Source organism: Gemmatimonadetes bacterium SCN 70-22 (assembly GCA_001724275.1).
Classification (GTDB): Bacteria; Gemmatimonadota; Gemmatimonadetes; order Gemmatimonadales; family Gemmatimonadaceae; genus SCN-70-22.
Window position 1 is genome coordinate 1 of the sequence record MEDZ01000007.1, and the last position, 57,671, is coordinate 57,671.

The 57,671-nt window shown below is 70.5% G+C and carries 55 protein-coding genes (1 of these 55 running past the window's edge); 48 read left to right on the forward strand and 7 right to left on the reverse strand.

The genetic code is table 11. The features are described from left to right. Window positions 1-351 precede the first annotated feature (351 nt). The 18 genes from ABS52_05295 (at window position 352) to ABS52_05380 (ending at window position 19,807) form a co-directional block, all read left to right on the forward strand. A complete protein-coding gene (locus tag ABS52_05295; protein ID ODT04314.1) occupies window positions 352-1,056 on the forward strand; it encodes a flagellar biosynthetic protein FliP in 705 nt (234 codons plus the stop codon). Window positions 1,057-1,092: 36 nt separating this feature from the next. Continuing rightward, a complete protein-coding gene (locus ABS52_05300) occupies window positions 1,093-1,407 on the forward strand; it encodes a hypothetical protein (protein ODT04242.1) in 315 nt (104 codons plus the stop codon). Between the two features lie 10 nt (window positions 1,408-1,417). After that, window positions 1,418-1,687 (forward strand): hypothetical protein, encoded by a 270-nt coding sequence (locus tag ABS52_05305; GenBank protein ODT04243.1) that lies wholly within the window; start codon window positions 1,418-1,420, stop codon window positions 1,685-1,687. Window positions 1,688-1,724: 37 nt separating this feature from the next. Next, entirely contained in the window at window positions 1,725-2,486 is a 762-nt protein-coding gene (locus tag ABS52_05310) for a flagellar biosynthetic protein FliR (GenBank protein ID ODT04244.1), read from the forward strand. A 15-nt stretch (window positions 2,487-2,501) separates the two neighbouring features. Beyond that, the gene (locus tag ABS52_05315) at window positions 2,502-3,581 is read left to right on the forward strand and encodes a hypothetical protein (GenBank protein ODT04245.1); all 1,080 of its coding nucleotides are present in this window, start codon (window positions 2,502-2,504) and stop codon (window positions 3,579-3,581) included. A gap of 378 nt (window positions 3,582-3,959) precedes the next feature. Further along, complete coding sequence (locus tag ABS52_05320) at window positions 3,960-6,041, forward strand: flagellar biosynthesis protein FlhA (GenBank protein ID ODT04315.1); 2,082 nt, start codon at window positions 3,960-3,962, stop codon at window positions 6,039-6,041. After that, a complete protein-coding gene (locus ABS52_05325) occupies window positions 6,041-6,865 on the forward strand; it encodes a hypothetical protein (protein ODT04246.1) in 825 nt (274 codons plus the stop codon). Before ABS52_05320 ends, ABS52_05325 begins: the two co-directional genes overlap by 1 nt. A gap of 277 nt (window positions 6,866-7,142) precedes the next feature. Then, window positions 7,143-7,901 (forward strand): hypothetical protein, encoded by a 759-nt coding sequence (locus ABS52_05330; GenBank protein ID ODT04247.1) that lies wholly within the window; start codon window positions 7,143-7,145, stop codon window positions 7,899-7,901. A gap of 44 nt (window positions 7,902-7,945) precedes the next feature. After that, on the forward strand, window positions 7,946-8,644 hold the full coding sequence (locus ABS52_05335) for a hypothetical protein (protein ID ODT04248.1): 699 nt from the start codon (window positions 7,946-7,948) through the stop codon (window positions 8,642-8,644). A gap of 35 nt (window positions 8,645-8,679) precedes the next feature. Then, window positions 8,680-9,462 carry a flagellar basal-body rod protein FlgG gene (locus tag ABS52_05340; GenBank protein ID ODT04249.1) on the forward strand — a complete coding sequence of 261 codons (783 nt, stop codon included), beginning with the start codon at window positions 8,680-8,682 and terminating at the stop codon, window positions 9,460-9,462. A gap of 71 nt (window positions 9,463-9,533) precedes the next feature. Next, window positions 9,534-9,944, forward strand: coding sequence for a flagella basal body P-ring formation protein FlgA (locus ABS52_05345; GenBank protein ID ODT04250.1), 411 nt, complete (start codon window positions 9,534-9,536; stop codon window positions 9,942-9,944). Window positions 9,945-10,052: 108 nt separating this feature from the next. Then, on the forward strand, window positions 10,053-10,718 hold the full coding sequence (locus ABS52_05350) for a hypothetical protein (protein ID ODT04251.1): 666 nt from the start codon (window positions 10,053-10,055) through the stop codon (window positions 10,716-10,718). Next, entirely contained in the window at window positions 10,715-11,788 is a 1,074-nt protein-coding gene (locus tag ABS52_05355; protein ID ODT04252.1) for a hypothetical protein, read from the forward strand. The genes ABS52_05350 and ABS52_05355 overlap by 4 nt, the downstream gene beginning before the upstream one ends. Continuing rightward, on the forward strand, window positions 11,788-12,252 hold the full coding sequence (locus tag ABS52_05360) for a hypothetical protein (GenBank protein ODT04253.1): 465 nt from the start codon (window positions 11,788-11,790) through the stop codon (window positions 12,250-12,252). The genes ABS52_05355 and ABS52_05360 overlap by 1 nt, the downstream gene beginning before the upstream one ends. Beyond that, complete coding sequence (locus ABS52_05365) at window positions 12,249-12,821, forward strand: hypothetical protein (protein ID ODT04254.1); 573 nt, start codon at window positions 12,249-12,251, stop codon at window positions 12,819-12,821. The genes ABS52_05360 and ABS52_05365 overlap by 4 nt, the downstream gene beginning before the upstream one ends. A 2-nt stretch (window positions 12,822-12,823) precedes the next feature. Beyond that, window positions 12,824-14,257 carry a flagellar hook-associated protein FlgK gene (locus ABS52_05370; GenBank protein ID ODT04255.1) on the forward strand — a complete coding sequence of 478 codons (1,434 nt, stop codon included), beginning with the start codon at window positions 12,824-12,826 and terminating at the stop codon, window positions 14,255-14,257. Between the two features lie 341 nt (window positions 14,258-14,598). Beyond that, window positions 14,599-16,683, forward strand: coding sequence for a hypothetical protein (locus tag ABS52_05375; protein ID ODT04256.1), 2,085 nt, complete (start codon window positions 14,599-14,601; stop codon window positions 16,681-16,683). 412 nt (window positions 16,684-17,095) lie between these two features. Then, the gene (locus tag ABS52_05380; GenBank protein ODT04316.1) at window positions 17,096-19,807 is read left to right on the forward strand and encodes a hypothetical protein; all 2,712 of its coding nucleotides are present in this window, start codon (window positions 17,096-17,098) and stop codon (window positions 19,805-19,807) included. 129 nt (window positions 19,808-19,936) lie between these two features. Here the strand turns inward: ABS52_05380 and ABS52_05385 are convergent, their stop codons facing one another. Next, on the reverse strand, window positions 19,937-20,629 hold the full coding sequence (locus ABS52_05385; protein ID ODT04257.1) for a hypothetical protein: 693 nt from the start codon (window positions 20,627-20,629) through the stop codon (window positions 19,937-19,939). A 148-nt stretch (window positions 20,630-20,777) separates the two neighbouring features. Further along, the gene (locus tag ABS52_05390; GenBank protein ID ODT04258.1) at window positions 20,778-21,476 is read right to left on the reverse strand and encodes a hypothetical protein; all 699 of its coding nucleotides are present in this window, start codon (window positions 21,474-21,476) and stop codon (window positions 20,778-20,780) included. A 164-nt stretch (window positions 21,477-21,640) separates the two neighbouring features. Between ABS52_05390 and ABS52_05395 the strand changes: the two genes are divergently transcribed. From ABS52_05395 to ABS52_05420, 6 genes are all read left to right on the forward strand, one after another. After that, window positions 21,641-22,690 (forward strand): hypothetical protein, encoded by a 1,050-nt coding sequence (locus ABS52_05395; protein ODT04259.1) that lies wholly within the window; start codon window positions 21,641-21,643, stop codon window positions 22,688-22,690. 72 nt (window positions 22,691-22,762) lie between these two features. After that, on the forward strand, window positions 22,763-23,761 hold the full coding sequence (locus ABS52_05400) for a hypothetical protein (GenBank protein ID ODT04260.1): 999 nt from the start codon (window positions 22,763-22,765) through the stop codon (window positions 23,759-23,761). Window positions 23,762-23,794: 33 nt separating this feature from the next. Then, window positions 23,795-25,084 (forward strand): sulfite dehydrogenase, encoded by a 1,290-nt coding sequence (locus ABS52_05405; GenBank protein ODT04261.1) that lies wholly within the window; start codon window positions 23,795-23,797, stop codon window positions 25,082-25,084. A 158-nt stretch (window positions 25,085-25,242) separates the two neighbouring features. Further along, complete coding sequence (locus ABS52_05410; GenBank protein ODT04317.1) at window positions 25,243-25,764, forward strand: hypothetical protein; 522 nt, start codon at window positions 25,243-25,245, stop codon at window positions 25,762-25,764. A 192-nt stretch (window positions 25,765-25,956) separates the two neighbouring features. Next, window positions 25,957-26,442, forward strand: a complete 486-nt coding sequence (locus ABS52_05415) for a hypothetical protein (protein ID ODT04318.1) — start codon at window positions 25,957-25,959, stop codon at window positions 26,440-26,442. 2 nt (window positions 26,443-26,444) lie between these two features. Continuing rightward, complete coding sequence (locus tag ABS52_05420) at window positions 26,445-26,987, forward strand: hypothetical protein (GenBank protein ODT04319.1); 543 nt, start codon at window positions 26,445-26,447, stop codon at window positions 26,985-26,987. Between the two features lie 69 nt (window positions 26,988-27,056). Here the strand turns inward: ABS52_05420 and ABS52_05425 are convergent, their stop codons facing one another. Next, window positions 27,057-28,385, reverse strand: coding sequence for a hypothetical protein (locus ABS52_05425; GenBank protein ID ODT04262.1), 1,329 nt, complete (start codon window positions 28,383-28,385; stop codon window positions 27,057-27,059). Between the two features lie 12 nt (window positions 28,386-28,397). Continuing rightward, on the reverse strand, window positions 28,398-29,432 hold the full coding sequence (locus ABS52_05430) for a hypothetical protein (protein ODT04263.1): 1,035 nt from the start codon (window positions 29,430-29,432) through the stop codon (window positions 28,398-28,400). Window positions 29,433-29,573: 141 nt separating this feature from the next. Between ABS52_05430 and ABS52_05435 the strand changes: the two genes are divergently transcribed. The 6 genes from ABS52_05435 to ABS52_05460 all read left to right on the forward strand — a co-directional run bounded on the left by ABS52_05435 (window position 29,574) and on the right by ABS52_05460 (window position 36,230). Then, a complete protein-coding gene (locus ABS52_05435) occupies window positions 29,574-29,933 on the forward strand; it encodes a hypothetical protein (protein ODT04264.1) in 360 nt (119 codons plus the stop codon). 163 nt (window positions 29,934-30,096) lie between these two features. Continuing rightward, the gene (locus ABS52_05440) at window positions 30,097-31,488 is read left to right on the forward strand and encodes a hypothetical protein (GenBank protein ID ODT04265.1); all 1,392 of its coding nucleotides are present in this window, start codon (window positions 30,097-30,099) and stop codon (window positions 31,486-31,488) included. Window positions 31,489-31,514: 26 nt separating this feature from the next. Next, window positions 31,515-32,549 carry a hypothetical protein gene (locus ABS52_05445; GenBank protein ODT04266.1) on the forward strand — a complete coding sequence of 345 codons (1,035 nt, stop codon included), beginning with the start codon at window positions 31,515-31,517 and terminating at the stop codon, window positions 32,547-32,549. A 3-nt stretch (window positions 32,550-32,552) separates the two neighbouring features. Then, entirely contained in the window at window positions 32,553-35,783 is a 3,231-nt protein-coding gene (locus ABS52_05450) for a multidrug transporter AcrB (GenBank protein ID ODT04267.1), read from the forward strand. Next, window positions 35,731-36,012 carry a hypothetical protein gene (locus tag ABS52_05455; GenBank protein ID ODT04268.1) on the forward strand — a complete coding sequence of 94 codons (282 nt, stop codon included), beginning with the start codon at window positions 35,731-35,733 and terminating at the stop codon, window positions 36,010-36,012. The genes ABS52_05450 and ABS52_05455 overlap by 53 nt, the downstream gene beginning before the upstream one ends. 17 nt (window positions 36,013-36,029) lie before the next feature. Beyond that, the gene (locus ABS52_05460) at window positions 36,030-36,230 is read left to right on the forward strand and encodes a hypothetical protein (GenBank protein ID ODT04269.1); all 201 of its coding nucleotides are present in this window, start codon (window positions 36,030-36,032) and stop codon (window positions 36,228-36,230) included. Window positions 36,231-36,328: 98 nt separating this feature from the next. Here the strand turns inward: ABS52_05460 and ABS52_05465 are convergent, their stop codons facing one another. Then, window positions 36,329-36,751: a hypothetical protein gene (locus ABS52_05465; protein ODT04270.1), complete on the reverse strand. Its 423-nt coding sequence runs from the start codon at window positions 36,749-36,751 to the stop codon at window positions 36,329-36,331. Window positions 36,752-36,900: 149 nt separating this feature from the next. On the opposite strand from ABS52_05465, the gene ABS52_05470 reads away from it, so the two are divergent. Both ABS52_05470 and ABS52_05475 read left to right on the forward strand, forming a co-directional pair. Beyond that, window positions 36,901-37,221, forward strand: a complete 321-nt coding sequence (locus ABS52_05470) for a transcriptional regulator (protein ID ODT04320.1) — start codon at window positions 36,901-36,903, stop codon at window positions 37,219-37,221. Between the two features lie 74 nt (window positions 37,222-37,295). Then, window positions 37,296-38,411, forward strand: coding sequence for a hypothetical protein (locus ABS52_05475; protein ODT04271.1), 1,116 nt, complete (start codon window positions 37,296-37,298; stop codon window positions 38,409-38,411). A 147-nt stretch (window positions 38,412-38,558) separates the two neighbouring features. Here ABS52_05475 and ABS52_05480 read toward each other — a convergent pair whose 3' ends face one another. Further along, the gene (locus ABS52_05480) at window positions 38,559-40,208 is read right to left on the reverse strand and encodes a hypothetical protein (protein ID ODT04272.1); all 1,650 of its coding nucleotides are present in this window, start codon (window positions 40,206-40,208) and stop codon (window positions 38,559-38,561) included. 201 nt (window positions 40,209-40,409) lie between these two features. Between ABS52_05480 and ABS52_05485 the strand changes: the two genes are divergently transcribed. Beyond that, window positions 40,410-41,405: a hypothetical protein gene (locus tag ABS52_05485; protein ODT04273.1), complete on the forward strand. Its 996-nt coding sequence runs from the start codon at window positions 40,410-40,412 to the stop codon at window positions 41,403-41,405. Window positions 41,406-41,472: 67 nt separating this feature from the next. Here the strand turns inward: ABS52_05485 and ABS52_05490 are convergent, their stop codons facing one another. After that, entirely contained in the window at window positions 41,473-42,396 is a 924-nt protein-coding gene (locus tag ABS52_05490; GenBank protein ID ODT04274.1) for a magnesium and cobalt transport protein CorA, read from the reverse strand. Between the two features lie 217 nt (window positions 42,397-42,613). On the opposite strand from ABS52_05490, the gene ABS52_05495 reads away from it, so the two are divergent. From ABS52_05495 to ABS52_05565, 15 genes are all read left to right on the forward strand, one after another. Then, window positions 42,614-43,360: a heme ABC exporter, ATP-binding protein CcmA gene (locus ABS52_05495; GenBank protein ID ODT04321.1), complete on the forward strand. Its 747-nt coding sequence runs from the start codon at window positions 42,614-42,616 to the stop codon at window positions 43,358-43,360. A 2-nt stretch (window positions 43,361-43,362) separates the two neighbouring features. Continuing rightward, a complete protein-coding gene (locus ABS52_05500) occupies window positions 43,363-44,043 on the forward strand; it encodes a hypothetical protein (GenBank protein ID ODT04322.1) in 681 nt (226 codons plus the stop codon). 22 nt (window positions 44,044-44,065) lie between these two features. Continuing rightward, window positions 44,066-44,779 carry a hypothetical protein gene (locus tag ABS52_05505; GenBank protein ID ODT04275.1) on the forward strand — a complete coding sequence of 238 codons (714 nt, stop codon included), beginning with the start codon at window positions 44,066-44,068 and terminating at the stop codon, window positions 44,777-44,779. Window positions 44,780-44,953: 174 nt separating this feature from the next. Continuing rightward, a complete protein-coding gene (locus ABS52_05510) occupies window positions 44,954-45,391 on the forward strand; it encodes a hypothetical protein (GenBank protein ODT04323.1) in 438 nt (145 codons plus the stop codon). Further along, a complete protein-coding gene (locus ABS52_05515) occupies window positions 45,388-47,442 on the forward strand; it encodes a hypothetical protein (protein ODT04276.1) in 2,055 nt (684 codons plus the stop codon). Before ABS52_05510 ends, ABS52_05515 begins: the two co-directional genes overlap by 4 nt. Further along, on the forward strand, window positions 47,442-48,065 hold the full coding sequence (locus tag ABS52_05520; protein ID ODT04277.1) for a hypothetical protein: 624 nt from the start codon (window positions 47,442-47,444) through the stop codon (window positions 48,063-48,065). The genes ABS52_05515 and ABS52_05520 overlap by 1 nt, the downstream gene beginning before the upstream one ends. A 2-nt stretch (window positions 48,066-48,067) precedes the next feature. After that, entirely contained in the window at window positions 48,068-48,562 is a 495-nt protein-coding gene (locus ABS52_05525; GenBank protein ID ODT04278.1) for a hypothetical protein, read from the forward strand. 432 nt (window positions 48,563-48,994) lie between these two features. Next, window positions 48,995-50,422 (forward strand): hypothetical protein, encoded by a 1,428-nt coding sequence (locus ABS52_05530; protein ODT04279.1) that lies wholly within the window; start codon window positions 48,995-48,997, stop codon window positions 50,420-50,422. Between the two features lie 109 nt (window positions 50,423-50,531). Beyond that, on the forward strand, window positions 50,532-52,751 hold the full coding sequence (locus ABS52_05535) for a hypothetical protein (protein ODT04280.1): 2,220 nt from the start codon (window positions 50,532-50,534) through the stop codon (window positions 52,749-52,751). Beyond that, window positions 52,748-54,232: a hypothetical protein gene (locus ABS52_05540; GenBank protein ODT04281.1), complete on the forward strand. Its 1,485-nt coding sequence runs from the start codon at window positions 52,748-52,750 to the stop codon at window positions 54,230-54,232. Before ABS52_05535 ends, ABS52_05540 begins: the two co-directional genes overlap by 4 nt. A 23-nt stretch (window positions 54,233-54,255) precedes the next feature. Beyond that, the gene (locus ABS52_05545) at window positions 54,256-55,773 is read left to right on the forward strand and encodes a hypothetical protein (protein ID ODT04282.1); all 1,518 of its coding nucleotides are present in this window, start codon (window positions 54,256-54,258) and stop codon (window positions 55,771-55,773) included. Between the two features lie 32 nt (window positions 55,774-55,805). Further along, window positions 55,806-56,252 carry a hypothetical protein gene (locus ABS52_05550; protein ID ODT04283.1) on the forward strand — a complete coding sequence of 149 codons (447 nt, stop codon included), beginning with the start codon at window positions 55,806-55,808 and terminating at the stop codon, window positions 56,250-56,252. A gap of 116 nt (window positions 56,253-56,368) precedes the next feature. After that, the gene (locus ABS52_05555) at window positions 56,369-56,947 is read left to right on the forward strand and encodes a hypothetical protein (GenBank protein ID ODT04284.1); all 579 of its coding nucleotides are present in this window, start codon (window positions 56,369-56,371) and stop codon (window positions 56,945-56,947) included. A 101-nt stretch (window positions 56,948-57,048) separates the two neighbouring features. After that, complete coding sequence (locus tag ABS52_05560; GenBank protein ID ODT04285.1) at window positions 57,049-57,567, forward strand: hypothetical protein; 519 nt, start codon at window positions 57,049-57,051, stop codon at window positions 57,565-57,567. Between the two features lie 14 nt (window positions 57,568-57,581). Further along, window positions 57,582-57,671, forward strand: the 5' end (the start) of a protein-coding gene (locus tag ABS52_05565) for a hypothetical protein (GenBank protein ODT04324.1). 1,764 nt of this gene lie beyond the right edge of the window; the window shows 90 of its 1,854 coding nt (coding positions 1-90); its start codon is at window positions 57,582-57,584; its stop codon lies off the right edge, out of view.

Genomic DNA, 57,671 nt, shown 5'->3' on the forward strand with positions numbered 1-57,671 from the left:
CGCAGCGCGGCGCCTGCCGGCGCGGTGCGCAGCGCGGCGCCTGCCGGCGCGAGCGTTCCCCCAGCGGCGGCGAAGCGCCGCCTGACACTCGGTTGGGGCATTCTCCTGATCCTCGCTGCCTTGGCCGGCGCCGCAGCGATCGCGCCGCTCCTCGCGCAGGGCGCGACGGCCGCCTCCAGCCCGCCGGGTCCTGCGCAACGCCCACCGTCGCAGGGCGTGGCCGCGCCGACGACGCGCCCCACGCTCCCCGCCTCGCCCCAGCCGATCGCGCCGGCGCCGGCCACCACGCCGGTTCAGGCCACCACGCCGGCCGCGGGGACCGGCAACGCGGTCGCGACGGCGTCCCAGGTCGTGACGCGCCTCGCGCCGCAGCTCGATCTCCAGCTGGGCACACCGGGCGCCGCAGGGGCGGGTGGCGCCGGTGGAGTGCGACTCTCCGGTACCGTCGGAGTCGTCGTCATGCTCGGCTTGCTCACGCTGCTCCCGACGCTCGTCCTCATGATGACGAGCTTCACGCGCATCCTCCTCGTGCTCCACTTCGTGAAGCAGGGCGTCGGGACGCAGACCGGGCTGCCGAACCAGCTCATCGCCGCGCTGGCGCTCATCCTCACCTTCTTCGTGATGGGCCCGACGTTGAGCCAGGTGAACCGGGACGCGATCACCCCGTGGATGGACGGGCGCATGGAGCAGGGGGAGATGCTGGAGATCGGTGCCAAGCCGCTTCGTGCCTTCATGCTGCGCCAGACGCGCCCCTCCGACGTTCGCGCCTTCGTGCGGATGAGCGGCGCGGCGGCGCCCGCTTCGCTCGCCGACGTGCCGCTCGTGACGCTGATGTCTGCCTTCGCGACGAGCGAACTGCGCACCGCCTTCGCGATCGGGTTCGCCGTGCTGCTCCCCTTCCTGGTCATCGACGTCGTCGTGTCGTCCACGCTGATGAGCATGGGCTTCGTGATGCTGCCACCGGCGATGGTGTCACTGCCGTTCAAGCTGCTGCTGTTCGTGCTCGTCGATGGCTGGTCGCTCGTGATGCAGAGTCTCGTCACGAGCTTCCGGTGACGCTCGCCCGTCCGACACCTTCACCCGCGCCGCCTCGTGCGCGCCACTCTCCGTGACTTCATGAGCCGCTTCGATGCCGATCCGATGCTCCGCGCCTGGGCGGACACCGCTCCCGAGCTGGTGGAGCGCGTCCTCGACGCGTTGGCCGCCGCGCCACGTGCCCAGCTCCCGCTGGAGCCGGTCGCGTCGCCCGCGGAGGCGGCGAGCGCGCTGCTCGACCTGCGCGCCGGGCACGCCCGCGCCGGCGCGGTGCGCGTCGTCTTCTCGGACGAATCGCAGATCGCGGCGCTCTTTCGCGGCGCGTGCGATGGCGCCACGCGCGCCGACGTTCGCGACGTAGCCGTCGCCTGAGCCGCCGCGCATGTCGCAACAGCTCGCGGTGGAACTGGCGCGACACGCGCTTGTGACGATGGCGCTCCTGGCGGCGCCGATGCTCGTCGTCGCCCTGGTGGTCGGCCTGCTCGTGAGCGTCTTCCAGTCGTTGACGCAGATCCAGGAGCAGACGCTCTCCTTCCTCCCCAAGCTTCTCGCCGTTGGGGGGGTCTTCCTGGTCACCCTGCCGTGGATGCTCACGATGATGCGGGAATACACGGTGGAGCTGTACCGCAGCCTGCCGATGCTGGCACGCTGAGCACCGGGGGAACGGCGTGGATCTCTTCGCCCCGGGGATGACGGCGGCCCTCGCGTTGCTGGGCATGCGCGTGACGGGGCTCCTGCTCGTCGCGCCGGCGTTCAGCGCGCGGAACGTCCCGACGCCGCTCCGCGCGGGGCTCACGATCCTCCTGACGGTGCTGCTGGCGCCGATCGCGCACCAGCGGGCGACGGCCTCCGGCCTCGCGCTCGTCATCACGCCTGCCGCCATGCTCGGCGAGGCACTCGTCGGCGTCGTGATCGGCGTGGGCGCCGCGATCCTCGTCGGTGCGGCGAGCGTCGCCGGCGAGGCGGCGGGGATGCAGGCCGGCCTCTCCGGCGCCGCGATCTTCGACCCCCTCGGCGGACACGACTCCACCGCGCTGCAGCAGTTCTTCACCCTTTTCGCCACCGTGATCATGTTCGCGGTGAACGGGCACCTGGTGATGCTCGAGGCGCTCGCCACGAGCGTGCAGCGGCTCCCGCTCGGCGCGACGCTTCACACCGCCGACGGATTGCGGGCGCTCGTGCTCCAGGGCGACGCGCTCTTCTCGCTGGGGCTCCAGTTCGCGGCGCCCGCGATTGCCGCCGCGGTGCTCGCCAACACCGCGCTCGCGGTCCTCGGACGTGCCGCCCCGCAGCTCAACCTGCTCAGCGTCGCCTTCCCGCTGCAGATCGGCGTCGGGCTGATCACGCTCGCGCTCGCGGTGCCGTTCATCGGCATGCTGCTCGGCGACTGGTGGCTCTCCTTCGGGAGCCGGTCCGGGCAGCTGCTCGGGATCCTCGCCCGCGGGCAGTGACGCCCGCGAGGGAACATGGCGGAGGAGAGCGGACAGGAACGCACCGAGGAGGCGACCCCGCGACGGCGACAGAAAGCCGTCGACGAGGGGCAGTTCCCCCGCAGCCAGGACCTCACCATCGCGCTGTCGCTGCTCGGCTGCGCGATGGTCCTGCGCGCGCTCGCCCCAGGACTCGGCGAGGCGCTGCGCGAACTGATGGGAGAGAGCCTTGCCGCTGCCGGCGCCATCGAGCTGACGCCGGGCGCCGCCACCGCGCTCTTCCGCCGGGCCGCTGCGAAGACGGGCATGGCTACGCTGCTCCTCGCCGGAGCGATCGCGGCGATCACCTTCGCGATCGCCGCCGCGCAGGCGCGCGGGACGTTCACGGCCAAGCCCCTCCAGCCGAAGCTCGAGCGCCTCAGCCCCGCGCATAACGCGAAGCGCATCTTCAGCGCCCGCCAGCTCGTCGAGATGGTCAAGTCGGTGTTGAAGCTCCTGGCGATCGGTGGCGTGGCGTACGTCGCGCTTCGCGCGGCGATTCCGGAGACCACGGCGCTGGCGCAGGGCGGCCCCTTCGCCTTGCTCGACTTCCTCCATCGCTACATCGCGCGCCTCTTCCTCTGGACGGGCATCGCCTACCTGGCCCTCGGCGCCGCCGACTACGGCTGGCAGTGGTGGCAGCACGAGAAGTCGCTGCGCATGACGCGCGAGGAGCTGAAGCAGGAGTTCAAGGAGGATGAGGGTGACCCGCACGTGAAGGGCCGCCGACGCGAGATCGCGCGAAGCTACGCGCAGGGCCAGATGCTGCGCGACGTCGCCAGGGCCGACGTGGTCGTCACGAACCCGACGCACATTGCGGTCGCGATCCTCTTCGACCCGGAGGTCGCGCCCGTGCCGATCGTGCTCGCCATGGGCCAGGAGCTCGTCGCCAGGCGCATTCGCGAGCTGGCGCATGAAGCCGGCGTCCCGGTGATCGAGAACAAGCCGCTCGCGCGCGCCCTGTGGGGGGCGGCAGCGGTGGGCACGGTGATCCCCCCCGAGCTCTGGGCCGCCGTCGCCGAGGTGCTGGGCTTCGTGTACCGCGCGCGAGGCTACGCGCCGGCGCAAGTGCTCTGACGCGGCGCACGCCGGGGCGGGGGAGCGCCGGGAACACAGGGCCAGGCGTGAGGCGACGACGCGCGGTCGCAGTCCCCCCGCCGCTTCGACGCGTGTCCCAACAGGGAAGTCGAACCAGGCGTTGCAGGAGGCAGAGGCAGACACCGAGCGAGGGCGCCGCGCATCACGTCGGGAGGCAACTTCCGCCAGCTCGCGTCAGGCAGCAGTTGCCGCTCGGCAGGTGTTGCCCGATCCGGCCGAAGGGCAAGCGAATTCGCAAGTCGTTGCAGCCGCGATCGTTGGCTTGCGCGCACGAGCGGTATGTGCCCTGCCTTGCCGTCTGGCGTGAGTCAGACCCAGCCACCCCCCCCCACGTCATGGCGCGCCCTCACCGGTCCGATCGCCACCCTCATCGGCGACGGGCCGGCCCGCCGCGCTCCCACCGCCGAAGTGGCGTTCGCCATCGCGGTGCTGGTGGTGATCGCCCTCTTCGTGATTCCGCTCCCGGCGGTGCTCCTCGACCTCGGGATCGCGCTGTCGATCGGCCTCTCGCTCGTCGTGCTGCTCGTGGCCCTGCAGGCGACCGACCCGCTCGATTTCTCGTCGTTCCCGCAGTTGCTGTTGCTGCTGACGCTGTATCGCCTGGTGTTGAATGTCGCCTCGACACGCCTCATCCTGTCGGACGGGCACGCCGGCGCCATCATCCAGGCGTTCGGCAACTTTGTCATCGGCGGCAACTACGCGGTCGGGCTGATCCTCTTTCTCATCCTGATCACGATCAACTTCATCGTGATCACGAAGGGCTCGGGGCGCGTGGCCGAGGTCTCGGCGCGCTTCGTCCTCGATGCGATGCCCGGCAAGCAGATGGCGATCGACGCCCAGCTCAACGCCGGGCACATCGACCACGTCGAGGCCGAGCGGAAGCGCGAGCGGATCACGCGCCATGCCGACTTCTACGCCGGCATGGACGGCGCCTCGAAGTTCGTGAAGGGCGACGCGATCGCCGGACTGCTGATTACCGCGGTCAATATCATCGGCGGCTTCTTCATCGGCGTGATCCAGAAGGGGCTGCCGTTCGGTGAGGCGCTCGCGAAGTTCACCGTCCTCTCGGTGGGCGATGGGCTCGTCACGCAGGTGCCCGCGCTGATCATCTCCACCGCGGCTGGCATCATGGTGACGCATGCGGGGGGCGAGGATCGCATGGGCGTCACGGTCGCGACGCAGCTCGGCGCGCAGTCGAAGCCGATGTACCTCTCCGCCGGCGTACTCGCGCTCTTCGCGGTCATCCCCGGGCTCCCGGCCATCCCGTTCCTCGTGCTCGGCGCCGGGCTCTTCCTCGTCGGACGTGCGGCGCAGCGCAGCGAGGAGAAGCGCCGCACGGCCGCGCAGGTGGCGGAGCACGCGCCACCGGCGCCGCCGGCCGACCCGCTCGAGGACCTCCTGCAGACCGACACGATCGAGCTCGACGTGGGCTTCGGCCTGGTCAGCCTGGTGCAGGAGCAGTCCGGCGGCCACCTCATGGAGAAGCTCGCCCTGCTGCGCAAGCAGGCGGGGCTCGAGCTGGGGATCCTGATGCCGGCGGTGCGTACGCGCGACAACGCCGGCCTCGCGGCCAACGGTTACGTCATCCGCTTCCGCGGGACCGAGGTGGCGCGCGGCGAGGTGCTCCCGCGCTTCTTCCTCGCCGTCGACACCGGCCACACCAGCGGCATCGTCGACGGCATCGACACCGTCGATCCCAGCTTCGGCATGCGGGCCAAGTGGATCGCTGGCAACCGGAAGTCCGACGCGGAGGCGCTCGGCTACGTCGTCGTCGATGCCACGACGGTGATCACGACGCACCTGCTCGAGGTGCTCAAGGCGCACGCCGCCGAGGTGCTCGGGAGGCAGGATGTGCAGGAGGTCCTCAACACGCTGAAGAAGACGCACCCCGCGCTCGTGGAGGAGGTCGTCCCCGCGAAGCTGTCGCTCGGCGTCGTGCATCGCGTAGTGCAGCGGCTGTTGCGCGAACGCGTGCCGATCCGCGACCTCGTGACGATCCTCGAGTCGATCGGCGACGCCGCGGATTCCACGAAGGATCCCGAGCTGCTCACGGAGCATGCGCGTCGCGCGCTCGGTCCCGTCATCGCGCGGCAGTTCGCCGACGAATCCGGCACCGTCTACGCCATCACGGTCGGGCCGCGACTCGAGCAGGCGCTGTCATCGCTCTTCAGTCCGCGCCCCGGTCAGGTGTCGGCGCCGCTGGGTCCCGACGTGCTTCCGAACCTCATCGGGCAGCTCGCCGAACTGTCCACGCATCACGGCAGCGTGGGGCGTCCCGCCCCGCTGATCGTGCCCAGTCACCTTCGCCTGCACATGCGACGGATGCTCGATCCGGTATTTCCACAGGTCCCCGTGCTCTCGCTCGCCGAGCTCCCTCCGTCGGTTGAGATCAGCAAGGTCGCGTCGTGGGAGATGCCGGCGCAGGTGGTCGCCGCGTGATGGACTGGTCGATGGACGTCGCGACGCCAGGCGCCCCGCTCGTCGAGCGCCTGCCTGCCGCCCTTGTGGTCGCGGCGGGCACTCCACAGCTCGGGACCACGACCACGGCGGGGCTCATCGCGCTCGCGGCCTACGACACCGGCGCGTCGGTGCTGCTCGTGGACGCCGCCGGCGACTGGGCACGCGCGCACGGTGTCTCACCGGTCGCACGCCTGTTCGGTGCAGGCGCGGCGGTCCCGTCTCTCACGCATCTCCCTCTCGCCGACCACTTCGCGCTGTGGTCGGGCGGGGCCGATGCCCGCGCCCTCGCCGACGACGCGCGGGCGCGCGTGCTCGCGCATGCGGGCGCGCACGACGTGGTCGTGTTCGACGCAGGCCGTCAGTGGGCGACCATGCGATGGGTCGGGGACGTGATGACCGCGCTCGCGCTCGGCCCCACTGCGCACGCCCCGGCGGCGCTGATCCTCACCGGCGAGGCGCGCGAAGCGATCGCGGCGTCGTACGCGGCCGCGAAGGTCTTGCGGCAGCACGCCGGCGCTGCCGGCGGTGCGGCGCATCGCCCGCTGCCGGTGGCCGTGACCACTGCGCGACTCGAGCGCGACCGGGGAACGTCCGCCAGCCGCACGCTGGCCGACGCGTGCGAGGCGCTGCTCGGGGCCGACGTACGCGTGCTCACCGGACTTCCCGACGATCCCATTCTGCCGCGTGCGATCGGTGGCGGGATGTCGATCGCCGACTCCACATACGGGTCGCCGACGCGCACGACGGCCGCACACCTGGCGCGCGCGCTGCTGCCGCTGCGCCCCGCGGACGCACTGAGATGATCGCGCCGGCAATTCTCGCCGTGATGCGTGCGGCACGTGCTGCCGGTGGGCAGGAAACGTCCCTGCGGGGCGATCGTGTCGCGAGTTGGCAAGCGCAAGTGCCGCAACGAGTTCGTACAACTCGGTCGAGGGGCATGGCCCCTGCCTGTTCCCGAGTCATCTCGCTCCCCGCCGCCCCTCGTCGCAAGTGACCGCCGTCTCCTGGCCCTCCTCGTCGCCTCCGCTCGCCGCGCCCGCCATGTCGTCCGCCCTCCCTCCCTCTTCCGTCACGTCGGCGATGCCCGATGCCTCCCTCGACCGCTGGGCGGCGATGGCGGCCGGTGACACGAGCGCGCGCGATGCGCTGGTGCAGGAGAACCTGAATCTCGTGCACCACGTCGCGCAGCAGGTGGCGCGCTCGCTCTCGTCGGAGGTCGATGCCGACGAGTTGGTGAGCGCCGGGGTTCTCGGACTCATGAGCGCCGTCAGTGGATTCGAGGCGCAGCGCGGCCTCGCCTTCAGCACCTTTGCCGTGCCGCGCATCCGCGGCGCGATCCTCGACGAGCTGCGGCGCCAGGATCACGTGCCGCGCTCCGTACGGCGAAAGGCGCGCGAGATCGCCGCTGCGCGGGCAACCCTCGCACGCGAGCTGGGACGCCCCCCCGAGGATCGCGAGGTGGCGGCGCATCTCGGCATCGACATGCGAAGCTACTGGCGTTGGCAGGCGGACCTGGAGTCCGCGACGCAGGTCTCGCTCGACCGGCCCGTAGGCGACAGTGAGGGGAGCGCGCCCTCGGCGTGGGACCTCATGACGACCGACGACGCGGAGTCGATCGAGGACGTCCTCACCCGCGGCCAGGAGCGTGAGGTCCTCCGCCGCGCGGTGCTGGCCCTCGCGGAGCAGGAGCGGATCGTCCTGACGCTGTACTACTTCGAGGAGCTCAAGCTGCACGAGATCGCGGAGGTGCTCGGGCTCACCGAGTCGCGCGTGTCGCAGGTGCGCTCGAAGGCGTTGCGCACCCTGCAGCGCGCCTGTCGCTCGCTTCGCGACGCCTGAGCGCACGAACAATGCGCCCCCTCCCGAACCCTGGGCCCACCGGCATGGCGAGTGCTGCGCGCGCGCTCCAGTACCTCGAGCGGCGTCAGGAGGTCGTGGCCAACAACCTCGCCAATGCCACGACTGACGGCTTCAAGGCGGAGCGGGTCTTCGCACGGCTCATGGGGCGCGCCACTGCCCCCACGGGACTCCCGGCAGCCGCAACAGCCACCGACCTCTCCAGCGGGTCGCTCCGCGCGACGAACGAGCCGCTCGACCTTGCCATCGAGCAGGATGGCTTCCTGGTCGTCGCGACCGCGAACGGCGAGCGTTTCACGCGCGGCGGCACGCTGCACCTCGATGCCGAGCGCCGCCTCGTCGACGCGAACGGCAATCCGTTGCTCGGCACGCGCGGCCCGATCGCCGTTCCCCGGGAGCTCGACGGCACGCTGACGATCGACGCGGCGGGAGTCGTGGCAGTCGGCGGCGCGCGCCTCGACGTGCTGCGCTTCGAGCGGGCGGCGCCCGGCGACCTCCAGCACGAAGGCTCCTCCCTGTTCATCCCCGGCACCAGCCGCGCCGAGGTCCCCCTTGAGGCGCGGACGATCCGCCAGGGCTTTCTCGAGGGGAGCAACGTGAACACGGTCGGCACGATGGTCGACATGATCGACGTCCAGCGCGCACACGCCGCGGTCGAGCGCGCCGTTCGTGTCCTCGACGAGATCCGCGGCACCGCCAGCAACCAGCTCGGCAAGCCGGTCTGACCCGCCAATCGTCCTGTCCTCCCTCACTCCCTCCCATGAATCCCGCCCTTCGCACCGCGGCCAGCGGCATGGCCGCGCAGCAGACCCGCACCGAGGTCATCGCCAACAACCTCGCGAACGTCAACACGACGGCGTTCAAGCGTAGCCGCGCGCAGTTCACCGACCTGCTGTACCAGAACGTTCAGCAGATGACCGTGGTCGGGCAGCCAGACGCGGAGACGCGCGACGCGATCCAGGTCGGGCGTGGCGTCCGCCTCGTCGCGGTGACGCGGCTCGAGACGCAGGGTGCGATGGCGCAGACGGGGCGCGCACTCGATGTCGGCATCCAGGGCGACGGCTACTTCCAGGTGTCGCTCCCCGACGGCAGCACGGCGTACACGCGCGACGGCAACTTCGGGCTCTCCGACAAGGGCCTGCTCGTCACGAACGACGGCTACCAGGTCGTCCCCGGCATCACCTTCCCCGACGGCGCCACCGATGTCTCGATATCGCGCACCGGCATCATCAGCGCCACGAAGGACGGCCAGCCGATCGAGCTCGGCCGCATCGAGCTGGCGCGCTTCATCAACCCTGCAGGGCTCCAGGGGCGCGGCGGAAGCCTCTACACCGCGACGCTCTCGGCGGGCGAGCCGATGACCGGCTATCCGGACGAACAAGGGATGGGCGCCCTCGTCACCGGGATGCTCGAGACCTCGAACGTGGAGATCGTGCAGGAGATGGTCGACATGATCGAGGCGCAGCGTGCCTACCAGATCAACTCGAAGGCGGTGCAAGCGGCCGACGAGATGTCGCAGACCACGACGCAAATGGTGCGCTGAGGCGACCGATGCGGAGTGGATTCCTGGCGCCGCATCACCCCCGAGCCTCGCGCGGCCGGATGGCGGTTCTTGTGCCGCTGCTTGCGTCAGCGCTCGCGATCGCGATCCCGTCACACGCTCTCGCCCAGGTGGCCGCGCGCGACCTGCCCCGGAACTCCGTGTTGACCGCCAACGACATCATGGTGGACACGGGGGCATCGGCATCGCCCGTCGGCTGGATCACGCGTCGCACCATCCGGCTCGGCGAGCCGCTCGCGGCGCCGGCGATCGCGCCGCCGCGAGTCGTGCGGCGCGGTGCGACGATCACCATCGTCCACGACGACGGCACGGTGCGCGTCAGCCGCCGCGCCGAGGCGCTGTGCGATGCCGCGGTCGACGAGCCCTGCCGCGTTCGTGTGCGCGGCCACGAGGATTCCCGCCCGCGCCTGCTGTCCGGCCGCGTCGTCGCGCCCGGCGTCGTCGCCATCGAACGTCCTCACTGACCCACGCCACACATGTGCACCTCCAACAGCTCCCCTCCGCGCCGCACATACGGCCGTCTCCCCCAGCCCGCCTTCGTCGTTCGCTGCGCGGCTCTGCGGCCGAGTGCGATGCGTGTCGAGCGCGCACGGCTCGCCGGTGCGCTCCTCGCCCATGTGCTGCTCCTTGCGACGCCGAGCGTGGCGCCCGCACAGGCGGCCGCACAGGCGGCCGCGCAGGGCGGCGCTGCTGCGGTCGCAACGACGCCCGGCACTCCCGTCTCGCCGCGCCGCGCCTCGTGGACGTCGGACCGGCGCGACTATGGCGTCGGCGACATCATCACCGTGCTGCTGGACGAGTCGACGCTCGCGACGGCGACGAAGGACCAGCGAGGAGTCGACCGCCAGGACCGCGACATGAGGCTCGCCGCCGATCTCCCGGGGGGCGCCGGCTCCACCTCGCCCTCCGGGGCGATGCGCACGGGTAAGTCGTCGTCGTCCGACCAGTCGGGGATCGCGCGCCGCAACCTCCGCTTCGTCAGCGAGATGAGCGTGCGGGTGGTGGAGCGCGACCCCGACGGCCTTCTCCGCGTCGAGGGGACGAAGCTCGTCGACCTCGATCGGAACAAGCAGGAGTTCGCCTTCAAGGGATGGGTGCGTCCCGAAGACGTTTCCCGCAAGAACGTCGTCCTCAGCGCGCGTGTGGCGAACGCTGAGCTCACCTACAAGAGCGCCGGCAACCTCGGGAAGACGCGCGGAGGGATGATCGGCCGCGTCCTGGGCATGCTCTGGCCATGATGCGCTGCATCGAGTCGGTCCTCCTGGCCGCGCGCATGGCGGCGTCCGCCATGCACGCGCAGGAGGTGCGAGTTGCCGAGTTGAGCCTCGAGGAACAGGCCGTCCCGGTGCGCCTCGTGGGGTACGGCATCGTCGTCGGGCTCACGAACACCGGCGACCGCAATACCAGCCCTCGCCACGGTGGCGGGATGACGGTGCAGGCGGTCGCCAACATCCTCCGCCGCTTCGATCTCGAGGTCCCGCCCGAGGCGATGCGCACTCGCAATGCAGCCGCGGTGCTCGTGACGGCGGAGGTGAGCCCTTGGCTCCGCGCCGGCGCCCGCTTCAACATCGAGGTGTCATCCATCGGTGACGCGTATTCGCTGCGCGGCGGTGTGCTCTGGATGACTCCTCTCCAGGCGGACCCCGACGGGCCGGTGCTCGCGACGGCACAGGGCCCGCTCCTCATCACCGAAGCCGTGACCGCGCGAGGCTACCGGGTGATAGGGGAGGGGGCCAACACCGCCCGCATCCCCCACGGGGGTGTCGTCGAGGGTGCGCTCCCTCGTCCGGACTTCGCGCAGACCGCGCGCATCAATCTCCGCACGCCGGACATCGGGACCGCGGTGCGCATCGCGACGGTCGTGAACGCACAGATCGGCGCAGGCACGGCGACGGTCGAGGATCCCGGCTCGATCGCGCTGAATCTCGCTGCGGAGCTGGCGACGCGGACCGAGCAGCTCGCACGCATCCGCGAGCTTCGGGTGGCGCCGTCGCGCCGGTCCGTCCTCGTCATCGATGTGCGGGCGGGCACCGTCGTCGCCGGAGGTGACCTGCCGGTGGGTGACGCGACGGTGTCGCACGAGGGGCTCACGCTCAGCATCGGTGGGGCATCGGGGGACTCCGCGTCGGCGCCGCCCGCGCAGTCCGGTGCCGGCGAGAGCGCACCGGTGCGCCTGGCCTCGGGTACCAACGCGCTGCGCATCGCCGAGGCGCTGCGCGTCCTCGGCGCCTCGCCCCGCGCGGTGGCGTCGATCTTCGTCGCCCTGCGCGAGGCGGGCGCGCTGTCCGCGGATGTCGAGATCCGGTGATGGCGATCACGCTCTCCCCCAAGGGAACTCCCGCTCGTGACGGAGGCGCGGCGCCGGCCGATGCCATCGAAGCGCGCCTGCGCGTGACCGCACTCCAGCTGCAAGGCGTCTTCGTCCAGCAGCTGTTCCAGGCCATGCGGGAGACCGTGCCGAGCGACGACCCCCTCGTCGCCGGCGGGCTCGGTGAGGACATCTTCCGCGGCATGTTCGACGAGCACGTCGCCGGGTCGGTGCCCGCGGCGCTCGATCGCGTGAACGGCCTCACCGACGCCATCGTGCGCCAGCTCCGCGCTCGGGTGCAGGACGGCGGGTCCTCGCGGTTCCCCGTCGGGGACGAAGTCGCAGCGCGCGCTGCCGATACTACGAGTACCACCCGTGCCACCGGGCACGCGGAGGCACCTGCTCCAGCGTCCGCGCCCGATCCGGTTCGCGTGCGGGAGCATCGCCAGGAGAATCCGAAGTGACGGCGTCCGCACCGCTCGACCAGATCCCGCGGCGCACCGGCCCGGCCGCCGGCGCGTCGATTCCGCACCTCGTCGCCGCGCTGCGCGAGGAGGAGCGGCTCATCCTCGACCTCATCGACATCATGCACGTGCAGCGCGTGGCCGTCGCGCAGGACGACCTCCGCAGGGTGGACGACAGCGTCTTCGCCACGCACCGGATTCTCTGCACCCTCCGGGAGGCGCAACGCCGGCGCCAGAACCTGGCCGTGGTGCTCTGCGACGGCGCGAGCGTCGACATCCACGACGTCGACCGTTACCTCGGTGTCCGCATGAGCGACGAGCTGGGCGAGGCGCGCGCCGCGTTGCGCCTGGCGGCCGAGCGGCTCTCGGCGGAAGTCGCGCAGAACCGACGCGTGCTCCGCGGCGCCATGCAGGCCAACGAGTCCCAGATGCGCGTCGTCGCCGGCGCACCTCCTGCGGGCGGCGCGCCAGGCGGTCATGCCGCCGGCGCGTCCTATGGTGGCGCGATGCGCCGTGAGGCCGACGTCGCGTCCCTCGGCGGCGGCATCATGCTCGACACGAGGATCTGACCGTGGCCGGCATCTTCGGGCTCCTGGGAATCGCGCGCTCCGGCATGCTCGCCAGCCAGCAGGCGGTAGACGTGACCGGCCAGAACGTCGCCAACGTTCACACCCCCGGCTACACGCGGCAGCGCGTCGACCAGGTCGCCCTGCCGTCCGTGTACCTGCCCCCGGCAGGACACTTCGGCGTCGGCACCATGGTGACCGACGTCGCCCGCACGCGCGACGCCCTGCTCGACCAGGTCTATCGCGCGAATGCCGGAGGCGCCGGCGCCGCGTCGGCACGCGAGGACGGACTCTCGCGACTCGAGGGCATCTTCGGCGAACCGTCGTCCAGCGGACTGGCCGCGGGGCTCGATGCATTCTGGAACGGGTGGAGCGATCTCGCCTCCGACCCCACCTCACTCGCCGCCCGGGGCGTCGTGCAGCAGCGGGGGGCCGCCGTCGCCAGTCAGCTCAATCGCTTCGCCGCCCAGATCGATACGCTCGCCAACGACGGGCGCCAGCGCGCACAGCTCACCGTCGACGAGATCAACTCACTCGTGGCGCAGGTCGCGGGGCTGAATCGCGACATCGTGGCCGCGGAATCGGGGGGCCATACCGCCAACACGTTGCGTGATACGCGCGACCTGCTCCTCGACCGGCTTGCAGCTCACGGTGACCTGCAGGTGACCGAGGCTGCCGACGGCAGCGTCGGCGTCCGCCTCGGCGGGCTGCTCCTCGTGGACTCCGCCGATCCCGGCAAACTGACTCTCTCGTCCATCGGGGGACGGTGGCAGGTCGCGTCGGCCCGCACCCCCGATCGCCCCGTCGACGTCGGCGGGGCGCTCCAGGCGACGCTCGACCTGGTCAACGACGACTACCCCGAGGCGATGGCGACCCTCGATGGCCTCGCCCGCGCCCTCGTCGGCGCCGTGAATGGCATCCACCAGTCGGGCGAGCTGTTCGGGACGACACCGCCGGTAGCGGCGCCCGAGTTCTTCCGCACCGACCCGCTGGCGCCTACGCCCGAGGCGGACCCGTTCCGGACGGCGCGCGGCATTCGGCTCGGTGTCCAGGTCGCCGCCGACCTGCGGAACATCGCCGCCGGCGACGCAGGGACCGGGGCGTCGAACACTGGAGTCGCGAGCCGGCTCGCGGCTCTGCGCGACACGCCGGTCACGTTCGTCAACGGCAGCGGCGTCCCCGAGACCGAGACCATCGGCAACATCCACCGTGGACTCGTCACGGGCGTCGCCCTTCGGGTCAGCCGCGCGGAATCGAACGACGCGGTGCAGCGCGCGCTGGTGCAGAGCGCCGACGCTCGGCGTGCTTCGGTGAGCGGTGTCTCCCAGGACGAGGAACTCGCAAACCTCATCAAGTACCAGCAGTCGTACGCGGCGGCCGCGAGGCTCATCACCGTCGCAGACGAGCTTGCGCAGACGCTGATCGGGATGGCCCGCTAGTCGCCGACGCCACCGCGTGGGTCGTGGCGGGGCTGGATTTCGGGGTGTGTTCGGGGTTCGCTGGGGTGATCGATCCGGAGGGGCAGGGGAGACGGTCGCGACGGCGCTGTCGGGGGGGATATCGCGGGCGCCGGCTCCGTCGGAGCCGCTGCAACGGCAGCTGTGGCGGCATGTGCCCCTCCGGGCCGATCCCGAGGGCGCGGGGGGCTCGCCGCCGTCGGACGAAGGGGCCGAGACCTCGCTAGCACCATTCCTGCAGCTTGTGCGTGTGCGAGAATACGGTGATTCTCCCTCGTCCTCCCCCCTCCCACCCTCGCCGGCAGTCCAGCGACCGCACCGTCGTGAAGTCCATCAGCGGCAGCAGCCCCATCGACATCGGAGACCTCCAGCGCACCTACGCGGTCGTTCGCGAGATCGGGCGCGGAGGGATGGGGGCCGTCGTCCTGGCGCGGCACCGCGAGGCGCGGCACTACGTCGCCATCAAGATCGCCTCCACCGACAAGCTCGATGCCGAGGCGCTCGCCCGGTTCTCGCGCGAGGCGTACCTCATGGCGCGCTTTCGCCACCCGAACATCGTGTCACTGTACTCGGTGGAGCCGATCGGTCAGGGACGTGTCGGGATCGTCATGGAGTACGTGCGTGGCCAGAGCCTCGCCCGTCTCCTCTCCAGCGGGAAGCGGCTTCCGCTCGAGGCGTGCACGCGGATCGTTCGCGATCTGGGCAAGGCGTTGGCGCACGCGCACGCGCATGGTGTCGTGCACCGCGACGTGAAGCCTCAGAACGTGCTGGTCGAGGACGAGAGCGGCGCCGCCAAGCTCGCCGACTTCGGGATCGCGAAGGTCACCACCGACACGGCCGACGTGACGGCGACCGGGGCCGCCCTCGGCACGCCGGCCTACATGTCGCCGGAGCAGATCGACGGTGCCCCGCTCGACGGGCGCAGCGACATCTACAGCCTCGGCGTGCTGGCGTGGGAGATGGTCACCGGACAGCGGCCGTGGGCGGGCGAGCCGCTCTTCAAGCTGCTCTACAAGCAGAAGCACGAGGCGCTCCCCGCGGTCACGATCTTCCGGCCCGACACGGGCATGGGGCTGCAGCTGGCGATCGAGGGGGCACTGGCCAAGGACCCCGCCGCCCGATGGGCCACGGTCAACGACATGCTGGCGCAGCTCGAGGAGGACCATCCGACGCCAGCGCTCCTGGCCCGTCGCGAGCGCGAAGCCGGACTCCTGCGCGCACGCGGCGCCGGGGCCCCGAGCGATGCTTCGACCGTCCCGGTCCGGCGACACGCTCCCGCGATTTCCGAGTCGCCGACACCGCCGGAATCCTCGGCGGGCGAGGAACTCGCCGCGAGGGGAGAGAGGGCACGCACCCCGGTGGAGCAGGTGCCGCAACCTCCTGAGCCGTCGCGTGCCGTCACCCGCACGCAGCTGCCATGGTGGCGACGGCAGCTCCCGTTCGTCGGAGGACTGATCCTGGGGACGGTGGCGATGCTCAGCGTGTTCTGGTGGCGCTCGTCGTCACCCGTCGTCGCCGGCGAAGCCGTCGCCGCGCCGCCGGCATCCGAAGCCGTGAGCGCCGGCGCTGCGCCGGGGTTGGCGACGTCCTCGGTCGAGTCGCGCACGGGGGGAAGCGTCCTCCCGCCTCCTCCCGCCTCCGCTCCGGCGGATGGGGGGCCGGCAGGCGGAGTGGCGCCTCCGGCTGGCCGTGGCGGCACGAGGGGGCGCGCGTCGTCATCGCCCGATGTGGCGCCCGATGTGGCGCCACCCACGGCGCCCCGGGGTGGCACGCGATCGCCGGCACGTGGCGCTGAACCCGCAGCGGCCATCACGCCACGCCCCGCGACGTCGACAGCTGCAGCGGCGGTCGCCAACGTGCCGGGGAGCAGCGGCGCGGCGACGACGCTCGGCGAGCGGGCCGCCGCCTACGCGCTGGCGAACCAGGCCAGGGGGCTCGTCTACGCCGGGGAGCGGTCGCGCGTCAGCGCGCTGATCGACTCCGCGCTCGTGCTCGATCCGCGGAATGGGAGCGCGTACGCCCTGCGGGCACGCCTGCGCACGGCCGAAGGGGAGGTGCGCGATGCGTGGACCGATGTCGAGATGGCGGCGCGCACGGGGGCGCGATGGGAGTCGCTCGCGCTGTCCACGATGCTGCGCGTGCGCGAGGAAGGGACGGGGGCGGCGGCGCGTCGACTGACTGGGGAAGTGCGCGCAGCGCTGACGCCGCGTCGACCGCTCGATGCGGAGCGGGCAGTCGGTCTCGCGGCGGCCCTCGCGCAGGTGGGCGACACGGCGACGGCGCTCACCATCCTGGAGCAGGGGAACCGCCACGACCCCGGGATGCGCACGCTCCTGATGGACCCGTTGCTGCACCCCCTCCGCCGCAGCGCCCGGTTCGACGCCGTGCGGCGGGAAGCCGGTCGTTAGGCGCGGACGACGGCAGTCCCGGCGCGGCGCCGCCGATATTTGCGCCGGCTTTGCGCGCCTCGGCTCGCCCATCGCGGGCGCGCGCATCGCTCCCGTGGAGTTGCGCGTAAGGGGCGCAGGTAGCACGATCTACCCGCGCCGGCCGAGGGACCGGTGCATCTTCACCCCTCGCTTGAAGGTGACAATGTCGCACAGTGCGCGACGCGCTCGCTGGCTGGCCGGTGGTGCCGCCCTCGTCCTGGGTGCGGTGGCGCTCCCGGTGCCGGGAGGCGCCCAGAATGCCCAGCAGAACGACGAGGAGTACACGCGCCTCATCAAGGAGAACCTGCGCGACCCGCGCATCACGACCGAACTGGTCGACCATCTCCCGGCGTCGGCCACCGTCCCGACGCCGCTCAAGTTCCACGGGCGGATCGTCGGCCAGCCGGGGGAGCTGACCTACGCCAGGGACATCCAGCGCTACTTCGACGCCCTCGCCAAGGCGTCGCCGCGGGCGAAGTTCTGGACGATCGGGAAGTCGGAAGAGGGGCGCGACATGTTCGTCCTCGCGATCGCCGACGAGGCGACGATCCGGGATCTCGACCGGTACAAGGGGTACCTGGCGCAGCTGACCGACGCGCGCAAGACGAGCGACGACCAGGCGAAGGCGATCGTCGCCCAGGCCAAGCCGATCTACTGGCTCACGAGCGGGATGCACTCGCCCGAGACCGGCGGTCCGGAGACGCTGCAGGAGCTGGCGTACCGCCTCATCGTGGAGGAAACGCCGTACGTGCAGGCGATCCGCAACAACGTGATCACCTTCATCACGCCGGTGATCGAGGTCGACGGGCGCGAGAAGCAGGTGGACACCTACTACTTCAACAAGAAGCGCCCGCAGGGGAGCGAGCGTCTCCCGCTGATGTACTGGGGGAAGTACGTGGCCCACGACAACAACCGCGACAACATCGGGCAGTTCCTCAAGCTGTCGCAGCACGTGAACCGGTTCTTCCTCGAGTGGCACCCTCCCATCATGCACGACCTGCACGAGGCCTCGAACTACCTCTACACCTCGACCGGGACCGGGCCGTACAACGAGGCGATCGACCCCATCACGGTCGACGAGTGGTGGCTCCTGGCCAAGACCGAGGTCATGGAGTTGACGAAGCGCGGCGTGCCGGGGGTGTGGACGTACGGCTTCTACGATGGATGGGTCCCGAACTACATGTTCTTCGCGGCGCATGCGCATAACGCGACGGGACGCTTCTACGAGGTGCAGAGCTACGGGCCGGATACCACCACGGTGCGCCTCGGCGCCACGCAGACGAGCCGGGAGTGGTTCCGCCCCAACCCGCCGCTCGCGAGCATCAAGTGGGGGCCGCGCAACAACGTCAACATCCAGCAGTCGGCGCTCCTCATCGCCCTCAACCACGTGGCGAAGAACAAGGAGACCTACCTGGAGAACTACTGGCTCAAGAACAAGCGCCAGGTGGAGAAGGGGCGGAACGGTCCGGTGCACGCCTGGGTCATCCCGGCGGGGCAGCGGCGCAAGGGCGAGGTGGCCGATGCGGTCAACGCCCTCCGGACACAGGGGCTCGAGTTCCACACCGCCAGCGCCGCGTTCAAGGCGGGGAACGTCGAGGTGCAGGCGGGGGACTACATCATCCGCGCCGACCAGCCGTATCGCATCATCCCCGAGATGTACTTCTCCACGCAGAACTTCCCGCCGGCGAACCCGCGCCCGTATGACGACACCGGCTGGACGTACCAGCTCACGCGCAACTTCAAGGTGCTGGAGGTGACGGACAAGGCGATCCTCACCGCCGCCATGGCGCCGGTGACGGCAGACGTCAAGCCGGCCGGGGGGATCGAGGGGACGGGGCCGGTGGTGGTCGTGGAACACACGACCGACAACAACCTGATGAAGTTCCGCTTCGCGAATGCGTCGGTGCGGATGCTGGCCGCCGAGGCCGACTTCACGCTCAACGGGAAGAGCTATCGCGCCGGCTCGTTCATCATCCCCAGCGCCGACCGTGCGCGCCTCGACGCCTCGCTGCGCGAGCTCGGGCTCACCGCGGTCGCGGTCGCCGCGGCGCCCACCGTCGCGACGCACGATCTCGACATCCCCCGTATCGGCTACGTGCACGCCTGGCAACGCACCCAGGACGAGGGGTGGGTGCGGGCCGCGCTCGACACGTATGGCGTCCCCTACACGTACTTCGCCGACCAGAAGCTCAAGGAGGGAAATCTCCGGGCGAAGTATGACGTGATCGTCTTCCCGCACGTCGGGGGGAACGCGGTGTCGCAGGTGAACGGGATTTCCAGGACGTCGGCCCACCCGCTCCCCTACAAGAAGACAGCAGCCACGCCAAACCTGGGCGCCCTCGACCAGTCCGACGACATCCGCGGCGGCATGGGAATCGAGGGGCTGGCCGAGCTCGCGAAGTTCGTGCGTTCGGGGGGGACCCTGATCGTCGAGGGGTCGACGGCGACCATCTTCCCGACCTTCGGCCTGACCTCCGGGATCACGATCGAGGAGCCCGCGGCCCTGTTCGCGCGCGGGTCGATCATGCGGGGGATGATCGCCGACAAGGCGAGCCCGATCGTCTATGGCTACGAAGGGGGGCAGTTCCCCGTGTACTTCAATCAGGCCCCGGTCATCAGTGCGGGGGGAAGCGGGGTGCCGCCGCAGTTCGCCGCCCTCCTCGGTGGTGGCGGGGGGCCGAGCCAGAACATCACCCCCATGGCCGGCCGGTTGCACCTGTCGCCATGGGAGCCCGACTCGTCCGCGGCGCGACGCGTCAGCGAAGGGGCCCAGAACGAGGCCGCCAACCTGCGGTCCATGGCGGCCCAGTTCGGGATCAACCTCGACCAGGGGCGCCCGCGCGTCGTGATGTCGTTCCCCACCAACCCGAACGACATGCTGCTGTCGGGGACGCTGCAGAACGGGCAGCTCCTGTCGGGACGCGCGCAGGTCGTCGACGCCCAGGTCGGCGACGGACACGTGGTCATGTTCGCCATCCGTCCCTTCTGGCGGTGGCAGACGCAGGGGACCTACTTCCTGGGCTTCAACGCGATCCTCAACTGGAACGACCTCAACGCGGGGAAGGGGAGCCAACCCGCATCCACGACGTCGCCAGGTCGCTAGCGCTCGAGATCCGCGCCGGCACTGCCCGAGAACGAAAGGCGAGAGGGCGAGCACACCAGCTCGTCCTCTCGGCTTCTCGTCTTCTCGTCTTCTCGTCTTCTCGTCTTCTCGTCTTCTCGTCTTCTCGTCCTAAGACGCCTTGATGTAGGCGCACCCCGCTTCCTGCGCACGAATGACGGCAAAGACGCCGGATGGCTGCAGGATCACGCCGGGGACGAGGGCATCGAGCGCGACCTTCTGCGCCGCCTCCTCGCTGGACTTGTCGGCATCCTTCACCAGCGCGACCAGGTCCTGCAGGGCAAGGTTGCACGCCAGGACCGTGACGCCGCGCGCCAGCTGCTTGTGGAGCCCGGCCTGGTCGAACGGGGCCGGCACTCCGTCCTTCTCGTCGATCAGCGCCGGGTTCTTGTCGATCGGTTCGCCGGTGAGCGGATGGGTGACGCCCTTGAGCTTGGCGATGCCATAGCGGTCCCAGAACGACGGCTGCATGGCCAGGACGATCGCGTTGTGGCGAATCACGATCACCGGCGACATGTCCTTCGGGGCGATCCTGAGCACCTGCTGGTATTGCCCGACCCACGCGTTGGCGCGCCAGACTCCGAATCCGCTCTCGATCTCGGCGACGTCGAACACCGCCTTGTGGCGTCCGCTGATCCGGGTCGGCCAGCTGGTGTTCCACTCCTCGGCGACGGGACCTGTCGGCCCACTTCGGTGGGCGGCGGGCGCGGATTGGATCGGAAGGAGATCGAGCGGGAGCGACCAGGCGCCGAGCAGGGCGGCGCTGGCGGTGGAGCGTCCGAGAAACTCGCGGCGCGTCGACATGATGGGGGTCCCTGAGGGGAAGAGTTCCTAAAAACCTAGCCCATCCGTCGCGAGCGCAGCAAGCGCGCGTGTGCCGGGCGGCGACGCGACACAGGGGCGAACGCCGATCGCGCTCGCCCCTGTCTCGTCCCCCGGGGGGATGAGCCCCTCACGCCGACCGGATGTAGGTGCACCCGGCCTCCTGCGCCCGGGTGGCGGCGAAGACCCCCGACGGCTGCAAGATCACGCCCGGGACGAGGGCCTCCACCGCGGCACGGTGCGCCGCGTCGTCGCCGAGCTTGTGCTTGTCCTTGATGAACGGGAGGATGAAGGCGCCCAGCGCGAGGTTGCAGGCCAGCACCACGACCCCGCTCGCCAGCTGCTTGTGCAGCCCGGCGTTGGTGAACGGCGCGGGAATGCCGTCCTTCTCGTCGAGCAGCACCGGGTTCTGGTCGAGCGGCTGCCCGGTGAGGGGGTGCATGACGCCCTTGGCCTTGCCCACGCCGTACTTGTCCCAGAACGACTGCTGCATGGCCAGGATGATGGCGTTGTGGCGCAGGACGATGACCGGGGAGAGCTGGGCGGCGGTCACGTTCATGAGCTGGGCGTACTGCCCGGCCCACGCCGCGGCGCGCCAGACGCCGAAGCCGCTCTCCACTTCGGCGACGTCGAAGAGCGCCTTGTACTTGCCGGTGATGCGCGATGGCCAGGAGAGATTCCATCCGTCCTGGGTGGCGGGCGAATCGTTAGGTGGGGCAGCCGGTGCCGCGGCCGCGGGGGAGGGGTGGAGGGCCAGCGGAAGGGCCATGGTGCCGAACAGGGCGGCTCCGGTGGCTCCCTGTTGCAGGAAGGCGCGACGCGTCGACATGGGTGTCCCTCGAGGGAAGGGTCGAGCGCACTACATAGGGATGGCCGGGGGGGAATTGCAAGCAACCCGGGCGGTGGCCTTGGCTGGATGGTTGAGCAGGTTTAATGGCCGAGCCCGTTGAATTGGCGCCGGTCCCCCCGCTCTATTCGGGGATGAACTCCCACATGCCGGATCCCCCCCGTGGAGTGGAGCGCGGCCTCGCCGCGCGCGTGACGCGCATCGCCCCCGGCTTCGCGCTCTCGGTGGCGCTCACGGCCGTTGGGGTCGCCCTGTCCTCGTTGTTGCACCCGCTGCTCGGGCGCGCGGCGCCCGACGCGATCGTCCTGTCGCTGGTGGGCGGGGTCGTCGTCCGGGCGCTGTGGGTGCCGACGTCCCGCTTCCAGCCGGGGATCGGCTTCTCCGCGAAGGAGGTGCTGGAGTGGGCGATCGTCCTGCTGGGGCTGACGACCAACCTCCGCACCTTCGCCTCGGCGGGCGGCCCGCTCCTGGCGGGGATCATCGGCGCGGTCACGACGGCGATCGTCGTCGGATTCGTCGTGGGGCGCGCCGTCGGGCTGAGCCACCCGCACGCCCTTCTCGTGGCGAGCGGCAACGCGATCTGCGGCAACTCGGCGATCGTCGCCGTCGCGGCGGTGAACGGTGCCACGAAGGAGGAGGTCGCCTCATCCATCGCCTACACCGCGGTCTTCGGTCTCGCCGTCGTGCTCGCGCTCCCCGTCCTTGCTCCGCTCCTCCACCTCAGCGACTTCCAGTACGGCATCGTGACGGGGCTGTCGGTGTACGCCGTCCCCCAGGTGCTCGCGGCGGCGTATCCCGTGAGCGTGGTCTCGGGACAGACCGGGATGCTCGTGAAACTGGTACGCGTGCTACTGCTTGGCCCGGTCGTCCTCCTGGTGGCGCTGTGGGAGCGGCGCCGCGGCATCGCGCGTGACACCGCGGCGACGCGGAAGGCTTCCTATCTCCCGTGGTTCGTGGTGGGGTTCATGGTGGCTGCCGTCGTCCAGACGGCGGGGGTGGTGCCGTCGCCGGTCACGACGGCGGCCAAGGCGATCTCGCACTGGGCGACGATCGCCTCCATGGCGGCACTGGGGCTGGCCGTGGAGGTGGCGGCGGTGCGGCGTGTCGGGGGGCGGGTGGCGGCGGCCGTCACGGCATCGCTGGCGTTCCTGCTGGTCCTGAGCGTATGGTTGGCGAGAGTCGTGTTGCCCACCTGAACGGGTAGGTGGCGCGATTGCGGGCCGTTGACGGGCAGGAAGTATATTACCGTATCGGCGTATCTCGGAATAATGATCCAGAGCGAGGGGAAATCCATGGGCAGGAAGCTGATGGGGATGGCGCTGGCCGCCACGGCGGTCGCCCTGGCCGCGTGCCAGGGAGCGGGGAAGGAAGCGGCGCCGGCGGCGGCCGCCGCCGGCGAGGGCAAGGCGGTCCAGTTCGTCGAGGCCAACTGGCGCCCGGCCACCGAGCAGGACATCCCGAACGACTCGTTAGGTGCGTCGATCCGCCGCGGGCTCTACCTCCTGCGCTTCACGCCGGAGTCCCTCCCCAACTACGCCACCTCGAGCCTGCGCTGCACCAGCTGCCACCAGCAGGACGGGCTCAAGGCCAGCGCCGCCCCGCTCACCGGGAGCCACGCGCGATTCCCCAAGTACATGCCGCGCACCGGCGCCGTCATCGGCCTCGCCGACCGCGTGAACTACTGCTTCACCCGGTCGCTGGCCGGCAATGCGATCCCGGTCCAGAGCCGCGAGATGCAAGACATCCTCGCCTACCTCTATTTCATCTCCAGGGACGTCCCCGTCGGGACGAAGATCGCCGGCACCGAAGGGCTCATCAGCATGAAGGACACCCTCGACGGCGACATCGCGCGTGGCGAGACGGTCTTCAAGCGCGACTGCGTCGTCTGCCACCAGGCGGACGGGCAGGGAAATGCCGCCTTCCCCGCGCTCTGGGGGCCGAAGTCGTACTCCATCGGGGCGTCGATGGCGCGCCAGGAGCGGGCCGCCTCCTTCATCTGGCACAACATGCCGCAGACGAAGCCGGGGTCGCTGACGCCGCAGGAGGCGTTCGACGTCGCGGCCTTCATCAACTCGCACCCCCGGCCGGATTCGCCGGGGAAGGAACAGGACTGGCCGACGGGCGGGGCACCCAAGGACGTCCCGTACGGCACCAACGGGCACGAGGCCTATCGCCCGCCCGCGACGCTGGTGCCGCGCAAGAACCCCAAGGGGACCATCGTGCCGAAGCCGGCCCCGATCGGTGACAGCCGCAAGGCTGGGGAGTAGACCATGTCGACGTCGACCCGCGCCCCCCGCGCGGTGGCTGCCCCGGGCGATGCCGACCGGGACGCCTCGGCGGAGGGGGGCGCCCTCACCAGGCGCGACCTGCTCGCCGGGGCGGCCGGCGCCGTGGGCGGTGCGCTCCTCACCGGCATTCCCGGTGTAGCCTCCAGCCAGGCGAAGCCGCCGGCCACGGCGCGACCGGTCGTCCCGGCCGATCCCACCAAGGTCCAGGGGGCACCCACCAGCGCCGTCGGCAAGCGCACGCCGTTCTTCGATCCCGCGCGCAACCCGACCGGTGAAGTCGTCGGCAACTCGCTGACGCCGATCGAGAAGCTCAGCGGGACGATTACCCCCGCCGACCTGCACTTCGAGCGGCACCACGCGGGAATCCCGGCCATCGATCCCGAGCGGCATACGCTCATGGTGCACGGCCTGGTCGACCGTCCGACCGTCCTGACGATGGAGGACATCAAGCGCTTCCCGCAGGTGACCCGCACGTACTTCATCGAGTGCTCGGGAAACGGGCGCAACGCCTTCCGCGATCCCAAGCCCGAGATGACGCCGCAGAAGGTTGCCGGCATGTCGTGCAACACCGAGTGGACGGGCGTCCCGCTGGCGGTGATCCTGCGCGAAACGGGCGTCTTGGATTCCGCCAAGTGGTTCCTGGCCGAAGGAGGTGACGCCTGCCTCATGACGCGCTCCGTCCCGATCGAGAAGGCGTGGGATGATGCCATGCTGGTGTGGGGGCAGAACGGCGAGCTCCTCCGCCCCGAGCAGGGCTTCCCCCTCCGCCTCCTCCTCCCGGGATGGGAGGGCAACATCAACATCAAGTGGCTGCGCCGCCTCGAGTTCGGGACGCGGCCGTGGATGACGCGGTGGGAGACGTCGAAGTACACGGACCCGCTCCCCAACGGCACGGCGCGCTCGTTCAGCTTCGAGGTCGACGCCAAGTCGATCATCACCTCTCCCGCCCACCCCGACGTCCTCAAGGGAAAGGGGTGGCGCCCGATCAACGGGATCGCGTGGTCGGGACGCGGGCGCATCACGCGCGTCGAGGTGTCGACCGACGGCGGCGCCACGTGGCACGAGGCGGAGTTGATGAATGCGCCGACGCCCAAGGCGCACGTGCGCTTTCAGTACATGTGGAACTGGAACGGACGGGCGTCCATCCTGCTCAGCCGCGCGACCGACGAGACGGGGTACCTCCAGCCGACGAGGGCCAAGCTGATCGAGGTGCGCGGGATCGGCACCGACTTCCACTTCAACCCGATCTACGGCGCCCGGGTGCAGGCGGACGGCAAGGTCTTCTTCCACGGGGAGACATGATGCGGCCCTTGATCGTCGGACTCGGCGTGCTGGCCGTGGCGGCGTGCGGTGGCGCCGAAGGCGCGCGTGGACGCCGGGGCGACGCCGCGGAGGGCGCGGCCGCTCCGCCAGCGGCAACGCCGGCCGCGCCCGCGTTCGCCGACTACGACGCCGGTGCGGTGGCCGGAGGTCCCGGGCGCGACAAGCGCTACGGCTTCGGTCGCAAGGCCACCGACGCCGAGATCGCCAGGTGGAACCTCGACGTCGGCCCCGACGGCGCCGAGCTCCCGCCGGGGAAGGGGTCGGTGGCCGAGGGCGAGCAGCTGTACCAGGCCCAGTGCATGATGTGCCACAACCGGAATGGCGAAGGGGTGCCGCCGCTGTACCCCGCACTCATCGGACGCGACCCGAAGGCGGAGGGCTTCCACTTCGCCAGCGACCCGAAGCTGGTGAAGACGATCGGCAACTATTGGCCGCATGCGACCACCGTGTTCGACTACGTGAAACGCGCCATGCCGCTCACCGCGCCAGGGTCGCTGACGGACAACCAGGTCTATGCGCTGACGGCATTCCTGCTGTCGGCCAACAAGGTCATCCCCGCGGATGCGGTGCTCGACGCCGACGCCTTGCGCGCGGTCAGGATGCCGTACGCCGACAAGTTCGTCCCCGACGATCGTCGGGGCGGTCCGGAAGTGAAATGATCGGTGCCCCGACCGAGCCGCCGTCCCGGGATGCGGCCCGGCGGATCGCGAGGTGAAGTCTCCCACCCCACCCGTCCCACCCGTCCGCTCAGCGAGACGGCAACGCGAGTTCCCACGAAAGGAGGAATCATGGCGCACGCAGCTGCATCAGAGTCACCCCCGGTGACCGCCTCGCGCGATGAGGCGTCGGGGATGCCCACCTGGCTGAAACTCGGCATCGTCTTCGGCCTCGTCGGGGCCGCCTCGGTCGTGCTGTGGGGACCGATCGGCGTGTCCGGCACCTACCCGCGCGTCATCGGTGCCATCACGCGCGTGGTCGACCCATCGTACGCGGCCTCGAACCCGTACCTGGTCAAGATGGGTGAACTGTTCAAGCCGGAGACCTGGCTCGTCGTCGGCCTGATCATCGGCGGCTTCGTTGCCGCTCGCACGGGACGCCAGCCCAAGGCGCCGGCCATCGAGAAGGTGCATGCGATGGAGACCACGGTCGGCAAGCGCTACCGTGACGCCTTCCTCGGCGGCCTCCTGATCGTCTTCGGGGCCCGCATGGCCGGCGGCTGCACGTCCGGGCACATCATATCAGGGATCATGCAGCTGTCGATCAGTGGCATGATCTTCGGCGCGGCGGTCTTCGCGTCGGGAATCTTCACCGCGAAGATGATTCGCAAGGGGGCGTGATCATGGCACCGCTCTATGCACTCCTCGTCGGCGTCGCGATGGGCGTCCTCATCCAGCGCGTGCGCGCCTCGAGCCCCGGGATGATCCTGCAGAACCTGCGGCTCGAGAACCTGTCGATCATCAAGTTCATGGCGACCACCATCGCCGTCGGGATGATCGCCATCTACGTGCTCGACCTGTTCATTCCGCAGGCAATGCATTTCGACGTCAAGCCGGCGTACGTCGTCGGAGTCGCGCTCGGCGGGCTGATCTTCGGCGTCGGCTTCGCCCTCGGCGGCTACTGCCCCGGGACGTGCGTGGTCGGGGCCGGCGAAGGCAGGAAGGATGCGTTGTGGGCGGTCGGGGGCGGCGTCGTCGGTGCCCTCCTCTTCACGCTGCTCTACAACGTGCTCTTCGACCCGTTCATCAAGCCGATGGACCTGGGCAAGGTCCGCCTGCAGGACTACATCCACATTCCCACCGTCGTGCTGGCGCTGCTCGTGGCGGGGATCATGCTGACCATCGTCAAGATCCTCCCGACCACGCCGGGACGCCCGGCCAAGTAGCACGGCGCGGGCTCCGCGCGCCCGCAGGTGCGCGGAGCCCGCCGGTCCCCACGAGGCGCGCGGCGCCTGCTACTGCCGCGGGGTGAAGGAGAAGCCCAGGAGCACCGAGTCCTCGAACATCGAGTTGGTCACCGATGTCCCCGGCAGCGCGCCGTTGGGGCGCACGATGGGACCGGTGATCGAGTTCTCGAAGGCCCGATAGTAACCGAGGTTGAGCTGGAGCTCCTTCGTGACCTGCAGCCCGAGCCCGAAGGTGGCGTGATGCTCGATCACCGCGGGCGCGGGAATGTTGAACATCGATTGCCCGTCCGGGATCGGGTTCTGGGAGTAATTGTACCCGCCGCGCAGCGTCACGACGTCGTTGGCCTTGAACTGCACGCCAGCGGCGACCACGGCGATGTCGTCCCAGCCGAAGCCTTTCACCGAGCCGTCGGCGTTGAACCCCTTCTCCTTGAAGCCGTTGGTGCTGCCGTAGGTGATGTACTTGCCGTCCAGCGCGATCGACAGGCGGTCGTTCGGCGTCAGGGCGATCCCCGCGGCATACACGGCCGGGACGTCCATGGCAAAGCTGAAGGTGCGTGCGGTGTTGTAGCTCGCGAGGTTCGGGTTCTCGTAGACCGCGTCGTACTCGAAGTCCTGGAAGAGCTGCGGGCTGGAGTACGACAGGCCGACGGCGAACTTCGGCGTGGCCTGATAGAGCACTCCCGCCTGGATCCCCGCGCCGAAGGCGCCATCGGCGTGTGCGGCGCCGGAATAGTAGGCGCGATCGTCCTGCGTCCCCGGCGTCTTGTCGGGGCCCGGGTCGAAGGCGGGGGATGCCGTGGGCATCGGGTCGACCGCGAGCGAGGCCCAGTCGACGTTGAGCGCCACGCCGAGCTTGAGCTTGTCGGAGGCCGACCACGCAAGCGCGGGCGCGATCTTCATCAGCGAGAAGTTGGAGTACACTTGCCCGAATCCGTTCGGGCGCGGCATGAGGATCGGGTTGCCCGGATCGGCGGCGTAGCGGACGCCGAAGCCGCCGATGCCCAGTCCGCTCAGGCCGACCACGAGATCGCCGTCGTTGAATGACGTGGTCCAGCCGAAGGCCGGGATGGGAACGAACTCGCTGCGGCTCTGGGTGGAGCCACGGAACGTGCCGAAGGCGCTCTCGACCGTCCGCGAAGGCTTCATCATCTCGAAGCCCATCTCGACGTGCGTCCCCTCGAAGAGGGCCAGCCCGGCCGGGTTCACGTAGAAGGCGCCGAGGATCGAATGGGGGGCGGCGACGCCCGCTCCCCCGAGCGCGGAATTGATGGCGCCGACGCCGTGCAGGAGGTGGCCGTCGGTGGCCCGCGCCGTGAGGGGGGCGAGGACGAGGCACGCCGAGAAGGCAAGGCGGAATGCGCGACTGCGTATCATGGAGTCCTCCCGTCAGTGCTGACGAGAAAGCAGGGCAGGATGCAAGGCGCCGCGGCCCGATCGCTGCGGCGGGACGGCGCGTGCGAGCTCCGTCCGGATGGCGTGATCCAACGGTGGATCGATGGGAAAGGCCTCCTGGAAGGCGAGGGGATCGGTGGTGGGCGAACGGCGGGCGAATGACAGCCACTGCTGCCGATACGCCTCCGCCAGCTCGGGAAGGGCGCGTTTGGTGAGGTAGGCGCCGCACCGCACGGCGCCGAAGCTCGCGCGCCACGCCTGCTGTTCACGGTTGGAGCGATCGTCCGCGCCGCGCGAGGCGAGGCGCGTCACGAGTGGGAAGCACAGCTCGCGCACGAGGGCGAAGAGGGATGCGTCGCCGTCGGCGGCCGGCGGCAGGTAGGCCACGGCCGCGAGGTTGTCCGCGGGGTCGTCGGCGCGACCGGTGAAGATGCGCCCCTCGGGGCCGAGCGCCTCGGACAGGAGCACGACGCCGCTTCGCAGCCCCTGGGCCTCGAGGTAGGGGGCAAGTCGGGGGGCGAAGGCCTCATCCCATCGCCGTTGCATCGCCACGAGCGAGGGCGACGGCGGGAGCGCCGCCGCGGCGCGCTCGACGACGGGGGCGAGCGCAGCGAGCACGGCGCGCTGGTCGGGACGCGGGAGGACGTCGGCGAGGGCGGCGGATGCGAACGCCGTCGGTTGCCCCCGCGCCGGAACTCGACCGCTGGCGGCGGCGCGCAGCGTGGCGGCCACGAGGCGGGCGTCACCCGGGGGGAGATAGAGCGGGAGGAAGTGCAGGACCTCGTAGCTGGCATCGCGCTCGAGGGTCCGGCCGATCGAGTCGGGGAGCGGCGCCGCGTATCGCGGGCGGTAGTAGGGGAGCGGCCCCGGCCCCGACGCGTGCGCTCCCGCCATCACGGCGAACCAGGCCCGGGCACCGTCGGGGGCGACGAAACGCCATCCGCTCCCCTGGGCGCCGGCAGGGGTGCTGGCCAGCGCCGCCGCGAGGATCAGCGACGGCCAGGCCGACAGGCGGGAGGAAGTGCACATGCGCGGGTTCGACGGTATGCACATTCGCGACCACAGGAATGTCGATCGCGGCGCTGCACACGCGCATTGGGGAAACCCCGGAGCGTGCGTGCGGGAACGCGCGCCGTACCCGGGGGGAGAGGGGCGCGTTACATTGGAACCATGGCACTCAAGCGCGGCGCCCGTGCCGGGGCCAAACGGCAGCTGACCCCCGGGTTGCTGGCCATGGTCGCTCGCCGCTTTCGCGCGCTGGCCGAGCCCGCCCGCCTGCACGTCCTGCATGCGCTGGAGGGCGGGGCGCGCTCGGTCTCGGAGCTGGCCGAGGAGACGGGAATCGCGCAGGGGACGCTCTCGAAGCACCTGCAGGTGCTGCACGAGGGGGGCTACCTGAAGCGCCGGCGCGACGGACAGTTCGTCTACTACGAGCTGGCGGACGCGCAGGTCCTGCAACTGTGCGAGCTGATGTGCGGGCGACTCGAGCTGGAGGTGGACGCGGTGCGGGGGGCGATCGCCCGGCGCTGAGGCCCGCGCGCGCCGAGACGCCGAGACGCCGAGACGCCGAGACGCGGGTGACAGGAACGGCACGATAAGGGTTGACGGGGTGGCTATATGACTATATGGTTATATAGGTGCGCGGCGAACACGGCCGCGCATGCCACGTTCCCACCGATCACCCCTGTCACGCATGCGATACCTCACTCCTGCCGGGCTCCTCGGCGCGGCGCTCCTCGCGGGAGCCCCGCTCGGAGCCCAGGGGGCCGCCGCACGGCTGACGCTCGGCGATGCCCTCGCGCGCGCGGAGCAAGGCGCCTACGCCAACCGCGCCCACGGCGCCATGGCCGACGCCCAGCGCGCCCAGGCGCTCCTCCCGCTGCGTGGTGTGCTCCCCAGCGTCCGCTTCGATGCCGGATTCATGCGCACCACCGATCCGATCGGCGCCTTCGGCACCTCACTGCGCCAGCGGATCATCACCCAGCAGGACTTCGACCCGCGGCGCCTCAACTACCCCGCCGTGGCCCAGAACTACACCGGCGCCGTCGTCCTCGAGCAGCCGCTCCTCAACGCCGACGCCCTCGTCGGGCGCAAGGCCGCCACGCGTGCCAGCCACGCGGCCCGCGCCAACGCCGAATGGTCGGCGATCGGGACGCGCGTCGACGTGATCCGCGCCTATTACGGCGCCGTCCTCGCCACCGAGAAGGTCGCCACGCTCGAGGCCGCGGTGCGCGCCGCGCGCGAGCACGTGCGCCAGGCCGAGCTCATGGCCAGGAACGGTCTCGTCACCCCGTCGGATGCCCTCCTCGCCTCGGTGAAGGCGGGGGAGGTCGAGACGCAGTGGCTCGAGGCACAGGGCGACGCGCAGAACGCGCGACTCGGCCTCGCGACGCTCCTCGGCACACCGGGCGACACCACGTGGCAGCTCCCCGACGGCCTCCCGGCGAGCGATGCCCTGCGCGCCCTGGCCACCGAGGCGCTGGATGCCACGGCGCGTGAGGTCCGGGCGGACGTCGACGCCGCCCGCGCGGGGGCCGATGCGGCCAGCGCCGACCTCACGCGCGCGCGCTCGCTCTACATGCCGCGCCTCAACGGCTTCGCGCGCTACGACTGGAACTCCGCCGCGCGCCCGTTCGGCGGCGACAACAACTGGACCGTCGGCGTGATGGCCTCCTGGACGCCCTTCGCCGGCGCCTCCGAGCTGGCCGACGTGCGCACCACGAAGAGCCGCCTCGCCGCGGCCGATGCGATGCGCGACGGGGCCGAAGCCAAGGCGCAGCTCGAATTGCAGCAGACGGCGACCGCCATCAGGACGGCGCTGGCCCGTCTCGAGATCGCGGAGCGCGGCGTGCGCCAGAGCATCGACGCGCACCGCATCGTGTCGAAGCGGTACGCGGGGGGGCTGGCCCCGGTGGTCGAGCTCCTCGATGCCGCCGCGATCGAGACGCAGTCGCGGCTGGGGCACACGGGAGCGCGCTATGCCCTCCTCGTGTCGACCGCCGAACGGCGCAAGGCGCTCGGGCTCGACCCGGCCGCCCTACGTGCCCTGGATGATGCGCCCGTCGTGGCGCACTCGAATCAGTAGCCCCTCACGGACAACGGAGAATCGTTATGCAGTCATTGAAGGTGGGCGCCCTGGCCGCGACGGTCGTCGTCCTCGGGGCGTGCGGCGGGAAGGAAGAGCGCGCGGCGGTCCGCGACGCGGTGGCGGCGGAGCCTGCGGGCGCGGTCTACGTCGTGCGCGATTCGCTGGTCCCCGCGACGCAGGAGGCGACCGCGGTGGCCGAGCCGTTCGCGCAGGCCACCCTGAGCACGAAGCTGATGGGGACGGTCGTCGCCGTCCTCGTGAAGGAAGGGGATCGCGTGGCCGCCGGCCAGCCGCTGGTGCGCATCGATGCCCGTGACCTCGACGCCAAGCGCCAGCAGGTACAGGCGGGGATCGCCGGGGCGGAAGCGCAGGCGCGCGAAGCCGAGCTGATGGCGACGCGCCTGCGGGCGCTCTACGCCGACAGCGCGGCTCCCAAGGCGCAGCTGGACGCCGCCGAGGCCGGGCTGGCGCGGGCGCAGGCCGGGCTGGCCGCGGCGCGCGCGGGGCAGTCCGAGCTCGACGCGATTGCCGGCTACTCGGTCGTGCGCGCGGCGTTCGCCGGCGTGGTGACCCGGCGCTTCGTGGATCCCGGGGCCTTCGCCGCGCCCGGGGCGCCGCTGGTGGCGGTGCAGGACGACTCGCGCCTGCGCATCGCGGCCACGGTCTCGCCGACCCTCGCGCGTGACGTGAGGCGCGGGAGCCGGGTGCCGGTGAGCGTGGAGGGGGTGCCGGCCACCGCCACGGTGGAGGGGGTGGTCCCCTCGGCCGGGGGGAGCCTGTACACGATCAACGCCATCGCCGACAACACGGGGGGATCCCTTGCGGCTGGCGGGGCCGCCCGGCTGCAGGTGGGCGAAGGGACGCGCGCGGCACTCCTCGTCCCGTCCGGCGCCCTGCGGCGCGAGGGCGACCTCACGGGCGTGACGGTGACGAGCGGCGGCGTGACGACGACGCGGTGGATCCGCGTCGGCGCGACGGTGGGCGACCGGGTCGAGGTCCTGGCCGGGTTGGCCGCCGGTGACACGGTGCGGGTGCCTGTCGGCGCCGCGAAGGAGTAACCCATGGGCATCTCAGGACGCATTGCCAAGGCATTCCTGCAGTCCAAGCTGACGCCGCTGGTGACGGTGGCGTCGCTGATCGTCGGGCTGCTCGGGATGATGGCCACGCCGCGGGAAGAGGAGCCGCAGATCTCCGTCCCGATGATCGACGTGATCGCCGCCCTCCCGGGGGCCGGTGCGCAGGAGGTCGAGAACCTCGTCACCCGCCCCATCGAGCGGCGGATGTGGGAGATTCCCGGTGTCGAGCATGTGTACTCGCTGGCCGGCGAGGGCTACACGATGGTGACGGTGCGCTTCAACGTGGGCGAGGACCAGGAGCGCAGCATCACCAGGGTGCACGCCAAGCTGGCCTCGGCCATGGACCAGGCGCCGGCCGGGGCGATGCCACCGCTGGTCAAGCCGCACTCGATCGACGACGTCCCCGTGATGACGCTGACGCTGGCCTCGTCGCGGTACAACTCGAACGAGCTGCGCCAGATCGCCACGCACCTCGAGGACGAGATCCGCACGGTGACCGACGTGTCGGAGACGTTCGTCGTGGGCGGGCAGCCGAAGCAGATCCGGGTGACGATCGACCCGGCGCGCCTCGCGGCGCGCGGGGTGACCCCGGGCGAGGTGGCGATGGCGCTGCGCGGCGCCAACGCCCGCTTGCAGGCGGGGGAGTTCTCGTCGGGCAACCAGGTCTTCCGGGTCGACGCCGGGGCGGCCCTCGCCACCGCCACCGACGTCGCGAGCGTGGTGATCAGCGCACGCGGCGGGGCGCCGGTGATGCTGCGCGACGTGGCGGCGGTGACCGAGGAGTTCGGCGAGCTGTCGGACTACGTGTCGCACGCCCAGGCGGGCGGCCCGTCGATGCCGGCGGTGACGATCAGCGTCGCCAAGCGGAAGGGGGCCAACGCCACGGTCGTGACCAAGGCGGTCGGTGCGCGCGTGGAGGCGGCCCGTGAGCGCATCCTCCCGCAGGACGTGACGCTCGAGGTGACGCGCGACTACGGCGAGACGGCGGGGCACAAGGCGCAGGAGCTGATCTTGCACCTGCTCATCGCCACGGTCTCGGTGACGCTCCTGGTCGGCCTGTTCCTGGGGTGGCGCGAGGCGCTGGTGGTGCTGGTGGCGGTCCCCGTCACGCTGGCACTCACGCTCTTCGTGTACTACGCGCTGGGCTACACGCTCAACCGCATCACGCTCTTCGCGCTGATCTTCTCCATCGGGATCCTGGTCGACGACGCCATCGTGGTGGTGGAGAACATCTATCGCCACATGATCCGCGGCGACCGCACCCCCGAGGTGGCGGCGGTGGAGGGGGTGGACGAGGTCGGGAACCCGACGATCCTGGCCACGCTCACCGTGATCGCGGCCATCCTCCCGATGGCCTTCGTGTCGGGGATGATGGGGCCGTACATGCGTCCGATCCCGGTGGGGGCCTCGGTGGCGATGATCGCGTCGCTGGCGGTGGCGTTCATCGTGACGCCGTGGATCGCGCTCAAGCTGCTGCGCGGCCACGTGGCCAAGGCGCGCCTCAAGGTCGACCGGGCGCACGAGCCCGAGGAAGGGGGGAAGTTCGGCGCGTTCTACACGCGCCTCATGACCCCGCTCATCGAGAAGAAGGGGCGCCGTTATGCCTTCTACGGGGCCACGGTGGCGATGCTCCTCGTCTCGGTGGGGCTGCTCGCCGTGAAGGCGGTGCAGGTGAAGATGCTCCCGTTCGACAACAAGAGCGAGTTCCAGGTCATCGCCGACCTCCCCGAGGGGACGACGCTGGAGACGAGCCAGGCGCTGGGCGAGTCGATCGCCTCGTACCTGCGGACGGTGCCCGAGGTGAAGAGCACCGAGGTGTACGCGGGGACGGCGGCGCCGTTCAACTTCAACGGGCTGGTGCGGCACTACTTCATGCGCCGCGGCGCCAACGTGGTGGACGTGCAGGTGAACCTGCTCGACAAGGGGGCGCGCGACCGGCAGAGCCACGATATCGCGGTCGCCGTGCGCCCGCACCTTGACAGCATCGCGCAGCGGTACCAGGCGTCGGTGAAGGTGGCCGAGATCCCGCCGGGGCCGCCCGTGATGTCGACGCTGGTGGCCGAGGTGTACGGCCCCAACGACAGCGTGCGCATCGCCGCGGCGACCGAGGTGAAGAAGATCTTCGAGTCGACCGAGGGCGTGGTGGACGTCGACTGGACCATCGAGGCGCCGCAGGCCAAGCGCACCTTCCGGGTGGATCGCGTGGTGGCGGCGCGCAGCGGGGCGAGCGTGGAGCAGGTCACGCAGACGCTCTACCTCGCGCTCTCGGGGGCACCGGCCGGGATCGCCTCCACCCCGGAGGCGCGCGAGGGGACGGCAATCGTCCCGCGCCTGGCGCTCGAGGACCGCTCGTCGGTCGAGGCGCTGCTCGCGATCCCGGTGGCCACGATGATGGGGCCGCAGCCGCTCGGGCGGTTCGTCACGGTGGAGGAGGGGGTGCGCGAGAGCGCGCGGGTCCGTCGCAACCTGCGCCCGGTCATCTACGTCACGGGTGACGTGGCGGGGTCGGTCGAGTCGCCGGTGTACGCCATCCTCGCGATGAACGAGAAGCTGGATGCGCTGCGCATCAACGGGGCGGAGATCGCCAGGTACAACGCGGTGCAGCCGGAGCGGGTCGACGAGCTGGCGATGAAGTGGGACGGGGAGTGGCAGGTGACGATCGAGGTCTTCCGCGACCTGGGGATCGCGTTCGCCGCCGTCCTGATCCTGATCTACGTCCTGGTGGTCGGCTGGTTCCAGTCGTTCAAGACGCCGCTGGTGATCATGGCGCCCATTCCGCTGACGCTGATCGGGATCCTCCCCGGCCACGCGGTGACGGGGGCCTTCTTCACTGCCACGTCGATGATCGGGATGATCGCCCTGGCGGGGATCATCGTCCGCAACTCGATCCTCCTGGTGGACTTCATCCAGCTGGCCGAGGCACGCGGCCGAACGCTGCGCGAGGCGGTGATCGAGGCCGGGAGCGTCCGCTTCCGTCCCATCGCCCTCACCGCCGCGGCGGTCGTGATCGGCGGCCTCGTGATGGTGCTCGACCCGATCTTCCAGGGGCTGGCGGTGGCGCTCATGTCGGGCGCGATCGTCGCCACCCTCCTCACCATGGTGGTGGTGCCACTCCTCTACTGGGAGCTGATGCACCGCCGTTCCGGAGATTCAGATGAAGTTGTTGCTGCTGATCTACAGCGGGCCGACGCCGCAGCGCATCGCGGCGTTGCTTGAGGCGTACGACGCGCCCGGGTACACCGAGTTCGTGAACGCCCGCGGGGCCGGGGCGACGGGGAAGATCGAGGGGACGCGGGCCTGGCCCGGGACGGCGACGGTGTTCATCAGCGTCGTCCCGGCCGACCGGGTGGCCGAGCTGCGCGCCGCCCTGATCGACTACAAGGCAAGAGCGGCGGAGGGGGAGCACCTCCACGTCGCCACGATGCCGACGGAAGACTACCTCTGACTGGAGAACCGATTGCCATGTGTCGTGACCACATCATCCGCCGCTTCGCCGGCGTCTTCATCCTCCTCTCGCTGGCGCTCGGCACCTGGGTCGACCCCTGGTGGTACGCCTTCACGGCGTTCGTGGGGGTGAACCTGCTGCAGTCGAGCTTCACGCAGTTCTGCCCGCTGGAGAAGATCCTGGCACGGTTCGGCCTGTTCGGGTGCCGTACGACCTGATGGTGGAAACGGCAGGGGGCGCCCGCGGCAGGCGGCCGGACGGCCGGCGCGGGGGCCCCGGTGCGCCGGCCGTTCCGGCGCGCCGGGTGGCGGGGCGTCTAGCGCCCCGCCCCCTGTTCCACGTCGGCCAGCGCGCGTTCCAGCCGCTGCCGGACGTCGAGCGCCATCTCGCGGATGTCGTCGCGTCCCGTGAGCTGCAACGCCTCGACCGGGTCCATCGCGGCCACCACGCTCGTCCCCTCGTCGTCGCCGGCGTAGACCACGACGTTGCACGGGAGGAGGAGGCCGATGTCGCGCTCGGCGCTCAGCGCCCGGTGCGCGATCGGTGGGTTGCAGGCCCCCAGGATGATGTAGGGGCGGAAGTCGACGTCGAGCTTCTTCTTCATCGTGGCGCGGACGTCGATCTCCGTGAGCACGCCGAAGCCCTCGCGGGCCAGCGCCTCGCGGGTCCGGGCCACCGCCTCGTCGTAGGACAGGGGGACGGTGATCCCGATACCGTAACGCGTCGTCTGCCGTACCATGGGTTCCTCCTCGCGGGTGGACCGGCCCCCCGGGCCAGCGGGGGCGGGTGGCTGCCACAATATTACTGAGTGAGTATATTATGGTCCAGCAGTCCGATTGCCCCCTCCCCCCGTGGTGCTGCGAAGGAGACGACGCCGTGGCCAAGTCGATGTCCCCGGAACTCCTGACCCTGGTGGCCGAGCGCTTCAAGGCGCTCGCCGACCCGGCCCGCCTCCGCCTGCTCAACGCCCTGCGCCCGGGCGAGATGACGGTCGGGGACCTGGTCGATGCGACGGAGCTGTCCCAGGCCAACGTCTCCAAGCACCTGGCGCACCTCCACACGCTGGGCTTCGTGCGCCGCCGCAAGGAAGGGCTGTTCGTCTACTACGCCCTGATGGACAAGGACATCTTCCGCCTCTGCGACGTCATGTGCGGGCGCATCGAGGCGGAGCTCAAGGACCGCGAAAAGCTCCTGCGCCCCGTGGGATAGGGCGCTGTTGCGACGGATGGGGCGCGACGCCATCGTTCGGCGACGCCTGACGCTCCCTGTCGCCATGCCCTCCCATGGACTTCCTCCATTCCAAGCAACAGCGCGCGGCGCTGGTCATCGTCCTGCTGGGCGTCGGGATCCTGATCGCGCTCGCCCCCTTCGCCTCGGGACTCCTCGGGGCGGCGGTCCTGTACGTGATCTGCTCGCCGGCGTACCAGCGCCTCAGGCGGGTGATGAACCCCGACCTCGCCGCCGCCATCACCCTCATCGGCGCCATCCTCGGCATCGCCCTCCCGGTCGCGTGGATCATCTTCCTCGCCGCCGACCAGCTCCCTGACGCGCTCCGCAGCACCCAACAGAGCGACGTCATCCAGCGTCTGTCGCTGATCCGCATCGGGAACATCGACGTCGGAAGCGAGATCGCGAAGGCCAGCGGGACCTTCACCCAGTGGCTGTCACGGCAGGCCTTCCTGTTCGTCGGCGGGGCCGCCAAGGCCACGCTCAACCTCGTCATCTCGTTCTTCGCCCTCTACTACATGCTGGTCTCGTCGGAGACGTCGTGGCGCACCTTCCGGCGCGTCCTCCCGTTCTCCGCCGAGACCGCGGACGAGCTGCGCACGCGCTTCTACAGCGTGACGCACGCCACCCTCCTCGGCACGGCGCTCACGGCCGTGCTGCAGGGGACGATCATCGGCGTCGGCTTCCGCGTGGTCGGCCTCCCGAACGCCTCGCTCTGGGGCGTGGTGACCGGCTTCGCCTCGATCCTCCCGGTGCTGGGGAGCGCCCTCGTCTGGCTCCCGGGAACGCTCGTCCTGGCCGCGCAGACGCGCTACGGCTCGGCGGTGGCGCTCTTCCTCATCGGGGCGGGGGTCGCGAGCAACATCGACAACGTCATCCGCCCCATCGTCTTCAAGCGCGTCTCCAACATCCACCCGCTCATAACCCTGGTGGGCGCCTTTGCCGGTGTCGCCTACTTCGGGCTGCTGGGGGTCCTCCTCGGGCCGCTCGCCATCCAGTACTTCTTCGTGCTGTTGCGGCTGTACCGCGAGGAATACATCGACCGCAGCGTCACGCGGACGATGGAGATGAAGGTCCCCTACCCGCTCGCCGACCCCACGGCCAACCGCGTGGGCTCGGCGGACGAGGGGGAGGGAGGGGCGGTCGCTTCCGACCCCCCGGCTCGCGCCTGACTCGCGTCACTCGGCCGGCGCCTGACTCGCGTCACCCGGCCGCCGCCTCCCCGGCCTCCGCCGGACAGCGGGCGAGCGCCTGACGCGTGCCCGGCGCGTGCCCGGCGAGCGCCCGGCGAGCGCCCGGCGAGTGCCCGGCGAGCGCCGCTAGTCCCGCCGCAGGAGCTCGAGGAAGCCGTCGGCCGTGACCGGCTCGGAGAAGAGCGTCCCCTGCCCATACTCGCAGCGGAAGCGGAGGAGCTCCGCCAGCTGCTCCTCGCGTTCGATCCCCTCGGCTACGGTCCGCAGCCGCTTGAGCTTCCCCAGGGCGACGATGGCCCGCGTGGCCGCGTGCTCCTCGGGGCGGCGCGTCACCTGGCTGATGTAGCTGCGGTCGATCTTCAGGATGTCGACCGGGATGTCCGCCGGGTCGCCTAACGACGCGGACCGCGAGCCGTAATCGTCGATGGCGATCCGCACGCCGAGGGCGCGCACCTGGCGCAACCGCTCCAGCGCCTCGGCCATGGTGCTCGCCAGCGCCCCCTCGGCGATCTCGAGCACGAGGCGGTGCGGCTCGATCGCGCTCGCGCGGAGGGCCGCCGTCACGTCATCGACGAAGCGGGGGTGGAGGAGTTGGCGCGCCGTGATGTTGACGGTCACGGTGAGCGAGCGATCGGGGCCGATGGTATCCTGCCAGGTCTTGGCCTGGCGGCACGCCTCCCTGAGGATCCAGCGCCCGAGCGGGACGATGAGCCCCGTCTCCTCGGCGACCGGGATGAAGGCCGCGGCGGGGATCAGCCCGCGCCCGCGATGGTTCCAGCGCACCAGCGCCTCCACCCCCGCGATCCGGCGCGACCGCAGGATCACGATGGGCTGGTACACCAGCGAGAAGTCCCCGGCGTCGATCGCCTGGCGCAGGTCGTCCTCGAGACGCGTGTGCGCCAGCGCCGGCTCGTGCACGCGGGGATCGAACAGCTCGCACGCCCCGCGTCCGCGGCGCCGGGCCGCGCGGAGCGCGACGTCGGCGTGGCGCAGCATGTCGTCCACCGAATCCTCGGGCATGGCGCTGGCAATCCCGAGGTTGGCGTTGCCCACGAAGTCCTTGCCGTCGACGAGGATGGGGGCGGCGAAGGCCTGGCCGATCCGGTCGGCGACCTGCACGAAGTTCGACTCGTCGGCCATGTCCTCGAGGAGGATCGCGAAGCGCGCCCCCTCGATGCGCGCCGCCGAATCGGACGAGCGGAGGACCGTGGAGAGGCGGGTCGCGACGCCGACGATGATCCGCTCCAGCTCCTCGATGGTGGCGCGCTCGCCGCGCGCGCGGAAATCGTCGAACTCGAGGGAGAGGATCGCCAGGGGCAATTGCTGGCGGTGGGCGCGAGCCAGGGCGTGCTCGGCCCGGTCGCGCAGGAGGGCGCGCGTCGCGAGGCCGGTGAGCGGGTCGCGCAGGGCATCGGCCGTCGCGATCACGTGGCGGGCCGGGGCCTCGCGCAGCGCGAGGACGACGCAACGCTCCGGGGGGGCGTCGGCGAGCCGGGTCGCAGTGCACTCGGCCTCCAGCCAGCTCCCGTCGGCGCGACGCACGCGCCAGCGCTGCGGCAGGTGCAATTCCACCCCTTCGGCGACGCGCGCCAGCGACTGCGTGGCCTCGGCCAGGACGTCCTCGTGGATGAGGCTCGCCACCCGACGCATGCGGAGGGCGTCCGGCGCCCAGCCGAGTACGCGCTCGGCCCCCCGGCTGGCACTGGCAATCACGCCATCGCGGCCGAGAATCAGGACCGCGTCGGAGAGCTTGGAAAGGAAGACTTCTTCGTTCATGGCAGCAGGGAGGACGTCGCAGGGGCGACCGGGGTGAGCCGGCGTCGATGCGGCGATCGTCCGAAGGAACCGGCGCAGGGGCGCCGCGCCCCGTCCGGGAAAGACGCTCATTGCCGTGCGGGCGTTGCGGGCGGCATTCCCGGGACGCACCTCGGCGGTACTTTGGTGGTATAACCGCCCAACTCCCCTCCCGCTCCGCCCGTGCCATCCTGGCTTACGCAACTCCAGTTCCACACGCCGTGGATCCTCCTGTTGCTCCTCCTCCTCCCTGGCTGGTGGTGGTGGCGCCGTCGTCGTCACCCCCCCGCCATCGTCTTCTCGCGGGTGGGGCTGCTGGCCAGGGGGCCACGACGGGGGGCATGGATCTCTCGCGCCATCATCGGGTTACGCACCCTGGCGCTGGCGGGGCTCGTGGTGGCGATGGCGCGGCCGCGCATGGCCGGACGGAGCGAGCAGTCCAACAGCGAGGGGATCAACATCGTGATCGCCTTCGACATCTCGAGCTCGATGCTGGCTGAGGACTTCCAGCCACAGAACCGGCTGGAAGTGGCGCGGGAAAAGGTCAAGCAGTTCGTCGGGCTTCGCGGGAGCGACCGGATCGGGATCGTCGCCTTCTCGGGTGAGGCGCTGACGCAGGTTCCCCTCACGACGGATTATCCGGTAGTGATTGCCGCCATCGATAACCTTCAACCGGGTCAATTGGAGGATGGGACGGCGATCGGGACGGCGATCGCGACGGCGGCCAACCGCCTGCGTACCGCCCCCGGGCGTTCGCGGGTGATCGTCCTGCTGACGGATGGGGTGAACAACCGGGGGACGATCGACCCGCGGACGGCGGCGCAGGCGGCGGCCGAGTTCGGGGTGAAGATCTACGCGATCGGGGTGGGGACGGAGGGGATGGCGCCGGTCCCCGTGGGGCGCGGGGTGTTCGGGCTGCGGTACGAGAACCGCCCCGTGGAGATCGACGACGCCCTGCTGACGGAGGTGGCGCAGAAGACGGGAGGGCGCTACTTCCGTGCCCGCGACGCCGCGGCGCTGCAGCGCATCACCGAGGAGATCGACCGACTGGAGCGGAGCCCGGTGCACACGCGCGTCTACACGCGCTTCACCGAGCTCTTCCGCTGGCCGCTTGCGCTGGCGCTCGTCGCGTTGCTGCTGGAGCTGGGGATCACGGCCTGGCGGGGGCCGGTGCCGTGACGACGGGCGGGAGACGGGAGACGGGAGACGGGAGTCAGTCGGCGCCGGTGGGGCACGGGACGAGGTCCTAGAGCCACTTCCGGCTGCGGAAGAGCCAGACCAGGACGCCGCCTAACGCGAGCTGTCCCACGAGCATGATCTCGAAGCCGTAGGGGTGCGCCGAGAGCGGGATGCGGGTGAAGTTCATCCCCCACATCCCGCTCACGACGACGAACGGGACGCTGAGGGTCGCGACGACCGAGAGCCCCTTCGTGACCACGTTGAGGCGGTTCGACACCTGCGACAGGTACGACTCCATCGTACTGCTCATCAGGTCGCGGTAGGTGTCGAGCGCGTCGTTGATGCGCAGCATGTGGTCGTATATGTCGCGGAAGTACAGCTGCACCTCGGGGGGGAGGAGCGGGGAGGGGCGATTCGACAGGACGTTGAAGATCTCGCGCTGGGGCGAGAGGTAGCGCCGGAGCGAGAGCACCATCCGCTTGACGGCGAAGATGTCGCGCAGCGATTCCTCGTCGAAGCGTGCGAATACCCGCTCCTCCAGGGAGTCGACGAAGTCGTCGATGCGGTCGAGAATGGGGAAGAACGCATCGATCGCCGTGTCCATGATGTGGTGCGCCAGCCGTGCGGCGCCCCGCGACACGAGGTCGGGGGTGCGCAGCGCCACCGAGGCCACCTGGTCCACGTTCGGCGACGGCCCCGCGTGCGCCGTGACGAGGTAGCTGGGCCCGAGAAAGAAATAGAGGTTGTCCGTCTCCAGGTCGTACGGGTCGGTGGTCGCCTCCTGGAGGCGGACGACCCGCAGCGTCACGAACAGGTAGCCGTCATATGGTTCGACTTTGGGGCGGCTCAGCGGGTTCAGCACGTCCTCGATGGCCAGCGGGTGGAAGTTGAAGACCTTTTCGAGCAGGGCCAGCTGCTGGCGGCTCGTGGAGTCGATGTCGACCCACAAGGTCCCTTGCGCCTCGCGAACGGCGTTGGCGATCTCCTTCACCCCCAGGTCGCGGGAGACCGTCCCCCCGTCCGGGGCGACATGGAAGCAGCGCGGTAGTCTGGATTCCGCTCCCCCGTTCCCCCCGGCGTCGCCGCGCGGGGTCGGAGCGGAGCGGTCATTCGGCGGGGAGGGAAGGTCGGTCACAGGGCTGCGAGTTCAGGGGATGGACGACGCTCGTGTCAGGAACGTGCCCGGGTCACGACGGGCGTCCTCAACGATTAGATTGCCGACCGTGAATGTCAGGATAGGGCACGACGACGCGACAGCGGTCGAAATCGAGGGGGTCACCAGGCGCTATGGGCGCCGGTGGGCCCTGCGCGGCGTCACCCTGTCGGTCGCTGCGGGAGAAGTTGTGGGGGTCGAGGGGCACAACGGAAGCGGAAAGAGCACGCTTTTACGCATCCTCTCCACCGCCATCAAGCCGACGGGCGGCAAGGCCCGCGTCTTCGGGCGCGACGTCGCGAAGGAGGCGACTGCGGTCCGCGGGACGATCGCCTTCCTCACGCACTACCCCGGGTTGTACGACGACCTCACGGCGGAAGAGAACCTCCAGTTCGCCTGCCGGATGCTGGGGCGCGACTTCGCGGAGATCCCCGATCTCCTGGAACGGGTCGGCCTCGGGCGCGAGACCAAGGAGACGGTGCGAACCTTCTCGGCCGGGATGCAGCGACGGCTCTCGCTTGCCCGCCTCCTCCTGCAGCGTCCCCGCCTGCTCCTCCTGGACGAGCCCTACAACAACTTCGATCCGGCGGGGATTGCCTTGGTCAACGACGTGGTACGCGAGGTGCGCGCGCGCGGCGGTTCGGCGATGATCGTCCTGCACGACCGCCACAGTGCCGGCGACATGCTCGACCGCCTGGTGCGCCTCAGGCACGGCGTCGTCGATGCCGACGTCCCCTTGCCGGAGCCCGGAGCGACCACGGCCGACGCGCTGGAACCGGTGTTCGGCGAGGGGGGCTCGTGACGCTGCGCGACGAAGGGCGGCGGATCCTGGCGATCGTCTGGAAGGACCTCACCACCGAGCGGCGCTCGAAGGCGGGGATCAACGCCGTCGCCTTCATGGGAATCCTGGTCCTGCTCCTCTTCGGCTTCGCCGTCGGCCCCGACACGAACACCCTCCGCGCCGCCGCCGCCGGGGCGCTCTGGCTGGCGATCCTGTTTTCCGGCGTGCTGGCCTTCAACCGATCGTACCAACTCGAGCTGGACGGCGGGGCGCTGGAATCCCTCCTGCTCTATCCCGGGGCGCGATGGGCGATCTTCATCGGGAAGCTGATCGCCAACCTGGTCTTCGTCCTGATCGTGGAAGCGATCGTGATCCCGGTGGCGTTCATCCTGTATCAGGTCGCCCTCCCTCCGGGGTGGGCGACACTCCTGGCCGTGACGCTCCTCGGGACCATCGGGTTCGTCACGCTGGGGACGTTCTACTCGGCGATGTCGAGCCGGAGCCGGGCGCGGGAAGTGCTCCTCCCGCTCCTCCTGTTCCCGATGCTGATCCCCGTCCTGCTGGCGGCGGTCGAGGCGTCGACGAGCCTGATGGGGGGCGACCCCATGCGTGAGGCCGGGGCTTGGGTGCGTTTGCTGGGTGCGTTCGATATCATCTTTCTCGTCGCAACCACGCTGGCCTTCGAATACGTGATCGAGGTGTGAGATGGGAGTAACGACGGCAGACATGTCCACCTCCGCGCGTGCCGGGACACGCGCCCGTGGGCTCTGGCTGGGGGTCGGCGCCTTCGCGCTGGTGGCGGCGGCGCAGGCGTGGGCCATCGCCAGCAGCCCTGCCGACCGGGACATGGCGCACCTGCAGAAGATCATGTACGTCCACGTCCCGGCGGCGTGGAACATGATGATCGCCTTCTTCGTCGTCGCGATCGCTTCGCTGCGCTACCTGTGGAAGGGACAGGAGCGGGACGACCTGCTGGCCGCCTCCGCCGCCGAGTCGGGGACGATCCTCACCGGGCTGACGCTGGTACTGGGGATGATCTGGGCCAAGCCCACGTGGGGGATCTGGTGGACGTGGGACCCGCGGCTGACGTCGACCGCGGTGCTCTTCTTCCTCTACGTGGGGTACCTCATCCTGCGGGCGTTCGTGGATGATCCCGACCGCCGGGCCCAGTGGAGCGCGGCCGTGGGGCTCCTGGGAGCGCTCAACGTCCCCATCGTATACATGTCGGTACGGTGGTGGCGGACGCTGCACCAGGTGCAGTCCAGTCCGCAGACCCTCGATTCGAGCTTCACGGTGGGGCTGCGGCTCAACGCGATCGCGATGATGGTGGTCCTCGTCTTCTTCATCCGGCACCGCTACGAGACGGCCAGGATGGAGCGCGAGGCGGAACTGCTGCAGGAGCGCGCCGCGTTAGGTGGCCGTGGGGGGATCAATGGATAGCAACACGAAGTTCATCGTCGCGGCGTTCACGATCACCTGGGCGGTGCTGCTCGCCTATGCGTGGCGCCTCGCGCGCGTGCGCGGCGAGGCCGAGCGCCGCCTCCGACACGCGAAGGCGGAATATCCCGGAGAAGAGTCATGAGCGGAAATGTCGAGGGGCGCAAGCGGGCGGCCATGGTGGTCGCCGCCGTGATCGTCCTGGGAGCCTTCGGCTACCTGATGTACGGTGGCCTGGACAAGAACGTCGTCTTCTTCCTCACGCCACAGGAGCTGCTGGCGAAGGGGACCGAAGTCGTCGACGTCCCGGTGCGACTCGGCGGGATGGTCGCCCCCGGATCGGTGAAATGGAACGCGGAGACGCTCGACCTCCGCTTCCAGCTCAGCGACGGCGTCAAGACGGTCGAGGTGCACTCCAAGGGGGCGCCACCGCAGATGTTCCGTGACGGCATGGGGGTGGTCTGCGAAGGGCGCTTCGGCAAGGACGGCGTCTTCGAGTCGACCAACCTCATGATCAAGCACTCCGAGGAGTATCATCCGCCCAAGCCCGGGCAGACGCCGCAGGAGATGTACAAGGCGATGTTCGAGACACTGCGCGAGGACGGCAAGTCATGACGCGCCTCCTCGGGTACAACGCGCTGATGGCGGCCCTCGCCGTGGCGGCCTTCGGCGTCGTGGCGGTCCCGATCGGCATCCGGCGCTCGCGCGAGTCGCTCATTCACGCGACCTACTCGGCGACGTACGCCGTGTTCGCGCTCGTCACCGTGGCCACGTTCGCGATGATCTTCGCGCTCGTGACCCACGACTTCAGCGTGGGCTATGTGGCGCAGGTCGGGAGCCGGGCCACGCCGCTCTTCTATACCATCATCTCGCTGTGGGGGGCGCTGGAGGGGTCGATCCTCTTCTGGGCGTGGGTCCTCGCCCTCCTGTCCGCGCTGGTCGTCTTCTGGAACCGGGACCGCGAGGGGGCGCTCATCCCCTACACGACGATGGTGATGCTGGCCACCAGCGTCTTCTTCCTCATCCTGCTGGTGGGTCCGGCCAACCCGTTCACGCCGGTCTCGCCCGTCCCCCCCGATGGCCCCGGGCCCAACCCGCTGTTGCAGAACCACATCCTGATGGGGGTGCACCCCCCGCTGCTCTACTTGGGATACGTGGGGCTCACCGTGCCGTTCGCCTTCGCCGTCGGGGCGATGGCGGCGGGCGAGGTGGCCAGCGACGACTGGATCCGCCTCTCGCGCCGCTGGACGCTGGGAGCCTGGGCCTTCCTGACCGCGGCGATCATCGCCGGGATGTGGTGGTCCTATGAAGTGCTCGGATGGGGCGGCTACTGGGCGTGGGACCCGGTCGAGAACGCCTCGTTCATGCCGTGGCTCACCGCGACCGCGTTCCTCCACTCGGTGATGGTCCAGGAGCGGCGCGGCATGCTGAAGCTCTGGAACCTCAACCTCATCGTCACGACGTTCGCCCTGACCATCCTGGGCACCTTCCTGACGCGCTCGGGCGTGCTGTCGTCGGTGCACGCCTTCGGCGAAGGGCCGATCGGGATGTACTTCCTGGTGGCCATCGCCATCACGCTGGTCGTGTCGCTCGCCCTGGTCGCCGGCAATTCCGAGCAGCTGTCCAGCGACGGGCGCCTCGACAGCGTCGCGTCGCGCGAGACCGTCTTCCTGCTCAACAACCTGATGCTGACGGCCTTCACCTTCACGGTGCTGGTCGGGACGCTCTTCCCCATCGTGGCCGAAGCGGCGCGCGGGGTGAAGGTGAGCGTGGGGGAGCCGTTCTTCAACAAGATGACGCTCCCGTTGTGTGCGGCGCTCCTCTTCCTGATGGGTGTGGGGCCGGCGCTCCCCTGGCGCCGCGCGTCGAAGGAGGTGGTACGTCGCCAGCTGCTGCCGCCGACCATCGGGGCGTTCGTGGGGGCACTCGTCGCCATCGGCGCCGGGGCGCGCGAGGTGTACGCGGTGTTGTCGTTCGCCTTCGCCTCGTTCGCCCTGGTGGCCAACGTGCGCGAGTACGTGACCGGGGTGCGGGCGCGCATGCGGGTCCGCAACGAGGACGCAGCGACCGCGCTGGCGCGCCTGGTGGGTGCCAACCGGCGGCGGTACGGCGGGTACGTCGCGCACCTGGGGGTGGTCGCGGTGGCACTCGCCATCGCGGCGTCATCGACCTTCCGCTCCGAGCACGAGGCGACGCTCAAGAAGGGCGAGTCGATGCGCGCCGGGGCGTTCGAGCTCCGGCTCCTCGAGGTCTACGGGCGTGAGGAGCCGCAACGCTCCCGCATCGCGGCGTCCGTGGCCATCCTCCGGGAAGGGCGCGAGATCGGGCGGCTCGACCCGGCGATGAACTTCTATCCCACGTCGCAGCAGCCGATCCCGACGCCGGCCGTCCGCAGCCGGCCGTGGGGCGACATCTACCTGAACCTGATGGCCTTCAAGCCCGACGGCTCGGACGCCACCATCAAGGTGATCCTCGAGCCGCTCGTCCCGTGGATCTGGTTCGGCGGTGGCATCATCTGCCTGGGGGCGATCATCAGTATGTTCCCCACGCGGCGGCGCTCGCCGGCGTGGATGGGGGCGGTGGTGCCGCCGGTGGGGGTCGGCGTGTCGCCGGTGAGCGGGGCGGCGGGAATCATGGCGACCAATTCGCTCGAGGGAGCCGACTGATGAACTGGAAGCGGGCAGCGACCGCGTCGCTCGTCGCCATCCCGATCGTCCTCCTGCTGGGCTACGGCATGACGCGCGATCCCAAGGAGATCCCCTCGCCGCTCCCCGGGCGAGCGGCGCCGCCGTTCTCGCTGGCGGTCTTCGCGGAGGGAGAGGGGGCCCAGCGTCGTGCCGTCGGCGACTCCGTCCGCCTGGCCGATCACGAGGGCGAGGTGGTGGTGCTCAACTTCTGGGCCTCATGGTGCCTGGCGTGCCGCGACGAGCACAGCACGCTGTCGCAGGTGGCCGAGGCGTACGCCTCGAGAGGGGTGAAGTTCTACGGGGTGCTGTACAACGACGTTCCGGGCAACGGGACGCGCTGGATCGCCGAGATGGGGGGGCAGAGCTACCCCTCGCTGAACGATCCGCGGACGCGAACCGCCATCGACTACGGACTCTACGGGGTCCCCGAGACATTCTTCATCGGGCGCGATGGACGGGTGGCGTACAAGCACGTGGGGCCGGTGACGGCCACGGTGCTGGCGTGGAAGCTCGATTCGCTCCTGGCGCAGCCGGCACCGCCGGGAGCGGTGCCGGGGGGCGACTCGGCCAGGCGCGTCGCCGTTCCCACGGCGGGGGAGTGACGATGCAGCTGACGGAGACGACGCGCGGGCGTCGCGGCCGCCGAGGGCGCCGGCTGGCGAGGACGTTGCTTCTGGTGATGGCGCTGGCGGCCACGACGGGGCGAGGGGAGGGGCAGGAGCGGAGCGCCCCGGTCTCGAACGACCCCGTCCTGGAGGAGAAGACGCGCCAGGTGGCGTCGGAGCTGCGGTGCCCGGTGTGCCAGGGGAACAGCCTCCAGGATTCGCCGTCGGAGCTGGCGCAGGAGATGAAGGGGGTCGTGCGCGACCAGCTGGCGTCGGGGAAGACGCCGGAGCAGGTCAAGCAGTACTTCATCGACAAGTACGGCGAGTGGATCCTGTTGGAGCCCAAGGCGTCGGGTTTCAACCTGGTGGTGTACCTCCTCCCCCTCGTGATGGTCGTGATCGGTGGCGGGGTGATCTGGCTGGCGGTGCGGAAGTGGACCGCCGGGCCGGCTGGGACGGACGACGACGGTGCGGCGACGGAGGCTGCGCCCTAGCGTCGTCACCCGCACGGGGGAGACGGCGTGGCGTCGTCACCTGCAAGTCATGGCACGTGCCGTTAGGCGAGCTCGACCGAAAGCCGCACCGCGAGTGCGGCTTTTTCCATTTGTGCCCCACGGCACCGTACGCCACGGCACGATGTGGCCGGGGCGACGGTCGAGCTCGGGCGCCGGTAGGGAAGTCCGGCCGGAGTGCTAGGGGTTCGCCGGCGCGGTGCGCCTTGCAACGATTACGCAACTGTCGGGGATTCCCCCCGTGGCGTACTCCGCGCACGTACGTACTATTACGGCCAGTTGATTGGACGATGTCCATCAATGGCAGGTGCACAGCGGTTTCCGGCACGCGAATTCCCAGGCGTTGGTGCGCCATACAAGGAGGAGGACGGGTCCATGACGAGACGAAGTCAAACATTCGCAGCCGCGACCGGCATGGGCGTGCTGGTCCTCGTCGCGTTAGGCGGCTGCGTGGACGAGAAGATCGTCTACCGGGACGGCCCGAACTACGCGTCGCCGCCGCAGGCGGCGGCGAGCTTCGTGGGATACAGCGACGAAGCCAACAAGGTCACCGTCTGCGGCAACTGCCACGTGGGGCAGCAGGCCAAGTGGAAGCAGACGGCGCATGCCGACGCGTTTGCGACGCTCGAGAAGAGCGGCTCCATGCAGGGACTCTGCCAGGCGTGCCACACGGTCAACGACCGCGGCAACGCGCTGTCGGACACGCTGGCGGGGTGGCGCACCACCAAGGACAAGCGCTACCACGACGTGCAGTGCGAGAGCTGTCACGGGGCCGGGCTGGCGCACATCCAGCGGCCGACGCGCGGGCAGATGCTTCCGTCCATCGCCGCCGACACGGGGACGAAGGCGACCAATGGGTGCGCCGAGTGCCACAGCGGCACGCATCACCCCTACGTCGACGAGTGGCGGCAGACGCGGCACGCCCGGGTGTACAGCGGCACGTTCTCCAGCGGCGTCGCCAACCCCGCGTGCCAGTCGTGCCACATGGGGCAGAAGATCCTCGAGGCGTGGGGAGTGAACACCAACTTCGTGGAGAAGGCCGCGACGATCACCCCGGCGAACGCCGTCGGGACGACCTGCGCGGTCTGCCATGACCCACACGGCTCCAACAACCCCAAGCAGTTGCGGTTCCCGATCGACGTGCCGGACCTGGACCAGAACCTGTGCATGAAGTGCCACTACCGGCGCGCGAATCCCGACTTCACGTCGAGCCGCCTGTCACCGCACTCGCCGCAGGGGCCGATGCTCCTGGGTGAGGCCGGGTGGTGGCCGCCGGGGCTCCAGGCCGACAGCACGCTGGTGGCCACGCACGGTACCTCGCGCAACCCGAAGCTCTGCGCCACCTGCCACGTCAACCGCTTCGACGTCACCGACAAGGCGACCGGCAAGTTCGTGCAGACCGTCACCGGGCACCGCTTCACGGCGATCCCCTGCGTGGACGGGAACGGGCTCCCGCTCCCGCCGGACAAGCAGAACTGTTCGGTCACCGCTCGGTCGTACAAGTCGTGCGCCGGATCGGGGTGCCACTCCGAGACGACCGCGCGGACCGTCTTCGTGACGGCCGAGGCCGACATTGCCGGACTGGCCGCGGGGCTCAACGCGATGCTCGCCAAGGTCCCCGCGTCCGAGATGGCGGTTCCCAAGGTCAACTCGGCGCGTGGAGCCACGTTCAACGTCGCACTGGCGCTCCACCCGGGATCGGCGGCGCACAACCCGTTCCTGGCCAAGGCGCTGCTGCGGGCCAGCATCGTCGCGGTCGCCAACGACTACGGCATCACCCCGCCGCCGGGGCTGCAGCTGGCGCCGTTCGACAAGCAGCTTCGCGCGCGGAGCAGCAACTAGGCGGTGTCACCTCGCCGCCTTGTGACGAAGCGGGTGAACGCCTCATCGTTCACCCGCTTCGTGTCTGGCGGGACGCCACGATGATCGCCACCTCCCACTCCTCCCGATCATGATCGGATCCGCAATCGCCGCGCTCCTCCAGGGGGTGCAGGGAACCGGCCAGGGGGACACCATCCACGGCCCGCTCTCGGTCGACTCGATCCGCATGGACCAGCCGCCCCTTCCCGGCGGCGTCGCGCGCATCTTCCGCTTCCTCTTTTCCGGCGTTCCGCAGTGGATCCAGGTTGCCGGCGTGGTGGTGGGGGCGATCGTGGCCGTGGTGGTCGTCACCGTGGCGTGGAAGCGGCGCGCCGACATCATCGCCTGGCTCGGGGCCAGGTCGCACGGCTACAAGGTGGCGTTAGGCGCCAGCGTGGCGACCGTGCTCCTGGCGGCGGGACTCGTGGGCGGCTGGTCGTACAACTACATGATGCAGGAGAACGACTTCTGTTCGAGCTGCCACGTCATGCGATCGGCGTTCGGCAAGTTCCAGACGTCGGAGCACTCCAAGCTCCAGTGCCACGCGTGCCACCAGCAGTCGATCTTCGCCAGCATGAAGGAGCTGTACTACTGGGTCCTGGAACGCCCCGACAAGATCCCGTCGCACTCTCCGGTCCCCGACCGGATCTGCGCCGAGTGCCACATCACCCAGCAGCGCGACAGCGTCTGGAAGTACATCAGCGCGACCGCCGGCCACCGGGTGCACCTGGAGTCGGACTCCTCGGCGCTCAAGGACGTGATGTGCGTGACCTGCCACGCCAAGGAGGTCCACGCCTTCGCCCCCACCGACCTGTCGTGTAGCCAGTCCGGGTGCCACGAGAAGGTGAAGGTCACGCTGGGGAAGATGGCCGACCAGACGTCGCTGCATTGCACGACCTGCCACGAGTTCGCCCGCCCCGTGAACGAGACGGCACCGGTCGACTCCAGCCGCAAGGAGCTGGTCCCGTTCAAGCCGCAGTGCTTCGCCTGTCACGAGATGCGCGAGAAGCTGGCGGAACAGGGGCTGGACAACGATCCGCACAAGGCCAGGTGCGGAGAGTGCCACAACCCCCACAAGCAGACGAAGGCCGAGGGGGCCATCAAGAGCTGCGCCACCTCCACCTGCCACGCCAGCGCCGACACGCTCACCGCCTTCCATCGCGGCCTGGGCGATCACGCGATCGATGATTGCACCGCCTGCCACAAGGCGCATTCGTGGAAGGTGGAGTCCACCAACTGCATCGACTGCCACAAGTCGATCTTCGAGGACCGCCCGCTGCGCCGCGGGCGGCTGCGGCGGACGGTGACGCCGCAGACCCCCTCCCCGGGGGCGAGCGCGAAGGTGCCGCAGAGCTCGCGCGCGGCGTCCTCGGCGAGTGCGCCCGCGGCGGCGGCCGGGACGTGGCCGGGGCCCTACATGCCACATGCATCCGTCCTGCCGCATGCCGCCGCGGTGCCGCAGGGCACGGCGGGGCGGGCGACCATGCGTGCGCCCGGAGGGCCCTCGGCCGTCGGGGCGACGCTGGAAGGCGTTGACTGGTGGGACGCGCCGCCAGCGGCCGATGGAGGGAGCGAGGAGCTGGAGCGTCCAGCGTCGCCCGCCGCGGGCGCGCCGACGTCCGCAATCCGCTCCGCATCGTCGTCGCTGGCGCGGCAGGGCGTGGCGCCGCGCACGCAAACGGGAGCGTTGGCACCACCGCAGCAGGGCGCCCGCCGGCCATCGGCGGCGCCCTTTCAGCATTCGCGGCATCGCAAGCTGGCGTGTACCACCTGTCACAGCACCGACCGGTCGCACGGCGAGCTCATCATCCGCGCCCCGGCCTCGTGCCAGGGGTGTCACCACGCCAGCGATGAGCGCGCCGGGAAGTGTTCCGCTTGTCACACCGCGGGCGAACTGGCGGCACCGCACGCCGTACCGGTCACGGTGAAGGTGTCGACGCGCCAACGCGAGCTGACACGAACGCTCACGTTCGAGCACACGCGCCACGCGAACCTGGCGTGCAGCTCCTGCCACGCGGACGATGCCGCGCGCTCGCTGGTGAAGGACTGCACCGGCTGCCACGTCGACCATCACTCCGTGCAGCGCGATTGCACCTCGTGCCACGCGTCGCCGAGGACGGAGCATACGCGCTGGACCCATGACGGGTGCGCGGCGTGTCACAGCGACCGCACGGTGGCGCAGCTTCCCCCGGTGCGCACGCTGTGCCTGAGCTGCCACCCGGATCAGCGCACGCACTACGCCGCCAAGGAGTGTGTCGTGTGCCATCGCGTGAGCTGGAACGAGGGGCGTGATCGCGGAGGGACCCGATGATGCACTCGATGCTTCGCTGGCGTGTCGCCGCGGGTTTGGGCGCCGTCCTCGGCGTGGGACTCGGCGCGACACCAGTCGCGGCCCAGGGGATCCGCATCACCGGGACGACGTGGCTCCAGTCGATCGACCTGCGCCCGCTGCGCCAGGACTCGGTGTTGGCGTCGCAGACGGCGGGGACGGGATTGGTCCGGCGTGCTTCGGACGGGCAGCTGGTGCAATGCCCCGACGGGATGGCGTACTGCTACTTCGCCACCTCCGGCGCCCGCGAGACGACAAACCCGCTGCTGCAGGACCTGTCGATCGCGGCGTGGGGGCTGGGAGAGGGGATCAGCGCCCATGCCCACCTGCGCGCCCGCACGTCGGTGGGGGGCGAACCGGCGCTCTGGCCGCGCCTCGACGACCACTTCGACGCGCTCGAGGCGTACCTCCAGGTCGATCGCCGTCTCGGGCGTGCACGCCTCGGGCGCCTGTGGGCCACGAGCGGGCTGGGCGCCTACAACTTCGATGGCGCGTCGCTGATGCTGCGACGGGGGGCGCACTCGGTGGAGGCCTTCGGCGGGCGGGCGCTCGTGCAGGGACTCAACGAGCCGTACACCAGCGCCGAGATCGGGGCCGTGGACGACCTCCCCCCGGAGGACCAGGGATACCTGATCGGCGTGAGGCTGCGAGCGCGGCCGTCGGACCTGAGCGCCATCTCGGCCGTGTACCAGCGCGTGATCTTCGCCGATCGCTCGTCGCTCTACTCGGAGCGCGTGGCGCTGGACGGGATGACGCGCCTGGCCGGCATCGCGCTCGACGGGAGCGTGACGTACGACGTGGCGGGCGAGGTGCTCAACGAGGCGCGGCTGCGCCTCGCGCGACGCCTCCCGGCCGGCTTCGACGGCGCCATCGAGGGGCGGCGGCATCGCCCCTTCTTCGAACTCTGGACCATTTGGGGGGCCTTTGCCCCGATCGGCTTCGACGAGGGGCGCGCGGAACTGTCGTGGCGGACGGCGCGCGAGCGGCTGCAGCTGACGGCCCATGGCGGCTATCGTACCTACGCCGAGGACCACGCGGGGGTCAACTCCTTGCCGCTGCGCTCCGACGGATGGCGGGCCGGGGTCGAGGGGACCTGGCTGGCCTCCGAGCAACTGGCGGCGTCGGCGAACTACGCCACCGACATCGGCTTCGGCGCCTCGCGCACCGACGTGTCGGGCGGCGTGCGCTGGACGCCGCACGAACGCGTCACGGTGGGCGCCACCGTCTCGGGCTTCCAGTCGATCTACGAGTTTCGCGTGGGGACCGGGCGGGTCGTCGGGGGGATGGTCAATGGCGCCGTGCGCCTGACGCCGGATTTCCGCGTCGCCTTCGACGGCGGCGTGTATCGTCACCGCCTGACCCACGATGCGCCGGGAACCGATTGGAGCCAGCGGCGCGCCTCCGTCCGCCTCGAGTGGGTCGTGGGGAGCGAGCCCGGGATGTCCGGAGGGAGGGGGCGATGAGACACGCCATGCGGTCCCTGGCGATGGCGCTCCTCGCGACGCTGGCGGCGACGGCCGGCGCGCCGCTCGAGGCGCAGGTGTACGCGCGGACGGGGCGCCCGCCGTTCCCGCACCAGAGGCACGAGAAGCTGTTCCCCACCTGCACCGGGTGCCACGCGGGGGCGATCACCGGCGAGGCGTCGGCGCTCCTCCCGCCCGCCGCGTTATGCGGCGAATGCCACGACGGGACGATCTCCAGGCGCGTGCGCTACGAGGGCGCCTCACCGCGCCAGGATTTCCTCAAGTTCGCGCATCGCGAACACGCCGCGCAGGTGGATTCGGCGGGGCGCCTGTGCACCACGTGCCACGCGCGCGGACCGGATGCGCGCTGGCTCGACGTGCAGCGTGCCCGGCCGGAGACGTGCCAGTCGTGCCATACGCATCGCGCCACCGCGCACCTGGCGCCCGACAACCGGTGCGCCACGTGTCATATCCCGCTGGCCCGGTCCCGCACCATCACGGCCGAGCAGATGGCGGGGCTGCCGAAGCCGCCGTCGCACGACGCCCCCCAGTTCGCGGCGCGGCACGCGGTGTCGGCCGCCGACGCCCAGGCGCAGTGCGCCACCTGCCACACGCGGGACTCGTGCGCGCGTTGCCACGTGAACGCCGCCGAGCTCGCGCCGGTCACCCAGCTGCAACCCGACGCGCGGATGGCCACGGCGCTGCGGGGGAAGCCGGCGTCGTACCTCACGCCCGACGATCACCGCGCCGACGCGTGGGTCGGGGCGCATGGCCAGGCGGCCACGGCCAGCATCGCCCGGTGCGCCTCATGCCACGCCCAGCCGAGTTGCACGGTGTGCCATATCGGGAGCTCGGCGCGCGACGTCATCCGGCGGCTTCCCGCCGGGCGGACGGGGGCTCCGGGGGTGCAGCTCGTCCTCCCGCGACGCGTGGCCACGACGCCGTCGCTGGCCATGCCGCACACCACGCTGGCGCAGCCGGTGGCCAACGTGCAGGGCCCGCGGGGGGTGCGCGCCGGAGGCGACACCACCCGCACCGTCGTGCGCGTCCACCCGGCGGGGTTCGAGCGCAACCATGCGGCGACGGCCGCGAGCGGGCGCCTGACGTGCGAGGGGTGCCACGCGCAGCGATTCTGCTCCGACTGCCACGCCGGCGAGTCGCGACGCGGCTTCCACCCCGCCAACTTCGTGCAGCGCCACGCCCCGGAGTCGTACGGGCGCGACCTCGAGTGCGCATCGTGCCACAACACCGAGGTCTTCTGCCGCAGCTGTCACCAGGCGCAGGGCATCGCCTCCCGGGGACAGCGTGCCGGGGTGTATCACAACGGACAGCCGCTATGGCTCCTCCAGCACGGGCAGGCGGCGCGCCGGGGGTTGCAGAGCTGCACGACGTGTCACACCCAGCGTGATTGCATGCAGTGTCACTCGCAGCGGGGGTGGGGGGTGAACCCGCACGGCCCCGACTTCGATCCGTCGCGGCTCGGCGCCCGCGCCCGCGCGATGTGCGCGCGGTGCCATATTTCCGATCCCACCGTCCGATGATGAGGTCGATGCGTCTCCGTCCGTCATTTCTCGTGCTCCTCGCCGTGCTGGCCTGCGGTCGCTCCAACGGCACACAGCAGGACAGCCTCGCGGCCATCCTCCCGCCGGGGCACGTGCCGATCACCACGCCGTCGGGGGGCACGGTGCTCCCCGCCGTCACCAGGGCGCTGCTCGACAGCGGCAACACCGCGTTCCGGGTGAAGGACTTCCAGGGGGCGCTGGCGTACTACCACAAGGCCGCGCTCAGCGCTCCCGAGCACGCCGCCCCCTGGTTCGGCACGTACATGGTGGGCAAGGCGATCAACGACACGGCGCTCGCCGACAGCGCCCTTCGGATGGTGCGCGCCCGCGCGCCGGAGATGCAGTCGCATCCGGCCACTCCCTCCGTGCCGGGAACGACGCCGGACTTCGTCACGCCGGGAGCACCCTACTCGCCGCACGGGACGCCTCCGCCGGCACGGGGCAAGTCCTCGTCCTGACGGCGCGAAACCCCCGACGCGCGCGTAGCGATTGTCCTACTGACGCACGCCGCACCGGACGGCACCGTAGGGGCGGATGTGTTCACCTGCGACATCGCCGTCCGGCGGGAGGTCCCATGCTCAAGGTCCGCGACATCATGACCCCCAGCGTCGTCACCTTGGAGCCCGACCAGACGCTGCGCGACGCCGTGGAAGTCCTCGTCTCGTGCCGGATCGGCGGCGCGCCGGTGGTCGAGGGCGACCGGGTGGTTGGCGTCCTCTCGGCGACGGACATCCTGGAGTTCGAGTCGGTGACCCCCGCGCCGGAGTCGAGGCGCGAGGAAGACGAGGCGCGGGAGGACGACGACGCGGAGGTGGAGGAGTGGACGGAGGGCGATCCGCTCTCGTCGAGCTACTTCACCGACTGGTGGCCTAACGAGGGCCCCGACGTGGCCGAGCGCATGTCGTCGTCGCAGGGGCCGCAGTGGGACCTGCTGGCCGATCACTCGGTCGGCGAGGCCATGTCGCGCACGGTGTGCACCGTCGATGCGGGCATGGAGGTGTCCCATGCGGCGCAGCGCATGCTGGCGGCGGGGGCGCAGCGCGCGCTGGTCACCGAGGAAGGGGCACTCGCCGGCATCGTGACCACGACCGACATCGTGCGGGCCGTGGCCGAGCGCCGGCTCATGGTGCGCCAGTTCGTCTTCGAGAAGTAGCCGGGACGGCTTCGGGCGGAAGCCGCGGCGCGGTCGTGCCGGGCGACTTCCGTGTCGCCCACCACCGCCCCTGCTGCGCCGGCGCCATTGGATCGCTGTGCGTGGAGGTGAAGGTCCCCTCGATCCGGTCGCCCGCCAGCGTGCCGCGAAAGACGGTGCTGAGGGTGCAGCCGCAATCAGGCGAGGGATACGGCTCCAGCGTCCCGGAGACGACATTGGCGGAGATGCGCACGAAGGAGATGGACAGCACCTTCGGCGAGGTCGGCGTCATCCCCGACGGGGCGCGGGGCTCGGTGGGGAGCGGGGCGAGGGCCCGCGGGATCATGACCACGTCGCCGAAGGCGGTGTCGCTCCCGGCGCGCAGCGTGAAGGTGATGCTCCCGCTTCGCCCCGTCTCGACGCTGGTGTATTCTCCAGTCCACTCACCAGCCAACCGATCGATCTCGCTGGTCGCGCCGGCCACGTGCACCGGTGAAGGGTTGGCCGCGCACGCGGCGGTGAGCGACACGAGCGCGGCGATCGTGATGACTCGCATGAGACCTCCAGTGGTGGACGTCGAGACGATGGACCGGGGACGACGGGAATTGCGGCTGACGAGCGGCGCGCGGGGGACGGCGTGACGGCTCCCCTCAACATACCCCGCGGCCACCTCGGCTGGGCGGCGATCCTGCATCCCGCCGTCGCGTTGCTGGGCATCCTCGTCGGCGCGGGGGCGTACTGGCGC

Coding starts and splice junctions, on each gene's coding strand:
- ABS52_05430 (ODT04263.1), bottom strand. CDS start 29,432: ATGTGCACTTCCTCCCGCCTGTCGGCCTGGCCGTCGCTGATCCTCGCG.
- ABS52_05340 (ODT04249.1), top strand. CDS start 8,680: ATGAATCCCGCCCTTCGCACCGCGGCCAGCGGCATGGCCGCGCAGCAG.
- ABS52_05390 (ODT04258.1), bottom strand. CDS start 21,476: ATGTCGACGCGTCGCGCCTTCCTGCAACAGGGAGCCACCGGAGCCGCC.
- ABS52_05330 (ODT04247.1), top strand. CDS start 7,143: ATGCCCGATGCCTCCCTCGACCGCTGGGCGGCGATGGCGGCCGGTGAC.
- ABS52_05400 (ODT04260.1), top strand. CDS start 22,763: ATGATCCAGAGCGAGGGGAAATCCATGGGCAGGAAGCTGATGGGGATG.
- ABS52_05310 (ODT04244.1), top strand. CDS start 1,725: ATGACGGCGGCCCTCGCGTTGCTGGGCATGCGCGTGACGGGGCTCCTG.
- ABS52_05385 (ODT04257.1), bottom strand. CDS start 20,629: ATGTCGACGCGCCGCGAGTTTCTCGGACGCTCCACCGCCAGCGCCGCC.
- ABS52_05515 (ODT04276.1), top strand. CDS start 45,388: ATGACGCGCCTCCTCGGGTACAACGCGCTGATGGCGGCCCTCGCCGTG.
- ABS52_05315 (ODT04245.1), top strand. CDS start 2,502: ATGGCGGAGGAGAGCGGACAGGAACGCACCGAGGAGGCGACCCCGCGA.
- ABS52_05435 (ODT04264.1), top strand. CDS start 29,574: ATGGCACTCAAGCGCGGCGCCCGTGCCGGGGCCAAACGGCAGCTGACC.
- ABS52_05305 (ODT04243.1), top strand. CDS start 1,418: ATGTCGCAACAGCTCGCGGTGGAACTGGCGCGACACGCGCTTGTGACG.
- ABS52_05425 (ODT04262.1), bottom strand. CDS start 28,385: ATGATACGCAGTCGCGCATTCCGCCTTGCCTTCTCGGCGTGCCTCGTC.
- ABS52_05535 (ODT04280.1), top strand. CDS start 50,532: ATGATCGGATCCGCAATCGCCGCGCTCCTCCAGGGGGTGCAGGGAACC.
- ABS52_05415 (ODT04318.1), top strand. CDS start 25,957: ATGCCCACCTGGCTGAAACTCGGCATCGTCTTCGGCCTCGTCGGGGCC.
- ABS52_05395 (ODT04259.1), top strand. CDS start 21,641: ATGCCGGATCCCCCCCGTGGAGTGGAGCGCGGCCTCGCCGCGCGCGTG.
- ABS52_05420 (ODT04319.1), top strand. CDS start 26,445: ATGGCACCGCTCTATGCACTCCTCGTCGGCGTCGCGATGGGCGTCCTC.
- ABS52_05540 (ODT04281.1), top strand. CDS start 52,748: ATGATGCACTCGATGCTTCGCTGGCGTGTCGCCGCGGGTTTGGGCGCC.
- ABS52_05510 (ODT04323.1), top strand. CDS start 44,954: ATGGTGGTCGCCGCCGTGATCGTCCTGGGAGCCTTCGGCTACCTGATG.
- ABS52_05465 (ODT04270.1), bottom strand. CDS start 36,751: ATGGTACGGCAGACGACGCGTTACGGTATCGGGATCACCGTCCCCCTG.
- ABS52_05525 (ODT04278.1), top strand. CDS start 48,068: ATGCAGCTGACGGAGACGACGCGCGGGCGTCGCGGCCGCCGAGGGCGC.
- ABS52_05555 (ODT04284.1), top strand. CDS start 56,369: ATGCTCAAGGTCCGCGACATCATGACCCCCAGCGTCGTCACCTTGGAG.
- ABS52_05325 (ODT04246.1), top strand. CDS start 6,041: ATGGACTGGTCGATGGACGTCGCGACGCCAGGCGCCCCGCTCGTCGAG.
- ABS52_05335 (ODT04248.1), top strand. CDS start 7,946: ATGGCGAGTGCTGCGCGCGCGCTCCAGTACCTCGAGCGGCGTCAGGAG.
- ABS52_05480 (ODT04272.1), bottom strand. CDS start 40,208: ATGAACGAAGAAGTCTTCCTTTCCAAGCTCTCCGACGCGGTCCTGATT.
- ABS52_05440 (ODT04265.1), top strand. CDS start 30,097: ATGCGATACCTCACTCCTGCCGGGCTCCTCGGCGCGGCGCTCCTCGCG.
- ABS52_05460 (ODT04269.1), top strand. CDS start 36,030: ATGTGTCGTGACCACATCATCCGCCGCTTCGCCGGCGTCTTCATCCTC.
- ABS52_05530 (ODT04279.1), top strand. CDS start 48,995: ATGGGCGTGCTGGTCCTCGTCGCGTTAGGCGGCTGCGTGGACGAGAAG.
- ABS52_05475 (ODT04271.1), top strand. CDS start 37,296: ATGGACTTCCTCCATTCCAAGCAACAGCGCGCGGCGCTGGTCATCGTC.
- ABS52_05360 (ODT04253.1), top strand. CDS start 11,788: ATGGCGATCACGCTCTCCCCCAAGGGAACTCCCGCTCGTGACGGAGGC.
- ABS52_05445 (ODT04266.1), top strand. CDS start 31,515: ATGCAGTCATTGAAGGTGGGCGCCCTGGCCGCGACGGTCGTCGTCCTC.
- ABS52_05505 (ODT04275.1), top strand. CDS start 44,066: ATGTCCACCTCCGCGCGTGCCGGGACACGCGCCCGTGGGCTCTGGCTG.
- ABS52_05355 (ODT04252.1), top strand. CDS start 10,715: ATGATGCGCTGCATCGAGTCGGTCCTCCTGGCCGCGCGCATGGCGGCG.
- ABS52_05520 (ODT04277.1), top strand. CDS start 47,442: ATGAACTGGAAGCGGGCAGCGACCGCGTCGCTCGTCGCCATCCCGATC.
- ABS52_05470 (ODT04320.1), top strand. CDS start 36,901: ATGTCCCCGGAACTCCTGACCCTGGTGGCCGAGCGCTTCAAGGCGCTC.
- ABS52_05450 (ODT04267.1), top strand. CDS start 32,553: ATGGGCATCTCAGGACGCATTGCCAAGGCATTCCTGCAGTCCAAGCTG.
- ABS52_05350 (ODT04251.1), top strand. CDS start 10,053: ATGCGTGTCGAGCGCGCACGGCTCGCCGGTGCGCTCCTCGCCCATGTG.
- ABS52_05545 (ODT04282.1), top strand. CDS start 54,256: ATGGCGCTCCTCGCGACGCTGGCGGCGACGGCCGGCGCGCCGCTCGAG.